55 protein-coding genes and 2 riboswitches (2 of these 57 cut by a window edge) are annotated in these 57,671 nt (G+C 30.4%); of the genes, 19 read left to right on the top strand and 36 right to left on the bottom strand.

Annotated elements, in window-relative coordinates; translation table 11 throughout:
* From RSA29_RS01930 to RSA29_RS01950, 5 genes are all read right to left on the bottom strand, one after another.
* On the bottom strand, window positions 1–484 hold the 5' end (the start) of the coding sequence (locus RSA29_RS01930) for an adenosylcobinamide amidohydrolase (RefSeq protein WP_346941611.1). It extends 665 nt beyond the left edge of the window; the window shows 484 of its 1,149 coding nt (coding positions 1–484); it begins with the start codon at window positions 482–484; its stop codon lies beyond the left edge, outside the window.
* 22 nt (window positions 485–506) lie between these two features.
* Window positions 507–1,715, bottom strand: a complete 1,209-nt coding sequence (locus RSA29_RS01935; protein WP_346941610.1) for an ABC transporter ATP-binding protein — start codon at window positions 1,713–1,715, stop codon at window positions 507–509.
* Complete coding sequence (locus RSA29_RS01940; RefSeq protein ID WP_346941609.1) at window positions 1,712–2,740, bottom strand: iron ABC transporter permease; 1,029 nt, start codon at window positions 2,738–2,740, stop codon at window positions 1,712–1,714. Before RSA29_RS01940 ends, RSA29_RS01935 begins: the two co-directional genes overlap by 4 nt.
* Window positions 2,741–2,827: 87 nt before the next feature.
* Window positions 2,828–4,264, bottom strand: coding sequence for an ABC transporter substrate-binding protein (locus RSA29_RS01945; protein ID WP_346941608.1), 1,437 nt, complete (start codon window positions 4,262–4,264; stop codon window positions 2,828–2,830).
* A gap of 219 nt (window positions 4,265–4,483) precedes the next feature.
* Window positions 4,484–4,663: riboswitch (cobalamin riboswitch) on the bottom strand.
* Window positions 4,664–4,802: 139 nt separating this feature from the next.
* A riboswitch (cobalamin riboswitch) is annotated at window positions 4,803–4,980 on the bottom strand.
* Window positions 4,981–5,105: 125 nt separating this feature from the next.
* Window positions 5,106–5,954: an AraC family transcriptional regulator gene (locus tag RSA29_RS01950; protein WP_346941607.1), complete on the bottom strand. Its 849-nt coding sequence runs from the start codon at window positions 5,952–5,954 to the stop codon at window positions 5,106–5,108.
* A 381-nt stretch (window positions 5,955–6,335) separates the two neighbouring features.
* Between RSA29_RS01950 and RSA29_RS01955 the strand changes: the two genes are divergently transcribed.
* Entirely contained in the window at window positions 6,336–6,479 is a 144-nt protein-coding gene (locus tag RSA29_RS01955; RefSeq protein WP_346932543.1) for a hypothetical protein, read from the top strand.
* Between the two features lie 241 nt (window positions 6,480–6,720).
* Window positions 6,721–8,001, top strand: a complete 1,281-nt coding sequence (locus RSA29_RS01960) for an SPASM domain-containing protein (RefSeq protein ID WP_346941606.1) — start codon at window positions 6,721–6,723, stop codon at window positions 7,999–8,001.
* Window positions 8,002–8,358: 357 nt separating this feature from the next.
* Here the strand turns inward: RSA29_RS01960 and RSA29_RS01965 are convergent, their stop codons facing one another.
* The 11 genes from RSA29_RS01965 to RSA29_RS02015 form a co-directional block, all read right to left on the bottom strand.
* Entirely contained in the window at window positions 8,359–8,661 is a 303-nt protein-coding gene (locus RSA29_RS01965; RefSeq protein ID WP_346941605.1) for a hypothetical protein, read from the bottom strand.
* A 378-nt stretch (window positions 8,662–9,039) separates the two neighbouring features.
* The gene (locus tag RSA29_RS01970; RefSeq protein WP_346941604.1) at window positions 9,040–10,131 is read right to left on the bottom strand and encodes an ABC transporter permease; all 1,092 of its coding nucleotides are present in this window, start codon (window positions 10,129–10,131) and stop codon (window positions 9,040–9,042) included.
* Window positions 10,122–11,216, bottom strand: coding sequence for an ABC transporter permease (locus RSA29_RS01975; RefSeq protein ID WP_346941603.1), 1,095 nt, complete (start codon window positions 11,214–11,216; stop codon window positions 10,122–10,124). The genes RSA29_RS01970 and RSA29_RS01975 overlap by 10 nt, the downstream gene beginning before the upstream one ends.
* Window positions 11,217–11,228: 12 nt before the next feature.
* A complete protein-coding gene (locus RSA29_RS01980) occupies window positions 11,229–12,164 on the bottom strand; it encodes an ABC transporter ATP-binding protein (protein WP_346941602.1) in 936 nt (311 codons plus the stop codon).
* Between the two features lie 257 nt (window positions 12,165–12,421).
* A complete protein-coding gene (locus tag RSA29_RS01985; RefSeq protein WP_346941601.1) occupies window positions 12,422–13,060 on the bottom strand; it encodes a response regulator transcription factor in 639 nt (212 codons plus the stop codon).
* A gap of 107 nt (window positions 13,061–13,167) precedes the next feature.
* Window positions 13,168–14,319 carry a sensor histidine kinase gene (locus tag RSA29_RS01990; protein ID WP_346941600.1) on the bottom strand — a complete coding sequence of 384 codons (1,152 nt, stop codon included), beginning with the start codon at window positions 14,317–14,319 and terminating at the stop codon, window positions 13,168–13,170.
* A gap of 127 nt (window positions 14,320–14,446) precedes the next feature.
* A complete protein-coding gene (locus tag RSA29_RS01995) occupies window positions 14,447–15,076 on the bottom strand; it encodes an NUDIX hydrolase (RefSeq protein ID WP_346941599.1) in 630 nt (209 codons plus the stop codon).
* A 104-nt stretch (window positions 15,077–15,180) separates the two neighbouring features.
* A complete protein-coding gene (locus RSA29_RS02000; RefSeq protein WP_346941598.1) occupies window positions 15,181–15,951 on the bottom strand; it encodes a methyltransferase domain-containing protein in 771 nt (256 codons plus the stop codon).
* Window positions 15,952–16,225: 274 nt separating this feature from the next.
* The gene (locus RSA29_RS02005) at window positions 16,226–17,065 is read right to left on the bottom strand and encodes a class I SAM-dependent methyltransferase (RefSeq protein ID WP_346941597.1); all 840 of its coding nucleotides are present in this window, start codon (window positions 17,063–17,065) and stop codon (window positions 16,226–16,228) included.
* Between the two features lie 371 nt (window positions 17,066–17,436).
* Window positions 17,437–18,015: a DJ-1/PfpI family protein gene (locus RSA29_RS02010; RefSeq protein ID WP_346941596.1), complete on the bottom strand. Its 579-nt coding sequence runs from the start codon at window positions 18,013–18,015 to the stop codon at window positions 17,437–17,439.
* A 443-nt stretch (window positions 18,016–18,458) separates the two neighbouring features.
* Entirely contained in the window at window positions 18,459–18,989 is a 531-nt protein-coding gene (locus tag RSA29_RS02015; protein ID WP_346941595.1) for a DUF402 domain-containing protein, read from the bottom strand.
* A gap of 931 nt (window positions 18,990–19,920) precedes the next feature.
* Here RSA29_RS02015 and RSA29_RS02020 point away from each other — a divergent pair.
* From RSA29_RS02020 to RSA29_RS02030, 3 genes are all read left to right on the top strand, one after another.
* Window positions 19,921–20,061: a hypothetical protein gene (locus tag RSA29_RS02020; protein WP_346941594.1), complete on the top strand. Its 141-nt coding sequence runs from the start codon at window positions 19,921–19,923 to the stop codon at window positions 20,059–20,061.
* A 112-nt stretch (window positions 20,062–20,173) separates the two neighbouring features.
* On the top strand, window positions 20,174–21,724 hold the full coding sequence (locus RSA29_RS02025) for a S41 family peptidase (protein WP_346941593.1): 1,551 nt from the start codon (window positions 20,174–20,176) through the stop codon (window positions 21,722–21,724).
* 240 nt (window positions 21,725–21,964) lie between these two features.
* Window positions 21,965–22,732 (top strand): Nif3-like dinuclear metal center hexameric protein, encoded by a 768-nt coding sequence (locus tag RSA29_RS02030; protein WP_346941592.1) that lies wholly within the window; start codon window positions 21,965–21,967, stop codon window positions 22,730–22,732.
* A 220-nt stretch (window positions 22,733–22,952) separates the two neighbouring features.
* On the opposite strand, the gene RSA29_RS02035 is transcribed toward RSA29_RS02030, so the two are convergent.
* Window positions 22,953–23,120: a hypothetical protein gene (locus RSA29_RS02035; protein ID WP_346941591.1), complete on the bottom strand. Its 168-nt coding sequence runs from the start codon at window positions 23,118–23,120 to the stop codon at window positions 22,953–22,955.
* Between the two features lie 550 nt (window positions 23,121–23,670).
* On the opposite strand from RSA29_RS02035, the gene RSA29_RS02040 reads away from it, so the two are divergent.
* A complete protein-coding gene (locus RSA29_RS02040) occupies window positions 23,671–24,204 on the top strand; it encodes a matrixin family metalloprotease (RefSeq protein WP_346941590.1) in 534 nt (177 codons plus the stop codon).
* A gap of 35 nt (window positions 24,205–24,239) precedes the next feature.
* Here RSA29_RS02040 and RSA29_RS02045 read toward each other — a convergent pair whose 3' ends face one another.
* The 4 genes from RSA29_RS02045 to trpB form a co-directional block, all read right to left on the bottom strand.
* Entirely contained in the window at window positions 24,240–24,578 is a 339-nt protein-coding gene (locus RSA29_RS02045) for a DUF4362 domain-containing protein (RefSeq protein WP_346941589.1), read from the bottom strand.
* 260 nt (window positions 24,579–24,838) lie between these two features.
* The gene (locus RSA29_RS02050; RefSeq protein ID WP_346941588.1) at window positions 24,839–25,453 is read right to left on the bottom strand and encodes a helix-turn-helix transcriptional regulator; all 615 of its coding nucleotides are present in this window, start codon (window positions 25,451–25,453) and stop codon (window positions 24,839–24,841) included.
* A 219-nt stretch (window positions 25,454–25,672) separates the two neighbouring features.
* Window positions 25,673–26,443 (bottom strand): tryptophan synthase subunit alpha, encoded by a 771-nt coding sequence (gene trpA / locus RSA29_RS02055; RefSeq protein ID WP_346941587.1) that lies wholly within the window; start codon window positions 26,441–26,443, stop codon window positions 25,673–25,675.
* Window positions 26,440–27,624, bottom strand: coding sequence for a tryptophan synthase subunit beta (gene trpB / locus RSA29_RS02060; RefSeq protein ID WP_346941586.1), 1,185 nt, complete (start codon window positions 27,622–27,624; stop codon window positions 26,440–26,442). The genes trpA and trpB overlap by 4 nt, the downstream gene beginning before the upstream one ends.
* Window positions 27,625–28,473: 849 nt before the next feature.
* Between trpB and RSA29_RS02065 the strand changes: the two genes are divergently transcribed.
* The 5 genes from RSA29_RS02065 to RSA29_RS02085 all read left to right on the top strand — a co-directional run bounded on the left by RSA29_RS02065 (window position 28,474) and on the right by RSA29_RS02085 (window position 34,718).
* Window positions 28,474–29,481, top strand: coding sequence for a hypothetical protein (locus tag RSA29_RS02065; protein WP_346941585.1), 1,008 nt, complete (start codon window positions 28,474–28,476; stop codon window positions 29,479–29,481).
* A 38-nt stretch (window positions 29,482–29,519) separates the two neighbouring features.
* Window positions 29,520–30,689: an ester cyclase gene (locus tag RSA29_RS02070; RefSeq protein ID WP_346941954.1), complete on the top strand. Its 1,170-nt coding sequence runs from the start codon at window positions 29,520–29,522 to the stop codon at window positions 30,687–30,689.
* Window positions 30,690–30,714: 25 nt separating this feature from the next.
* Entirely contained in the window at window positions 30,715–31,986 is a 1,272-nt protein-coding gene (locus RSA29_RS02075) for an MFS transporter (RefSeq protein WP_346941584.1), read from the top strand.
* Between the two features lie 71 nt (window positions 31,987–32,057).
* Window positions 32,058–33,659 carry a sodium/solute symporter gene (locus RSA29_RS02080; RefSeq protein ID WP_346941583.1) on the top strand — a complete coding sequence of 534 codons (1,602 nt, stop codon included), beginning with the start codon at window positions 32,058–32,060 and terminating at the stop codon, window positions 33,657–33,659.
* A gap of 30 nt (window positions 33,660–33,689) precedes the next feature.
* Window positions 33,690–34,718 (top strand): LacI family DNA-binding transcriptional regulator, encoded by a 1,029-nt coding sequence (locus tag RSA29_RS02085; RefSeq protein WP_346941582.1) that lies wholly within the window; start codon window positions 33,690–33,692, stop codon window positions 34,716–34,718.
* A 122-nt stretch (window positions 34,719–34,840) separates the two neighbouring features.
* On the opposite strand, the gene RSA29_RS02090 is transcribed toward RSA29_RS02085, so the two are convergent.
* Both RSA29_RS02090 and RSA29_RS02095 read right to left on the bottom strand, forming a co-directional pair.
* On the bottom strand, window positions 34,841–35,050 hold the full coding sequence (locus RSA29_RS02090; RefSeq protein WP_346941581.1) for a hypothetical protein: 210 nt from the start codon (window positions 35,048–35,050) through the stop codon (window positions 34,841–34,843).
* Window positions 35,051–35,317: 267 nt separating this feature from the next.
* A complete protein-coding gene (locus tag RSA29_RS02095) occupies window positions 35,318–36,451 on the bottom strand; it encodes an amidase domain-containing protein (RefSeq protein WP_346941580.1) in 1,134 nt (377 codons plus the stop codon).
* Between the two features lie 372 nt (window positions 36,452–36,823).
* Here RSA29_RS02095 and mraY point away from each other — a divergent pair, with 372 nt between their 5' ends.
* Both mraY and RSA29_RS02105 read left to right on the top strand, forming a co-directional pair.
* Window positions 36,824–37,777 (top strand): phospho-N-acetylmuramoyl-pentapeptide-transferase, encoded by a 954-nt coding sequence (mraY, locus tag RSA29_RS02100; RefSeq protein ID WP_346941579.1) that lies wholly within the window; start codon window positions 36,824–36,826, stop codon window positions 37,775–37,777.
* Window positions 37,778–38,070: 293 nt separating this feature from the next.
* Entirely contained in the window at window positions 38,071–39,255 is a 1,185-nt protein-coding gene (locus tag RSA29_RS02105; RefSeq protein ID WP_346941578.1) for a hypothetical protein, read from the top strand.
* 603 nt (window positions 39,256–39,858) lie between these two features.
* On the opposite strand, the gene RSA29_RS02110 is transcribed toward RSA29_RS02105, so the two are convergent.
* From RSA29_RS02110 to RSA29_RS02120, 3 genes are all read right to left on the bottom strand, one after another.
* The gene (locus RSA29_RS02110; RefSeq protein WP_346941577.1) at window positions 39,859–40,713 is read right to left on the bottom strand and encodes a GNAT family N-acetyltransferase; all 855 of its coding nucleotides are present in this window, start codon (window positions 40,711–40,713) and stop codon (window positions 39,859–39,861) included.
* Between the two features lie 315 nt (window positions 40,714–41,028).
* Entirely contained in the window at window positions 41,029–41,250 is a 222-nt protein-coding gene (locus RSA29_RS02115) for a hypothetical protein (RefSeq protein ID WP_346941576.1), read from the bottom strand.
* Between the two features lie 161 nt (window positions 41,251–41,411).
* Window positions 41,412–41,915: an Rrf2 family transcriptional regulator gene (locus RSA29_RS02120; RefSeq protein ID WP_346941575.1), complete on the bottom strand. Its 504-nt coding sequence runs from the start codon at window positions 41,913–41,915 to the stop codon at window positions 41,412–41,414.
* A 203-nt stretch (window positions 41,916–42,118) separates the two neighbouring features.
* Between RSA29_RS02120 and RSA29_RS02125 the strand changes: the two genes are divergently transcribed.
* Window positions 42,119–42,490 carry a pyridoxamine 5'-phosphate oxidase family protein gene (locus tag RSA29_RS02125; protein ID WP_346941574.1) on the top strand — a complete coding sequence of 124 codons (372 nt, stop codon included), beginning with the start codon at window positions 42,119–42,121 and terminating at the stop codon, window positions 42,488–42,490.
* 24 nt (window positions 42,491–42,514) lie between these two features.
* Window positions 42,515–42,700 (top strand): 4Fe-4S binding protein, encoded by a 186-nt coding sequence (locus RSA29_RS02130; RefSeq protein ID WP_346941573.1) that lies wholly within the window; start codon window positions 42,515–42,517, stop codon window positions 42,698–42,700.
* 111 nt (window positions 42,701–42,811) lie between these two features.
* On the opposite strand, the gene RSA29_RS02135 is transcribed toward RSA29_RS02130, so the two are convergent.
* The 3 genes from RSA29_RS02135 to RSA29_RS02145 all read right to left on the bottom strand — a co-directional run bounded on the left by RSA29_RS02135 (window position 42,812) and on the right by RSA29_RS02145 (window position 44,841).
* Window positions 42,812–43,831 (bottom strand): DUF4179 domain-containing protein, encoded by a 1,020-nt coding sequence (locus tag RSA29_RS02135; RefSeq protein WP_346941572.1) that lies wholly within the window; start codon window positions 43,829–43,831, stop codon window positions 42,812–42,814.
* Window positions 43,824–44,393 carry a sigma-70 family RNA polymerase sigma factor gene (locus tag RSA29_RS02140; protein ID WP_346941571.1) on the bottom strand — a complete coding sequence of 190 codons (570 nt, stop codon included), beginning with the start codon at window positions 44,391–44,393 and terminating at the stop codon, window positions 43,824–43,826. The genes RSA29_RS02135 and RSA29_RS02140 overlap by 8 nt, the downstream gene beginning before the upstream one ends.
* 253 nt (window positions 44,394–44,646) lie before the next feature.
* Window positions 44,647–44,841: a hypothetical protein gene (locus RSA29_RS02145; protein ID WP_346934515.1), complete on the bottom strand. Its 195-nt coding sequence runs from the start codon at window positions 44,839–44,841 to the stop codon at window positions 44,647–44,649.
* Window positions 44,842–45,069: 228 nt separating this feature from the next.
* Between RSA29_RS02145 and RSA29_RS02150 the strand changes: the two genes are divergently transcribed.
* Window positions 45,070–45,684, top strand: coding sequence for a DUF4230 domain-containing protein (locus RSA29_RS02150; RefSeq protein WP_346941570.1), 615 nt, complete (start codon window positions 45,070–45,072; stop codon window positions 45,682–45,684).
* Between the two features lie 89 nt (window positions 45,685–45,773).
* Here RSA29_RS02150 and RSA29_RS02155 read toward each other — a convergent pair whose 3' ends face one another.
* The 3 genes from RSA29_RS02155 to RSA29_RS02165 all read right to left on the bottom strand — a co-directional run bounded on the left by RSA29_RS02155 (window position 45,774) and on the right by RSA29_RS02165 (window position 49,833).
* Complete coding sequence (locus RSA29_RS02155; protein WP_346941569.1) at window positions 45,774–47,342, bottom strand: amino acid carrier protein; 1,569 nt, start codon at window positions 47,340–47,342, stop codon at window positions 45,774–45,776.
* A gap of 310 nt (window positions 47,343–47,652) precedes the next feature.
* Window positions 47,653–48,870, bottom strand: coding sequence for an MFS transporter (locus RSA29_RS02160; protein ID WP_346941568.1), 1,218 nt, complete (start codon window positions 48,868–48,870; stop codon window positions 47,653–47,655).
* 585 nt (window positions 48,871–49,455) lie between these two features.
* Window positions 49,456–49,833 carry a CoA-binding protein gene (locus RSA29_RS02165; protein ID WP_346933142.1) on the bottom strand — a complete coding sequence of 126 codons (378 nt, stop codon included), beginning with the start codon at window positions 49,831–49,833 and terminating at the stop codon, window positions 49,456–49,458.
* Between the two features lie 392 nt (window positions 49,834–50,225).
* On the opposite strand from RSA29_RS02165, the gene RSA29_RS02170 reads away from it, so the two are divergent.
* Window positions 50,226–52,214, top strand: coding sequence for a fructose-1,6-bisphosphatase (locus tag RSA29_RS02170; protein ID WP_346941567.1), 1,989 nt, complete (start codon window positions 50,226–50,228; stop codon window positions 52,212–52,214).
* 113 nt (window positions 52,215–52,327) lie between these two features.
* Here RSA29_RS02170 and RSA29_RS02175 read toward each other — a convergent pair whose 3' ends face one another.
* From RSA29_RS02175 to pepT, 3 genes are all read right to left on the bottom strand, one after another.
* On the bottom strand, window positions 52,328–53,749 hold the full coding sequence (locus RSA29_RS02175; RefSeq protein ID WP_346941566.1) for a trypsin-like peptidase domain-containing protein: 1,422 nt from the start codon (window positions 53,747–53,749) through the stop codon (window positions 52,328–52,330).
* 413 nt (window positions 53,750–54,162) lie between these two features.
* A complete protein-coding gene (locus tag RSA29_RS02180) occupies window positions 54,163–54,468 on the bottom strand; it encodes a hypothetical protein (RefSeq protein ID WP_346933111.1) in 306 nt (101 codons plus the stop codon).
* A 149-nt stretch (window positions 54,469–54,617) separates the two neighbouring features.
* A complete protein-coding gene (pepT, locus tag RSA29_RS02185) occupies window positions 54,618–55,835 on the bottom strand; it encodes a peptidase T (RefSeq protein ID WP_346941565.1) in 1,218 nt (405 codons plus the stop codon).
* Window positions 55,836–56,235: 400 nt separating this feature from the next.
* Between pepT and RSA29_RS02190 the strand changes: the two genes are divergently transcribed.
* A complete protein-coding gene (locus RSA29_RS02190; protein WP_346941564.1) occupies window positions 56,236–56,724 on the top strand; it encodes a thioredoxin family protein in 489 nt (162 codons plus the stop codon).
* Window positions 56,725–56,907: 183 nt separating this feature from the next.
* Window positions 56,908–57,525: a HutD family protein gene (locus tag RSA29_RS02195; protein ID WP_346941563.1), complete on the top strand. Its 618-nt coding sequence runs from the start codon at window positions 56,908–56,910 to the stop codon at window positions 57,523–57,525.
* A 143-nt stretch (window positions 57,526–57,668) separates the two neighbouring features.
* Here RSA29_RS02195 and RSA29_RS02200 read toward each other — a convergent pair whose 3' ends face one another.
* Window positions 57,669–57,671, bottom strand: the 3' end of a protein-coding gene (locus RSA29_RS02200) for a hypothetical protein (RefSeq protein ID WP_346941562.1). The gene runs 3,546 nt beyond the window's last position; only the last 3 of its 3,549 coding nucleotides appear in the window; the start codon falls outside the window, past its right edge — the gene reads right to left on this strand; its stop codon occupies window positions 57,669–57,671.

Raw genomic sequence — 57,671 nt, forward strand, 5'->3', positions numbered from 1 at the left:
TTACCATAGTTTCTGCTGGTAAATTAGCATCTATAAGTAAAATTATATTTATAGTTCCTTCTTTTATTTGCTCATATTTACCCTCAACTTCATAGTAAGATGCCGGGTCCCCTACTCTTCCTCCATTGACCTCAATACCTCCAGTAACAATAGCTGTAACACTTATTCCCCTAAAAGATTCCATCTTAATAGCCACATTTTCCATAGATGCTGCTGTTGAAATCCCCGCTGTAGTATCAACTTCTAATCCTAATTCTCTAGCTATAATCGCCATATGTTCCTTATAAGTAGCCGCTCTTAGTTTACAAGCTATTCCTGCTCCTTGATTACAATCATGATTAAATACACATTTTAGCTCTTCATTATATCCCCCATTAATTACAGAAGTACTTAAAACCTTTCTTTTCCCATTAAATTGCATAACTATGCTCTTCTTATATCTATGAATCTCATCTCCTGTTGATAATTTATAGATCATTCCCATAATTACCTCTCCCTTCAATTTACTACGTAATATTCTTCCCTGCTTTTTTAATCTCTTTTATTAAATTTTCCATATTGCCACAACAAATCACTTTGTAATAGTTATCACCATAAACCTTTTTTATATCATCTTCGTCTCTAATACTTAAAATGGTTTTACCTTTTTTTAATGCACACCTAAGCAAATCCATATTTTTCTCATTCATTCTACTAATATAACAACCTGAATCTATTACTATATCCATGTCAGCTATACTTTTCACAGCATTTTCAAATGTTATATTATTAATTTCTTCAAACGCATTTTCTGCTTCTATATTTATTCCTATAGTTCTTGCAATTTCATAATCAACATCATTTTTATGAATTATTCCAGTTGAAAATCCAATATGATGTTTAGTTAACATTCTATAAATAGGTGTTCCAAACCCGCCTCCACCTATAACAAAAACATGTGACTCAAATTTATTTGATATTTCTACAGACCCTAACAGATTATTAAATGATGCATCTTTTATTCCATACAAATCTTTAATAATCTGTTCACTAACCACATCTTCCGGAACTCCATAAGCAATAATTTTACCATCTTTAACTAAAACAACCTTATCGCAACTTTTTAGTGCTATATCTATTTCGTGTAAAGATAGAATTACAGTAATCCCTTTTTCTTTACTTAAATTTTTTAATATATCTATAAGTTCTAATCTATGACGTATATCTAAATGCGTAGTTGGTTCATCTAAAACTATAACCTCTGGCTCCTGAACTAATGCCCTTGCAACTAAAACCTTTTGTTTCTCCCCATCACTTAACTCATCAAAATATCTCTCAGCTAAATATTCTGCATTTACTGTTTTTAGTGCTTCAACAATTTTTTTTATATCCTTTTCTTTTAGCTTTCCAAAGTATCCTGTATGTGGGTGTCTACCTGTAGCCACAATATCAAATACTGTCATAAGTTCACCTTGTAATTTTTTAGTTAAGACAACTGCCAATAGCTTTGCTAAGCTCTTTTTGTTAATCTCTGCTATATTTTTACCTTTTACGTAAATTTTTCCACTAATAGGTGCTAACAGCCCCGACATAGTTCTCAAAATTGTTGTTTTCCCAGCACCATTAGGTCCCAATAAGCATAATACTTGACCTTTATACCCACTAATATTTATTCCTTCTACAACAACTTTTTTCCCATATCCTACAGAGAGATCTACAGTATTTACGATTTTCATATTGATGTCCTCCTCTTTAATATGAGAAATATAACTATAGGTGCCCCGATAAAAGAAGTTACTGCACTTATTGGAAGCTCCATAGGTGCTAGTAAAGTTCTTGAAGCAAGGTCACAAAGAGATGTTACTATTCCTCCCATCAAAATAGTTGCAGGTATTAAAACTCTATTATCTGAAGTTTTAAAAACTAACCTTGATATATGTGGTACAGCTAATCCTATAAAAGATACTGGCCCTGCAAAAGCTGTGACTACAGCCGCAAGTATGCTTGATATTAAAACTATAACAACTCTAAGCACCTTAATTCTTACTCCCATGCTTTCCGCATACTCTTCACCTAATAAAAAAGCATTTAATGGTTTTACTATAAAACTAGTTGCTAATATAGTTGGAACTCCAATCAAAACTAATATTTTTATACTTTGCCATGTAAATCCAGAAAAACTTCCTAAAGTCCACATAGTAAATCCCTGTAGTCTCTCTTTATCCGCAAAGGTTACTAATACATTCGTAACTGAACTACATATGTACCCTACCATTATTCCTATTACTAAAAGAGTAACTACACTCTTAACTTTTCCTGCAAAAAACACTACAATTATAGTAATAGATAAAGATCCTATAAACGCTGCAAAAAACATATTAAGGGGAGATATTGATTCGAACCCTAATTTAGCACCACCTAACATAATAAAAGCTACGCATAGAGTAGCTCCAGAAGATACCCCTAAAACATAAGGTTCAACTATAGGATTTTTGAAAAATATTTGTAACAAGAGTCCTGAAACAGCTAAAGCACATCCTCCTATCAATGAAGCTATAGCTCTTGGAAACCTTATATTCCACACTATTTTATGATTAACACTATTCTGTATATCATTTCCAGTTAATATATTAAACACTTCAGATATTCCAATTTTAACTGATCCAAAACCTACGCAAGTGCAAAAAGTAATGGAAACTATAATCGCTAACAAAATAAATAAAATACAATATTTCCTTTTATCTTTTTTAATAAAGTTCATATATACACCTTCTTAAAAGAGGATTGTTAAAAGTGAATTAAATTAACCTATCCACTTTTAACCCCTCATTATTTTGTACCTATTATTTTATTCTTTATAATTAATGTAATGTTTCACTTCATAATCTTTATAAATATCACTGTGGAACATGGCAGCTAAATCAATTATTAATTCATCTGTTTTATCTATAGATTGATAGTAATCTGGATGAAAACACCACACTGTTTTGTTTTGCACAGCTTTAATATCTTCCAATATAGGTGCTTGCTCTACAACAGATTTTAGTGTTGGTGAATATTGATTCATAGATGAATAAATAAGTACATCCGCTTCTTTTGATTTTGCATAAAAATCTTCCAAGCTAATATTTCCTCCGCCTATGTTTTTTTCCTTAAATACATATTCTCCGCCTGCCATTTCAATCATTTTAGCAACATAAGAATCTGGTTCCGGAACATAGACCTTACCCTTAGATATCATTCCCCAAGACACTTTAGGTTTTTCCACACCAGAAATCTTACTTTTCATTTCATCTAACTTAGCAACAGTATTATTAAAGTACTCTGTCGCCTCTTCTTCCTTATCATAAAAAGCACCAATAAATTTAATCCATTCCATTCTTCCAAGTGGATTTTCCTCTAAATATTCATTACACACTGCATAGTTTATTTCTACTTCATCAAGCTTCTGCATCATATCCCGTAATCCACTTGGACCTGAATATGTAATTGCTAAAGAAGGCTTTAATGTTGTTATCTTTTCATAGTCTGGTGCATCATTTTTTCCAACATATTCAATCTTTCCATTTTCCATTGCCTCTTTTATTTCTGGTATTCTCCATTGATCCATTTCCGTAGTAACACCTTTAACGCTATCAACTAAGTCTAAAGCCCTTATATGACACGCTTGAGTAGTAGACCCCAAAAGCACATTATCTATTGGTGTACTTATTACAATTTCATTTTTATATTCCCCTGGTACTTCTTTTCCTTTTGGAACTAATACTAATGTTCTCTTGTCTCCATCAACAACTTTCTTTAATCCACCTTTTAAATAATTAACACTAAAAGACTTGCTATAATCTATTTTAACTTCTGTCTTAACATCTATATTATTAGTTTCTTTGTTATAACTTATCTTTGCATCTATTGTTTCATCTGCAAAAGTTATTGGGACGTATAACTCCCCATCCTTAACCTTTGGAGATTCTTTAAGCACAATATTTTTAGAATTTAAACTAGCTTCCTTTTTATCCTTATAGACTTCTATATTGTCTTTACCACATTTAGCGACAGCCTTATCACCATCAAAAGTAAATTCCCCTCCAACTCTACTCACAAGATCTTTAAATGATAAAAACACCTTTTCATTTTCTACTAGAGTAGCAATTTCACTATTATTTTCTTTATTTACATCCGCATCTCCTGTTGGCGACTTTTTACTATTAGAACAACCTAACACTGTTGTTAATACTACGACTAGAACAAATACTAATGATACAAGTTTTTTAAATAAATTATTCATACTATTCACTCCTTTTTCAATAAAAATAAAGCTATATACATTTTTGTATATAGCTTTCAGGGGGATAAATTAGAAACTTATGCTGCAGCCATTAAGTTTCTAATCACTTATATAAAAAAAACTCCTTATCGGAGTTTTTTATACGCTAATTTAGAGTATTCTAATTAAAATATTAATTAAAATACTGATTTAAAATAGCTAAAACATTTTCCCACCGAAAACCAATCACAAATATTAGGCAGGTCTCCTGACTTACATTTCATTCTCATCCTGCCTTCCCAGAATTACTCCAGTGGCTCTTTTAGGATTCGTCTATGTTTACAGTAGCGGGGGCTGTAATGGATCTTCACCATTTTCCCTATTATTCCCTTGCTTGGAACCTAATATTTAAATATTTAATTTTAGTACCTTTTCAAAAAAATAAACCCTCCATAAAATGGAGGGTTTCAAATTACAAACATATAAAGCACAAATAACAAACTTTATATATTTATTATAAAGTCAATCATATCACTCTCTTGCTTCTCTTCCCTCCGAAGTTTCACATCTAGCTTTAGGCAGGTCTCCTGACTTACATTTCATTCTCATCCTACCTTCCCAGAATTACTCCAGTGGCTCTTAGGATTCGTCTATGTTTACAGTAGCGGGGACTGTAATGGATTTTCACCATTTTCCCTATTATTCCTTTAATTGGAACCTAAAACATTTCATAATATTTAATTAATTATCACTTGCTTATATTACCATATAGAAATCCCTATTGCAACAGGTTTATTTACTATATCAAAATATATTTTACATTCTTTGTTTTAATGCCAGTCTAAAATAATTTCCATCCCCATTATTTCTTAACAGGAATCCAAATCTCACATTTATAATCTGAAGAGTGTAAATCACCTTCAGGATAAACCTCAAGTTCTGGTGCGCAAGCATGCTGATATCCTGTAGACGGCATCCACTCTGTAAATATCCTTCTATTAAGATCTTGTATAGCATCAGGCAGTGCTCCAACTGATTCAAATACAGCCCAAGTTGCAGCTGGTATAGTTGATGAAATATATCCTCTTGGAAGAGTATCTTTGATTTCCTCAACACCTATCATGTAATTAAATTCATTATCTCCAAAATCCTTACATATGCCTAATACACCAAGGTTTCCTGCCTTTGATTTAAGCCACTGGTATGAACCATCCTTCATACAATCGTCCCAAAATTCTGGTATTTGCTTAAAGTTTTCTCCATTCACCATAGTTATTCTTCCCTGCTTACCTACTACTGTAAAGCTCTCTTTATCAACAATCTTATAATTCATATCTTTATCTCCTTTTATTGAAATATGAAAGGTTAGCTTTGGATATGCCTTGAGATTTGCTCCTAGCTCGCGCGCAGCTGAGGGGCTCATTCCATACATTTTACCAAAAGCTTTTGTAAATGCTTCTGGTGTTTCATAGCAATATTTATAAGCTACATTAATAATCTTTTCCCCAGATATAATATCTTGTGCAGCCAGTGTAAGCCTTCTTCTTCGTATATATTCAGCTATTGTAACACCAGTTATCATATGGTACATGCGCTGAAAGTGAAACGTAGATGATAATGCTATTCTCGCCACCTTTTCAATATCAAGCTTCTCGGTAATGTTATCCTCAATATATTCTACCGCCATATTCATTGAATCAAGCCAATCCATAAAACCACTCCTCTCTATTTCTATATTAAACATTTTCTATACACTTGTCCTGTCTTTAAATGCTACTCAATGATAGGTTTAATTTATATGATTTTTTATCTGTTCTATAAAACTAATTTAATAGTTGAACTTAATCATTAGTAATATTATACCTCTTGAAATTTACTTTTAAAATCTATACTTAACAATTTATATCTTATCATAAATTGTTATTAGAATATTAAAACATTAAGAATATACCCAAGATTGTAACATATAAATATCTATAGATTGTTACTTTTATATAAATTCAATCTAATTGCTTTGTAAATTCCATCAAACCTTAATCTATTGTCATAGAATAGTCAGTGCATTACATTTTATAAATGGGAGGGTGATTTTATGGATAATATATATATCAACGAAGATCAACAATATAATTTAAATGATGAGGACATAATAATACTTGATGAACCAAGAACTGGAACTTTCGGCAAATCCGATTTTGCATGTGAATTTTGTAGACCTGTAATAGAAATTAAATAATATATTAATTAAAAATATAGATTAATTTAATCTCATGCACTGACTATTTTATATCTAATTAATGTACAAAATTAAAGAAACATAAATATATGCTTTAAATATAATAACATTATTTTATTAAAACTCTAATGGAAAACATACTAATAAGATGTAATCTAAAGTAATGATTTTAGCAATTACTTTCAGTTTATTATTATAAAATCAACTATCTATTTTAAAAAGTTATACAAGGAGGATTATTATGTACAAATTATCGACTTTTAACAAAATATGGCCAATAGATAATGACACAAACATGATTTTTAATTCAGTATCAAAAACAACACTTAAGGTATCCAATAAAATGTTAAACCATTTACATCAAGGTGATTGGGATAAAATTAATGAAGCTACTATTCAATTTCTTTTAAATAGCTATATTTTAATCCATGAAGAATTAAATTCTGAGGATATTTATAAATTTGAATTAACTACCATGAATGCAGAAAAAGAAACATTAGGTATTTTTCTAGTTCCTAGTAGAAAATGTAACCTTGCTTGCACCTACTGCATACAAAATAATTTATTTGAAAACAAAGACAGTCTAGAGATTACACCCGATGTAATAGATGGATATTTTAATTGGATACAAGAAAAAATTGCAATGTGGGGCACACAAAAAATTGATATTATTTTTTATGGTGGAGAGCCCTTAACTACTAATAAAGAAATATTATATTATCTATTTGATAAATTCAATCAGTTAGACTTAAAACCTAATTATCGTGTAATTACAAATGGCGTTAACCTTATGAATTACAGTTATATTTTCCCTTATATTAAGAGTTTTCAGATTACATTGGATGGTAAAAAAGATGCCCATGACACAAGAAGAATTTTCAAGGATGGAAGAGGAAGTTATGATATTATCCTCTCTAACATCAAGGAATATTTATCCTTATCTAAATCTTATAGTGTAATAATTCGCATGAATGTTGATAAAGATAATAGAGATAATCTTTTAGATGATTTAATTGAAATAACAAATCAACTTCCTATGGATCAAATTGAAGTAAGCTTAAACCCAGTAGATCCTTATACTGAAGATATTGATGATGAATCAATTCATGGAGATATTGGATTGACCGCTAAGTCCATTTGTGACTGTCAAGAGTATATTAGTTCAACATATAACAAAGAGCCTAAACTATGGGCATTAAACTGTGGAATATCAAGCCTTTGTCAATGGTCTTTTGATACTGAGGGTTCAATTTATAAATGTTCAGCCCATACTGGATCCCCAGAACGAGCAGTGACCACCATATATCAAAAAAATATGAATAGTTCATTTTATAAACTTGTTAATCGTAAAATTAGTAGTGATTGTATGAAATGCTGTTATATAGGACTATGTAACGGAGGTTGTCCAAGACAAGAAGAGATCTTACATCATGTTTCATGCAAAAAAGATTTCTTTAATGAATATATTCCAAGAATAATTCAAATCAAGCATAAAATCAAATCACATAACGCCTTAATATGATTATAGTGGACAAGCTTTCATATATTTTAACATAAGTTATGCTTTAGCTAAAATAATTTAAATAGCCCCAAGTAGTAAATAAGCGTGTACTACTTGGGGCATTTATACGATTAATTAAGCTATAAACTATAGGCTGAATTATAATTTAACCATTTATTTTCTTATTGATTGTAACTCTTTTTCTTTTTAAGCTTTTGCATTGGTAATTTTCCGCATATCTTTCGAATAAAATCACTTAATACTTCTTTATATTCTACACACTCAATAACAAGATGTGGCTTTGCATTTGTATATGGTGAATCTTCTTCTAATTGTCTGCCCTAAAAATACACCAACTGCAAGAATTCCTCATTCTTTTTAGTAATATCCATTTTCACATAATAAATCATAACAATTATTTACTTCTTCATCAGTAAATAATTCTGCGTATTGAGCTTTAACAATTGTTGATTCCATTGTTAATTCAATGCGTCCCACTTCTACTAATTTATTAAAACAATCAGATGTCCTACCTTTTCTTAAAATTTCCTGTGCAGTTTTAACTATTCCAAATCTATCTATTGTTTCTAAAAATCTTGTCATTTTACAACCACATTCTTTTTCTGCTATTTCACAATTTTTAACAACTTCCTGTTGTAATTTTTTCTCTAATGTTCCCATTTTTTTCACTCCAATATTAATTATTTTTTCCTATTATTATATAGACTTAAATATACTTTTAATTACTCAAACTAAAAATTTAGTAATTGGCTTTATAATGCTCCTTATTATATTCTATCAGAATAACCTTCGTCTGTTTATCTCTTTGCTATAATATCTTTCAAATAAATATTCCTATTCCTATTCCTATTCCTAGTTTATATTCAACAATAAAGTTATACTCTTCTAAATTTATACCCTCTATTCTACAGATTAAACATAAAAAAAGCCCTAATAATTATTAAGGCTCTTTGATCTAATTGTAAAAACTTTATTTATTTATGATACGGTTCTCCATAACAATTATAAGTGAGTTTTTATAAAGTCTATTTTTTCAAATTATTCCTTTGCAAATTCTCTTAATCTAAAGCTTCCTGCTGTAAAAAATACAAGAGATATTAAAACTATTACTAATGTTGGTATTAAAATTTCACCGGTTTCCATTATTTTAAATAACCATGTAAAGGGTGAGATTGTACTTATTCTTGTAATGATTTCTGGTACGTTTTCTAGAGAACTAGAGATTGTTCCAGCCATTGCTGCTCCATAGGATAACAATCCATAAAGAACCACAAATAAGCTTGCCATAGGAGGGTTCTTTATCCATCTTGTTGCTGCAGACACTATAGCTGTAGCAACTAAGCTTCCTAGAAAAATAACTAATATTATTAAAGGAATATTACAGTTTTCCAATTTAATAATAGGTTTTACAATGAAAAATCCTACCGTACTAATGATACCTTGAATTAAAAAGGCTGCTAAAAATATGCTTCCAACCACTTCTTTATCTGAATTTGCTGTAGATATGGTTCTTTTTAAAACCTTCTGGCTTTTCAGCTTTAGCAAATCATCTGTGATAACAGATCCACCAATCATCATAAAATAGCAAATCATTAACACTGCAGTGGTTGTAGTACCTTTACTCTTATCATTACTGCTGTTTGTTATCTCTGTAGTAATGGCATTTAAGCTTAAACCTTCACTTACACTTTCTTTAGCAACACTGTTAATATAAGTTGTTATGATATTCTCTGCAATAATTGTTCCTGTTGTTCCTTCCGTTCTATAGCATTTAATTTTAGGTATTTCACCTTTTTTTAAAGCACGTTGAAAATCTTCTCCTATTTCATAAACCACCATTAACTTATTATCCATGATTAGGTTTCTAATATTATCTCCATTGCTTTCCTCTTCTCCAATAATATGTGATACATCATATCTTTCACTAAGGTTTTCAACAAGCTTTTCCGAATAAACAGAATTACTACTATTAATTATGCCAATACTTCCTATTACCTTCATTTCCTCCTTAGATCTACCACCAAATACATTCACCACCAAAATTACTGGCATAACTAAGCTCATAATTAAAAATAACGGATTTTTCAATTGTCTTTTCATATTAATTAAAGTTAATCTCATTAAACGCATAATTTCCTCCTAGAGCCTAGCCACTCTTTTACCATAGCAATTGAGAATAAAACCAGGGATGTTATAACTATGATTCCTATCCACTTCCCAGTGCCTTGTAAATTTCCATTTAAGATGTATATATTAATCACGTTATTTATATAATGGGTTGGGGTTAACAGCGCCACTGCATTTGAACCAAAGGAGAAGATTTCTCCACCTATAATCGGCATAATAAATAATATGACACTGATAACTTTTCCAATCTTACCCCCAAATACTGTAGTAATGCATTTTGCAATTGAAACCACAAAAACAGTAGCTAAAGTTACTATACTTAGTAATCCCAATATACTTCCCTTAAAGGTTATCCCTGTAAATCTAAAGAAAAATACATAAAGCCCTATTATTATAAAGGAGTATATAAAAATCCCTGCCGAATCATAAAGTAAATACTGTAGCTTGCTAATTGGAGCCACTTTAGCTCTTTTATCCAGGTTTATAGATAAATCTGAATACCCACCTTGAAGAAGTCCAACTAAAAGCATTGCTATGACAAAGCCCAGCATTGATACTGCCATCTTCTCATAAAAGTTTTCTTTTTGTGGCTTATCCACTATCACATTTTCAATTATAGATTGTCCTGTAACCTTATTAAGCTGACTTACATCTCCACCTGCTAGAGAAACATATAAACCTTGATGATAATTATCTAAAATTATTTTTAAGGTATTTGTGGAAATCTCCATACTTTCAGTTTTTCTATTAATTGTTATACTATCCTTATTTAAAGCTAAAGCATTTTCTTCATAGCCCTTTTTTATCATGAGCTCCACATCTGGTTTTTCATCCACCAATGTAACTACTTCACTAACCTCTTCACTTTTAAGAAATTCCTCTAGACTCTTAGATAATTCACTTTTATCTTCATCTATTATCTGTACATTAATGTTCTTTACTTTTAATTCACTTCCGGAACTCATATCCATAACAAAACCCATGGATCCAGCCAGTACTATAGGAAAGAGGATAAAATAAATAATTGTTACCACACCACTGGATACCATTCCCTTAAGGGTAGTTTTCACATAATAAAACATTCTCATAAATAACTCCCCCTAATCCCTTAAATTCTTTCCTGTTATTGAAAGGAACACATCCTCAAGCTTGGCTTCCTCGTAGCTGATTTTCTTTATGGTGATATCACTTTTTTCAAGATATGATAATACAGCTCCAAGCTTGAAATCAGAGTTAATGGTTAACGCAATTTTATCTTCATTTTCAGAAACCTTGATAATTCCAGATATTTCTTTTAACCCGACTAAAATTTCACCCTTTATTCCCTTTGCTTCAATTATCACCTTATTATTTGGAAATACTGAAGCCTTGATATCCTCTCTTTCTCCATATGCAACTTCTTTTCCAAGGTCAATGATGAATACTCTTTGACAAAGCTCCTCAATTTCCTCCATGTAGTGTGAAGTATAAATAACCGTTGTTCCCCACTCATTGCAAATGTTCTTTACAAAGGAGAATATATGATTTCTAGACTGTGGGTCAACCCCAACTGTAGGCTCATCCAGAATTAAAACCTTTGGATGATGAAGGATTGCCGCTGCAATGTTTAACCTTCTCTTCATTCCACCTGAAAATTTTTTAACCTTTTGTTTTTTAGTGTCCTCAAGCCCTGTAACCTTTAAAGCTTCTTTAATTCTTTCCTTTAACTCCTTACCCTTTAAACCATATAAAGCCCCAAAAAACTCTAGGTTATCATAGGCATTAAGTTCCTCTATAAGCGCTAACTCTTGAGGCACATAACCCATACACTCCTTAGCTTTAATTGGCTCGTTTAGAATATCAAAACCACAAATTTTAATGGTACCACTGTCTGGCACTAAAAGACTTGTCATTATATTAATCAAGGTGGATTTTCCAGCTCCATTAGGTCCAATAAACCCAAATATTTCTCCTTTTCCAACCTCATAGCTAACATTATCTAAAACCAATTTATCATTAAATCGCTTTGTAACATTTTGAACTTCTATAATTCCCATAAAAAAAAACCTCCTAAGACTTACTATATATTATGACACTTCATCTATGGCTTTCCTTGGTTGCTTTTTGCACCGGCCATAGTTCATAACATTATAATAAACTAATCCTAAGAGGCTTCCTACACCTTAAAGTCATTTGTTAAATGACTTTAGTCACTATTTCATTTCTAAAAGTCATTCTCCATATGTAAATAGCTTTTCTTTCTAAAAATATCTATTCATATGTAAATAACTTTTACTTATGTAAATCTTTATTATCAATTAACCATTCCACTTTTAAAAGCAAAAATTGCGATTTGAGTTCTATCCCTAAGCTCCAGCTTTGAAAGGATATTTGTTATATTATTTTTAATGGTTCCTTCAGATAAAAACATTTCTTCCGCAATCTCCTTATTGGATAACCCCTTTGCAATACCCTCAATAATTTTTATCTCTTTTTTAATAAGACCATATTTTTCAAGGTTCGCCTTTATAGTACCGCCAGTTCCCATCATTTCAACTGCCACATCTGGATGCACCACCATATTACCTTTATATGCAGTCTTTATTCCTTCATAAATAACATCATGGGAGCTGTCCTTTAGCATATAACCAAAAGCTCCATATTTTAAGGCATCCTGAATATATTCCTTATCCTTAAAGGTTGTAAGGATGATTACCTTTATTTTAGTAAACTGCTCCTTAATGAGTCTTGTGCCCATAACCCCGTCGCAATCCTTCATTCTTATATCCATAAGAACCACATCCACAGGTTCATCTTTACATATATTTAAAGCCTCATAGCCATTTTCAGCAAGGCCAACCACTTCTATATCTTCAAAAAGAGAAAGCATTATCTTTAACCCTTCCCTAATTAACTTTTCATCATCTACAATTAACAACTTAATTTTATTCATGTTATACTCCATTCTTACTTACCATCTTAATTCTCAGCGCTCAATTTTCCAAGTTTTATTTTCTTTTAAATTAAACTCTCAGTTATCCAAGCTACTTATCTACCTCACTATGCTTCTGTCTCTCTAGGAACTATGAGTTTAATGAAAAAGCCTTTACCTACTCCAGATTTCATATCTAAAACAGCTCCAAGCTCCTCAGCTCTTTCCCTAATACTTTTAAGTCCAAGACCACTTTCTTCAATTTTATCAGTTCCAACACCATTGTCATTAAATGACATGACAAACTCATCCTCAGTGAAATTCATTATAACCTTAACCTCTTTAGCCTTCCCATGCCTTAAGGAATTTGATAAAACCTCTTGGTTTATCTTGTATAAATGACTGATTTGTTTAGAGCTCAAATTCCATTCACCCTTAGAAACAATGGTTTTAACCCTTACCCCCGAAAGTTTTTCAAATGTCTTGCAGGTTTCTTGAAGTCTTAAAAGACCTTGATAATTATCATATTCATCTGGCTTTAACTCCCTTACTGCCACCTTAACCTCCTGGAAGCTTTTGTTCATAAATGCCCTAAGGTTTCCGGCCATTGGCTTTAACGCACTGCCTTCCTTATCTGCCACTGCCTCCATTGCTGATAACTGAATCATAGCCGTTGATAATGCATGACCAACACTATCATGAATATCCCTTGAAATTCTATTTCTCTCCTTTAAAAGAGTAATCTCTTCAATGGATTGTAAATATCCTTCTAGCTCTTTGTTTACTTCAATAAGTTTTCCCTCTGAAATCCTAAGCTTATCGTAAAGGTTCTGTGCTTGCTTCTTAGTATTATGTAGCCTTGATATATAACTTAATAAAATAAATAAAATCCCCATTAAAGAAAAATAAACAAAGCTTTCCTCCTTAGTCTCACTAAGGATAGGTAAAAAACTGAACACTAAAATAATCACTTCATAAAAATACTTCATAAAACTATTGCCCAAAGTAAATGTATCAATGGACACTCCTATCAAGTAAAAAATAATGCTGCCTCCAAAATTCATTTGAGCCAAAGGAATAATTGCAATCTCCATTAAAATAGAAAGAATCCTCTGCCATTGCTTTTCAAAATAAAATATCCTCAATTGATTATTAATAATAAAGAGCAAAATAAAAACCAGGGTTATAATCCCCCTGTTTTCAGAAATAACCATCAACTGAAAAGCTAATATAAACAATGATATGTACCTAATAAATAAAAGTTCCTTACTCTTTCTCATAAACTTCTCCACTTCGCTTTATCTATTTCCTTAATAAATGTATCCTTTGTATCTCATTAGTATTATCTTAAATTGTGATCTACATTATTTCTTTTCAATTATCTGCATTTCTTATTTATATTATATTTTAATCAAATTGAACTATCCATTGTTCATCTTTTTCAGCCTTAAAGCATAGTTCAATTTGTTCTCTATTAGTTTTTTCTTCTGCAAGAACAGGTAAATTATTAAGCGAAAAATAGCCAATTTCTGTTGTTTCTATATTTTCGATAAAAGTTCCACCTATAATATCACAAAGCACGAATACTTTACATATTCCATAAGCATATAGTGGAACATTATGTTTATTTCTATCTTGAATTGCAATAATTCTCTTAGCAGTAACTTCAAGTCCTGATTCTTCTCTTACTTCTTTTATCGTATTTGACTCTATTGACTCTAATACATCAACCCATCCTCCTGGTAAAGACCATTCTCCACTCGTCTCATGAACAAGCAATATTTTTCCGTCCTTAAAAATTGCAGCCCTTGTATCTAATTTAGGTGTTTGATAACCTTCCTCGTTACAAAAAAGCCTCTTTATCTTATCAACTGGAATGTCGGCTTTATAACTTAGCATTTCTGCTGATATGTTTCTTAATTGTTCATAACGCTCAATGTCATACGCATCTTTTGCATAGGTTAATCCACATTGTGCAATACTTTGTATTTCAATAGCCCATTTTAACCAAGGCTCTTTCAAAAATATATTATTCATAATCTCTCCTATCATTTCTTATTTATATCATATTAAATTTTTATAAAAAATAAACATATATAATTTTCTACTTAAAACTTTTTAATTAATAGATAAATTACAATTTATCCTTTTCTTGCTAAATATAAATCAATTGTATCATATATATTTATTTTGCCACCAACTTCATCAATCGCAATTTTCATATCTCTTTCAAAATTATCCTTTACGTCCTTCAGTAGTGCTCTGTGGTCTGAATATGTATTCAACAATGAAATATATTCATTAGATGTGAGAGTTCTCTTACGATGATATAATTTAGAAATAATATCCTTAAATCCAAATCTTTCTAACTCATTAATATATTTCTGACAATCATTTTGACTAAACTCAATTATTTCTTTATCAAAAGGTCGATATTTATCATATATTCTTCTATTCACAATATTACTTATATCATTCTGTCTATTTGGAAATGGATGATTCCAAAATAAAGCTACAGTTCCATTATCATTTAAAACATTATTTATCTTTTTATATCTTTCTTCTAATGGAAGCCAATGAAACGCTGTTGCACAATACACTAAATTAAAACTCTCCGCTTTAATTGGATATTCTATAAAGTCAGCATTAATAACATTCAAATTCTTATAATTGCTAAATTTATCTTTAACATATCGTGTAAGATTATCTCCCAATTCTATTGCAGTTACATTGCAACCTGTTTTTAAAATTGGTAAGGTTGCCTGACCTGTACCAATACCAATTTCTAAAGCTTTAGAATCACTAGATATATTAGAATAATTAATAACATCTAAAAACAGCTCTTCTGGATAAGTCGGTCTATATTTATCATAGTTATATTCATCTTCATTAAACTTTAATCTCAAATCCATCTACTTTACACCTCAACAAATTTCTGTTTATATCATATTTAAAAGGTATCTTAATACTACCTCATCTGCTATTAACTATAATATTTTTTTGTAAATATTATATACCAAAATTATTTTTTCTTATTACTTATGATACGGTATTTTCACTTATAAAAATACCCTTAATCAAGTTATATCAATGGTTAAGGCTATAAACCTCACTTACTTATGGTATAGTTCATCCTTCATGATCCTAAACTCACTCATATTTACCTATATACCATTACTAAAACTTCTATAGCTTAATTCCTCTAGCTAATAAAAATTCACCATTATCAACTAAAGTTCTTTTGCAATATCCATCTAGTTCTAGCTTTAATAACGTATTCCATGCTACCTTATCTTTCTCTATATCATTAACTGCTTTCCTAAATCCACTAGATACACAAGGACTTCCACCTAATGTAATATCCCCTACTCCACATTTTTGTAATATAGCTTCTAATTCTTCTGCATCAAATAAATGCCTTGCAGGATGAGTCACCATTTCGTGTTTTGGTAAATCTCCAGTTTGAATAACCTGTGGAATATACCAATAATCTGGTCTTCCAAAGAATGATACATAATCAAAATCGTCTCTACCTAGTTGACACCTTATTACACCCCATTTACTATTCACGCTTATCAGAAGTTGCCCACCAGTTTTAGTAACTCTAACCAGTTCCCTTATTGCCTTTTCAGTATTCTCTAAAAGATAATTCAAAGGTGCTCCATAGCAAATAACCGTATCAAAACTATTGTCCTCAAACATTGATAAATCTGCTAAATCCCCATTTATAATTCCATCTATATAAGCTGATAAATTTTCTTCATTTAATTTGCTCTCTGCAATACTTAGTTGTTCCTTAGATATATCAAACAATGTAACTCTACTCTCAGATTTAGCAATTTCTATACTAAATCTACCTGCACCACAACCAGCATCTAGGACTTTCTTTCCCTTGCCTATATACTTTTCAAGAAAATGCATATGTAGATAATAATTAACCCTATCATAAGCTGATAAATCTAGTCTTTGCCATTCTTTCACACCATAGCTGTCATAAAAATCACTAATTTCATTTGGATTATACATTAATATCCATCTCCTTTTTTTCTTGAAATATTTACTTGAAAGTTATTCTACTTTATTCCCTTTAATTCCTTTAATTTCTTTTTTATTCAATTTTTATTTATATTATTTATCTTTAATGTTCCCAACTTATCAAGTACTTGTCAAAGAAAGATATTCAATCTCCAAATTTTGTCTTGCTTTAGAAAAAAATAAGGTTATGTTTTATTTCATTGTTGAAGTTTCCCTCAACATCTGATTTTAAACATAACCAAAATAATTTTCTTAATTTTTAAGTTGAAATTTTTGCTGAAATCCGCATTTTCTCTAAGAGCTTCAAACCCACTTACCCCTAAGCTTTAAACCCTCCAAGAACATAAAAACATAAGTAACTATTAAAAACCCATAGCTCCTTTAACCACTTCCATCTTTTCTTTAGACGTTAACATCTCTAATAATTTGAATGCAACACTTGAAGCTGTTTCGGGACAATAGGATGTAATAATATTTCTATCAATTACTATAGGTTCATTTATTACATCAACATCAAAAGTCTTTAATTCCTTTTGTCTGTATCCACCTTTAAGATGATATGTAGTAGCTTTTCTCTGCTCCAAAACACCACTTTTACCAACGGGTAATGCTCCTACGCATATAGTCGCAATTATCTTATTTTTAGCATCAAACTGTCTTATTAATTCTAAAAAGTTTTCATCATAGGCCTCTTCATAGAACCCAAACTCCTCAAATCCCCCTGGAATAGCAAGTGCATCGTATTCATCAACATTTATCTCATCTATTAGTTTATCCACTCCAATAGGAATATTAAATGTACTGATAACCTGCTTATTAAATCCACAGGTTACAACCTCTGTATCATATCCATAATCATTTTTAGCCCAACCTAATACATCAACAAATACACTTAACTCCATAGTTTCAACACCTTTAGCTAAAAATAATAAAGTCTTCATAGTACATCCCCCCCTAATTAATTATTTAACCTTATTATATATATAAATATCTATGTAAACAATAATTGTACTTACCCATAATCAATAAAATTTAAATTTATCTAAAAAGCAGCAAGATCGTTGTCATAAAAAATGTATGTGTTTAGTAGGATATAAGTAAAATTCCACCTCTTGACTTTGACCATCATAACAACATGAATGATTGGCTTATTGTTGAAAAACCAGAAAATGTAGTTATCCGTACAAGTATTACCTATAATTATGACAACTCAAAACTTTAGTTAGTTTTCTCATGACAATGTGGAACTCATTTTTTCAAGTTTTTTCCCTTCTGAAAAAGCTAGGATTTCTCTGCATGTTTGAATATCATATGTTTTTCGTAATTGATAGCATTCCTTAGATTTAATTCCTTTTTATACAAAGCTAATTTAGCTGAGTTATCTTTAGTGTTCCAACCTTATTAAGTACTTGTCAAAGAAAGATATTAAAAAATCCTTATTTGGAATTACCTCTTTAATTATTTTATTGCACGTATCATAAGCCATATCATAATCAGCCTTTGTTATTATTTTTGATTCAAGAGCCTCTTTCAACTCATCTTCATCAAGGATAACTATTTTAAAATTTGGTGAAACCACAATATCTAAATATAAGTCATCATAAAATGGATTCCCCTGATTATCAATTGAATTTTCTTTTGTCATATCAAAATACCATTCAATTATTTCACCTAAAGTATTATAAATAGCACTAACACACCACTTTTCATTATCAGGTAAAAACATTAAACATTTATAGCCATCATCGAGCAAACATAATTCCGACTCCTCGTAATCAATAGTAATTTTTTGATTTACTTTATTAATCTTAATCAGTGAAATATACCCACTAAATATATCATCTATATGGATATATTTGCATGAATATGAATTTAAAAAATCCCAATTCATTCCGTTTATGAACTTCCTTTTCATAATATTTATCCCTTTCACTATAAAGTAATTGTGTTGCATATAGTATTGATGTTTGATACAAAATAAATTTCATTACATATTTATCCAATATCTTTCATAAAATTGAAACCTTATCTCAATTTCCTTAACCACCTATATTCTATAAGTATAGAGTTCCATTTGTGTAATTTCCAATTAAATTTTTACACCTATTTAAAAATAAAAATAAGGTTATGTTTTATTTCATTGTTGAAGTTCTTCTCAATATCTGATTTTAAACATAACGAAAATAATTCTCTTAAATTTTTAGTTGAAATCTTTGCTGAAATTCGCATTTTCTCTAAGAGCCTCAAACCCAGTTACCCCTAAGCTTTGAACCCTCCAAGAACATAAAAACATAAAAACATAAAAACATTGTAATTCCTATAATTTATGATAATATTTCTTTATAAAAGCATCGTACTTATTCTTATACATTCCTAATTTTTATATTTACTTTATTAATCTTTAATTTTCACCTTTTAATATATCTAAAAATATTATGTATCTAATGAAAGATTCCTAATAAAAAAGCACCTTGCATTTTATTACAACACACTATCAAATATTTATACATTTCCATGTTACAACTTTTCTGCATTTTCATATTGATATTTACACTTCTCTTAATGCAAATCTACCTGATAAATAAGATGAGTTTGTTAATGCTTATAATTCGTTTAAGGTGTAGCTGTTGATAATCAATAAGGTTGCTCCTTAACTTGCATCTCTAGTGATTGCACACACAGTTATAGTATTTTTAAGTATTTTATGTTAAAATAAGGATAACGGTTAGCGAATTGAGGAGGCTGTTTGTTGATAAAATGTTAATCCAGAAAAATGTTATACGGCATCACGCTTACCTACTGAAAGTAATTCATACTAATACTAATCAATTTAAAGAGGTGTGATTATGAATAAAGAGTTTTTTTCTCAAATCACAGGTAAAAATATAAAGAGACAAGAGCTAAAAGATGAAATTAATAAAAGCAAGAAAGAGTCTTTCTTAAGTATAATTGCTGACTTGATTGGCACCATAACAATGCTATGGTGATATTTTTCTTAATAAGGATTCACCAATAACTTAAAATGCAAATCTATATAACATTTAAAAGGCACTTTAATATAAAGTAGCCTTTTAATTATTAAGAAAAGGAATGAGAATAATGAAGAAAAAAATATTAATTTCAATATCTATAGTTGCAATTACCCTAATAAGTTTTCTTATTTTTGGTTTAATAAAAAATAACATTTATGCTTCACCAAAAGGACAGTTAAGCTACAAAGAAAAAAAGCAAGATGCTGAATATTTATTAACCTTTTTAGAAGAAAATTATCCTTACTTCGATCTAAAAAAAAGAACTACAGGATATGATTTTCTAAATCATAAACAGGAACTTATAAATAAAATATCAAAAGCTAAAAACGATAAAGAATTTTACGTAAATGTGTATGAAACTATGAAATTACTTCAGAATAGTCATAGCATAGTAGCGGAGAGTTCTCATATTAATCTATATAAAAATTCATCAGATCAATATGGTAAGTTTAATGGGATAATTGATGTAGAAGCTACTAGTCAGGCCGAATATTGGGATAAAATATATTTAGATTTATTCCGCTTTCCAGATATAAAGTGCCAATATATAGACGGTAATTATGTGGTTAGCTCTTCACTAAATAGTAATATACAAATTGGAAATATCATATCTGAAGTAAATAATATTCCTGTTGAAGAATATTTAAAGAGTAATATGGATAAATACACATTAAAATACGATTTTAGTAGAAAAACATTCTATACAGATACACTATTTTTAGAATTTGGTGTTGATGAAAATAGACTACTTAATGTAAGTATAATAAATGGAGATATTAAAAATGCTCAAGTGCACTTTAGTAAATATGATAAAGATAAACTTTCTAAATTAACTAAAGGAAATTCTTCTATAATTTTAGAAGTTATAACTTCTAAAATTATAGAAGAAGATAATATAGCCTATCTTAAGGTTAATTCTATGTCTGATAATAAAATCCATATGGATGAAGTTGATATTTTTTTTAAGAGTGTAACCGGTTATAAAAATTTAATAATTGATATACGTGGTAATGGTGGTGGATCAGATTTAATGATTAATACTATTATAAAAAATCTTAATTCTAAAGATGATACTGTAGACAATTACTATTGTTATAGAAATAGTAACTTTATGAATGAACTGATTAAAGATTTACCCTATTCAACATTAACAGAAATACCAACTACACTTAAAAATATACCGCTTAATGGTTTTAAAACAGTAAAATACTTGAGAACACTACCATTTGATAAAAATGCATTTGCTGGGAATGTTTATATATTAACTGATAAAGTAGTATATTCATCCTCAGAACAATTTTCTAATATAATTAAACAATATAACTTGGGCAAATTAATTGGAGAAACAACTGGAGGCGATGGAATTGGATCTGCCCCTGTTATAAATACATTACCTAATAGTAAGATGTGCATACTAATACCTTCTTCTATGGGCATTGATTTAGAAGGAAACATCAATGAGGAGGTTCACACATCTCCTGATTATTACGTGGAGCAAAATATAAATGATTATCTAAAAGCTTTAGAATTAAATATTACAGATATAGAATGCAGCAAGTATGATACTGTGTTTAATAAATGTATTGATATTATTAAGAATAATACTTTACCTAAGTAGTAAAATTTCATATGAATATGGAGGTAATGTATTGCAAACTGAAAGATTACATTTTAAATTAATCAATACCAATCCCAAAACGCTTATTAATAATGATGACGTAGATACATTTGGAAATTTCATTCAAGATTCACTTAAAAATTAAAAGTGATTCCTTAAAATGCGTTTCGATGTAATACAAATAAATTAACTACAACCAAGGTAATAACAAGAACATTATGAAATTTAGGAGGTAAGTATATGGATGTTTCACATGTTGTTGAAGGGATTAATAATCTTTTTAATGTAACAAATAAAGAAATCTATTCTCGTGAGTCTGGGGTTACATACCATGCAAATAAAGATGTTAAAAAATTAGGATACTGTGTTAACCTAACCCTTGAAACTATAGAGGAAGCAAGAATTCATGGGGTTGATATGATGGTGACACACCACGATGCTTGGGATGAAATATATGGATTAAAAGAGGCATGCATAGAAAAACTAGCCGAGTATGGTATAAGTCACTACTATAATCACTTGCCACTTGATGACTGTAACTTTGGAACAAATGATAGTTTATTAAAAAAATTGAATTTAGAAAACATGGAAAGAACCCATGAATGGGAAGGATTATATTTTGGTAGAACCGCAGAATATGATGAAGAAATTGAATTTGATGAATTGGTAAAAAACATTGAAAATCTACTTGAAGAACCAGTTAAATTTTGGCGATTTAATAACAAGAATGTGAAGCGAGTAGGCTTAGTCTGTGGTAACGGAGGGACAACAAGTTGTCTTAATGAAGCAATTGAAAATAAATGTGATGTATATATTACAGGTGAATGTAATTTATATACGATTCAATATGCTAGGTTTAAAGGAATAAATCTTATCATTGGTAGTCATACTTTCACAGAATTCTTTGGAATTCAAAGCTTAGCATTGAAATTGAATGATAATAAAAAAGAGCTTGAAATAATAGAACTTAAGGAAGAGCATTATGAAGCGAATATAAGAGAAATTTAATTAGGTATATAAATTGTGAAAAGATCTTTTCTATATTAAAGTATAAAATATAAAATTAAGGCAATTGATTTTATTTAGTCTACACAAAATTATTTAAAGGGCCTTCATACAATTGCCCTCTTTTATTTTATGCTTTAATATATTTCTTCAACACTTTATATTTAAATTGCACCTAATTTATCTTTTTATTCTAAGTAACTTTAAACCAATATTTATTTTTTCACTCTTCTAAAACTATATATGCTTGCCCTGAACTAACAGAGTCTCCCATTGCACAAGCTGAAATTAATTTTACTTTCCATCCTTGTTCTAAGTAAGCATTTACTTCATCTAACCCATCATTCGGCTTCATACCAGCCCAACTTTTAACCCAAATTATTTTTTCCATTCTATACACTCCTTGTCATAATATAAATAATCTGAACGACAATACCTATTTATAGCTTGCAATATAATACTATTCCCCATCAATTATATATTTCTTCAATTCCATTTTTAGAACAATACTTCAAACAACATGTTAATCCAGCTAAATCACACCTTATAATCATAGCAACTTGAGCTCGCTACCAAAATCACAGCGTAATTACATATATTACCGCATATAGATTTAGTAATTTCCATGATGATTTTACCTATGCAAATTAAATTGAAAGGATACATCATCTATATTATAAGACCATGTTAATGCCTACACTACAGATAAATGAATAAGTATATACAAGTATTATTTAAAATTTTAAATCCAGTCATATCAATGGTTAAAGGTATGTCCTAAACACTTTAAACAATAATAGTTAAACATATAAAACAACAACTATCGGTGGTTGTCTTATTTAAATATAAATTTAACTACTGAAAAATAGTATTAATTATTGTAATTATATTATTTTCCAGCAAAATAAGAGTATATCAAATGTAATTACAGAGGTGAGAATATGAAAAATACTAAAAGCGAAGTTTTACAAATAAGACTTACAGAATTAGAGAAAAGAGTTATTAAAGATAAAGCTGATATTATAGGTGGAAAGTGGACAAGCGATATAAAAATATATGTACCATCAGATTCAACGGTAACAGGACCAATGGGGACCGCCATTCTAAAATGGAATTCATTACTTAGTGAAGTTAATGCGAATATTAGAATAAGACAGGTTTTTTTTCAAAATGAAGCAAACGTAATTGTTGAGCCAGTACCATATATGGGTATGCCTATGGGACAAACATTTCTTTATCCCAATTCAAGTAGTGATGTGTATACAGGTGGGAAAGTAAAAATAAACTTAAATAAGTTTAACAATCAAGGTGCTGAGATGCAAACTACTGTAGCAGTACATGAAATATGTCACTTATTAGGACTAAACCATACAACTAGTGGTGATTACAGCATAATGGTTGCAAATGTTGCTGATATTCCTCCAATAGTTTTTCCTACAGACTATGATAAAAGAGAATTAGGACGAATATATTAAAAAGAAAGCTGGCTTTATTAAAGCCAGCTTTCTTTTTAATTTCTATAACCAAACATTGTTTTTATTAGTATATTGTTGTTATATAAATTATAGTATATTACATCATATATAACTGATCGCACAATTCTATTTCCAATATATTCTTTGTACAAAACTAAATCATTATATATATACTTTATATTTTCGCCGTCATATATTATGTGGTTAAAAATAGGGTCTCCTTCAATTGTATAAGTTAAAACCTTCAAGTCAGATGGAATTTTGAGCAAAATGTTATCCATAAAATTACAAAGAGGCAATTTGTTGTTTATTTCATTATAAGGAATGATTACATCTGCATCTTTTATGTTATCAAATGGGGTAAAATGAATCATATTAACTACATCTCCCTATATATAATATTCATTTTAGTATATGCAAATTTAGTTATATAAAGAATTCATATTTTTATATGCTGCCTGTTTGTTGCTAGTAAACAACATATATAACCTACTAAAATTACAATGAAATTACACAAATAAACCCAGAAATATCATTAAGCATATTTCTGGGCTTTTGGACGTTCTATCCTAAGATAGCTCATTTAATCTCCTAGTTAAATTAGAATTTGTTCTACTTTCTATTGTTAGTATCATTATGATTTTTTTATTTGCTTTTTCAGTATAATATAAATAACAATTATAGTAATTGTATATGCAAGAATGAATATTGGAATTGTAGTACTACTTGTAGGGTAAGGTGTAATTATCACCCCATATAACAATGAAATCACCACTGAAATTGGCATGAATAATCCAATTGCTAAATTAGCAAAGTTTATTACAAATGGTATTTTTGATTGAGAGTATATTTTTCCAATGAAGTAGCCTACAATACCAACAACTTGTATAATCATCCCGCCCCAAATAGCTTCAGCTGATTGATCAGCATACCAACCACCAAATGCACAAAATAAACCGATTGCTAAAAATGCTACAGAAGATATTAATAAAATTTGTGAAGTGATATCATTTCCATTCCGCTTTTCTACACTTTTGCATATACCAATCTCTTGTTCATCTTTCAATAAATAATCTGTTGTTACCTCAAAAAAATTGCTTATTTGTATAATATTTTCCAAATCAGGATTTGATTCACCAAGTTCCCATTTTGAAATAGCTTGCCTTGATACGGCAAGTTGTGCCGCAAGTTTTTCTTGTGACATACCTTTTAATTTTCTTAACGATTGTAATTTTTCACCAAACACCATAAAGACCACCTCCTATTTTCTAATCTTAGTTTAATATTTTTCTTGGTTGCATTCTACAAAACAGACCTTGAAATATCGCAACTGACAGTTGCAATACTAGGGCTAATAGCATTTCAATTCTAAGATTATAAAGTATAATTCGATAACTACACCTTATACCCTTCTGGTTTTTACTTTTATTTAATAAATGGTTTTATATATTCAATGTGGATGAATTTGCTACAAATCTAGTGCATCTCTCACTGATTTTACGTATTCATAAACCTTTGGTATTGCTTCTTTACCATGTTGTTCAATAATTTTCACTATTGCGGAACTTACTATGATGCCATCTGCTTTTTTTGCCATATATCCTGCCTGTTCTGGAGTTGATACACCGAAGTCTAAAGCCACAGGGACCTTTGTTTCAGCTCTTACAAGGGCAACCATGGAGTCTACATCTGCCCCAATACTGCTGCGTATTCCAGCTGCTCCCATGGGTGACACGCAGTAAATAAATCCACCTCCTTTTTTAGCTATCCTTGATATCCTATTCCCAGAGGTAGGCACAATAAGGGATATAAAATCCACATCATACTTATCGCACATATTGGAGAATTCCTCCTTTTCCTCAAAGGGAACATCCGGTAGTATTAAGCCCTGTATACCTATTTCTGCGCAGGTCTTTATGAACCTTTCTATTCCATAGGAAAATACCACATTTCCATAAGTCATGAATACCATAGGTATTTTTACAGTTTTTCTAACCCTACCTACCATTTGAAAAATTTTATCTGTGGTGATTCCAGCGTCAAGTCCTCGAAGATTTGCCCCTTGAATCACTGGACCCTCTCCCGCTGGGTCTGAAAAGGGTATTCCAAGTTCAATAAGGTCAACGCCACCTTTCTCCATGGTTTCAATTAGTTTTTCCGTTGTTTCAAGATCTGGATCCCCACATGTAATAAACCCTATAAAGGCCTTCCCTCTCTTAAATGCATCTGATATTCTCATTCTTTAATATCCTCCCCTCTATAACGTGCTATGGATGCGCAATCCTTGTCACCCCGCCCTGAAATATTAACCACAATTATCTTATCCTTATCCATATTTGGAGCTAGTTTCCTTGCATGGGCTAGGGCATGAGCACTTTCAATTGCTGGAATAATCCCTTCCATCCGTGAAAGATATTCAAAGGCCTCCACCGCTTCCTTATCTGTAACAGCTACATATTCACATCGACCTATATCATGTAAATATGCATGTTCAGGACCTATTCCTGGATAATCAAGACCTGGGGAAATTGAATAAACAGGTGCAATTTGTCCCCACTTATCTTGACAAAAGTAACTTTTCATACCTTGAAATATTCCAAGACTGCCAACCGTAATAGTTGCTGCGGTGTCAAAACTTTCAACGCCCCTGCCTGCAGCTTCACAGCCAATTAATCTCACCGTTTCATCCTCAATAAAATTGTAAAATGCTCCAATGGCATTTGAGCCACCTCCCACACATGCAATGACTACATCTGGGAGTTTTCCTTCCTTAGACAAGGATTGCTCCTTAATTTCTTTTGAAATAACAGCCTGAAAATCTCGTACAATAGTTGGAAATGGATGAGGCCCAACCACAGAACCTATTACATAATGGGTATCTGAAATTCTACTTGTCCAATGGCTCATGGCTTCAGAAACTGCATCCTTTAGTGTTGCCGTTCCACTAGTCACTGGAACTACCTCTGCCCCAAGAAGACCCATTTTGTAAACATTCAGTGCCTGTCGTTTGGTGTCCTCCTCTCCCATGAAGATAGTACACTTCATCCCCATAAGAGTTGCAGCTGTTGCTGTAGCAACCCCGTGTTGTCCTGCGCCTGTCTCAGCTATGACACGAGTCTTTCCCATTTTTTTTGCTAGAAGAACTTGCCCAAGAACATTGTTAATCTTATGTGCACCAGTATGGTTTAAATCCTCACGTTTAAGATAAATTTTTGCCCCGCCAAGATCCTCTGTGATGTTCTTAGCATAGTAAAGTTTAGAGGGACGGCCGGCGTACTCATTAAGTAGGTAGCTAAGTTCCTCCTTAAATTCAGAGTTATCTTTATAGTAATTATATGCATTTTCAAGTTCTATTATTGAGTTCATCAAAATCTCTGGAATATACTGACCTCCATGGGTTCCAAATCTTCCTTTTATCATTTTTACTACTCCTTTCAATACCCTAAAGTGTGTTATCTTAAAATTGTTTATATGAAGATTATATACATTGGACTTTCTCAAATGATTCAAGAATAATTCATACTTTCCTCTCCTTTTTTTGTCGAGAAAACAAAAAACTCGCCCTCGACAGTATAATCTGTCAAGGACGAGTTAATAAACCCGTGGTACCACCTTGATTTATGGCATTGCCATACACTCTGCGAAATACTAACATATTTCCGACTACTTACGTAAGTCATAACGTCACAGAATACTCAACTGTAAAAATACAATCTTTAACTGTGCCCTCAACGGTCCATTTAATAAGCAGTGGCTGCTTGATTCTCATCATCCCAAGCTCTCTGTATGCTCTTATCCTATTTTTATCTCCGTATCAACGGTTTAATATTCATTTATATACATTATATTCCATTAATATTTAAGTGTCAATGCATAAAAAACTAATTTGTTTTCATTTTTCAAGTTCAATGGTGTTTTATAGCTCTATTTGCACCTTTCTTAGGTGAATTCCTTTATACTCTTAATTCTTATGTACCTTTTTTGTTCCAAAATTTAAAGTAGCTTTCCCTAATTTTTTTCAATATGACCCTTTGCGACAACTCTTATTAACTTACTTCCTGGAATAAGTTCAAATAAATTTGTACAAAAACATAATAAATTAAATTTTCACAAAATTATGTACAATTACAAATTCATCTGTTATTATTAATATAACAGATGAATACGTATGCATAACAACCTGTAATTATCGCATTTTTATCTAATATAACAGGTTAAATAAAGTACGTATTCACAAAATAACAGTAATAATGCATAGGGGGCTTTAAATTGAGTAAATATCAGAACGCAAAACAAGTGGTCAGAGAGTATTTTGAGGCTTTGGAGAAAGCAGCGCCTGAAGAGGTCGAAAATGTTTTAAGTAACTACATGAGTGAAGATTACAATTGGAAAGGAGTTTATCCATTTAGAGAGCAACACTCTATAAAAGATGTATCTGAAAATTTTTGGACACCTTTAAAAAAATCCTTGAAGCATATTCAAAGACGTCAAGATATCTTTATTGCAGGAACTAATGAGATTGATGGAAATCAATGGGTTATGAGTATGGGACATCTAATGGGACTATTTGATGAGGATTGGCTAGGAATAAGACATACTAGAAAGATGACAAGCTTAAGATATGCTGAGTTTAGTTGTGTAGAAAATGGAAAAATCACTAAAACAGGTATGTTTATAGATATCATTGGATTTATGATTCAAACGGGAACATATCCATTACCTCCAGAAACAGGCACTTATTTTGTTTATCCAGGTCCAAGGAACCATGAAGGATTATTATTTGATGATGCACAAGAAGATGATAGCGTAAAAACATTAAACCTAGTTAACAAAATGGTTGATGATTTATCTAAATTAAACTCAAGTGGTTCAATGGGGTGTCCGCCAGAAATCCTTGAAAAATCATGGAAGGAAGATATGATTTGGTATGGTCCTGGTGGAATAGGTGCATCTTATACAATACCAAGGTATCAAGAGCAACATCAGCTTCCATTTAGAAATAATTTGAATGGTAAAACCTTTAATGGGCACCTATGCAGATTTGCTGAAGGTAATTTCGCTTGCTTCTTTGGATGGCCTAATTTAACCAATATACCATGTGGTGGATTCCTAGGGTTACCTGGTGGAGATATTAAGGCAGATATGCAGGTTGTTGATGTTTACTGCAGAGAAGGAGATAAACTTTCAGAAAACTGGGTGCTGATAGATATACCTTATTGGTTAAAGCAGCAAGGCTTAGACATTTTAAAGCGTACAGAAAGTATTCTTAATAAATAGATTTAATAAAAATTATTAATAAAGGGGAGTTAATTTTGGTGAATATTGATGATGCAGTAAAAAATAATGAGGTTAAACATGGAAAAGAAAAAATTGAAGTTAAATCAACAGATGATAAAGGGAGTACAAATGTATTCTATGGAAATTCTAGTGAGGTTACACCAGTAGGATATCTTGATTATAATGATTTTTCTAAAGAAACAAAGAGAGAACAAGATATGCCTGGATTTGATTCACAATATAGAGACTTTGTAGACTACATTGTGAAAATTACCCATAACATTTGGGAAGAAAAAGGAATCGGAATTATTTATGATACTTATCACAATAATGTTACCATGCATTGTGGTTCTTCTAACTTAGTTGGAATAAAGGATGTCGTAGCAAATACATTGCAAACTCTACACGCTTTCCCAGATAGAAGATTAATTGGACAAAATGTTATTTGGTCTGGTTATGGACAAGAAGGATTCTTATCTTCACACAGGGTGCTATCTACAGCAACTAATTTAGGAGATAGTAGCTTCGGGCCTGCCACTGGCCGTAAAATTAACTTTAGAACAGTTATTGATTGTGCAACTACTAGAAATAGAATCCATGAGGAATGGCTTGTTAGAGATAACCTATGGATAGTAACTCAGCTTGGATTTGATCCACATGAAATTGCTAAGAACATGGCTAAAGCTAGTGCTACTAGGAAACCAGCCCTACAATCCACCTATGGTTTATGTGAGTCAATGGAAGGTCAGTACATGCCAATTCTTTATAAGGCTAAAGATGATTCTGTTGGTGAAATTATGCTAGAGATGGCTAGTAGAGTTTATAACTATAAATTAATAAATGAAGTAAAAAAATACTATCACAATAATGCAGTTGTACACTTTGTTTGTGATAAGGATTTAAACGGTTATGATGAAATCCAAGGAATGTTAATTAGCCTATTAGCATCAGTTCCAAATGGAAGCTATGAAGTTGAAAGAGTTACATGTAATAAGAGTTTAAATTGTGATGGCTACGATGTTGCAATGAGATGGAGATTACGTGGACTTAATGAAGGAATCGGATATTTTGGACAACCTTCTGGTAAACATATTGATGTCATGGGAATCAATCACTACCATGTAATAAATGGGAAAATTAAAGAAGAGTGGATGACTTTTGATGGCATGGATGTATTAAAGCAAATGTACATGGGAATCGAAGAATAAATAAAAATAAGTAGGTGGATTTAAAATGATTAATAATGTAACAAAATCAAATGTTGAAAATGACATCATTTTAGGAAAAGACTATACCAATCTTCAAAGAGGAATTGCTTATTTCTCAATAGCAATAATTTACTTCTTTTATTGTTACAACTTCATGGTTGGAACCTTTGTTAAGCCAACTATGATTTATGAAGTAACACAAGGTGGATTTGGATTTACTTTAAAGCAAACTGAAGAGATTTTCGCAGTCATGTCTTTTGGTACAATTCCTGGAACCTTTATCTTTGGGTATTTATCCTCTAAGATTGGAAAGAAGAATACTCTTATGACCGTTGCTGTACTAATATCAGCAACCACATTCATACCAATGTTATCACCAACAAACGTTATACTTTGGAAAGTAGCTCGTTTCTGTACAGGTTTTGTTTTAGGTGGAGTTTTTGGAACAGCAATGCCACTTGTAGCTGATATGTTCCCTACAAAATATAGAGGAAAACTTGCAGCTACTTTAACAGCCCTCTTCTCATTAGCTATGATATTTGGTGGAAAATTATACGGATCACTTGGAGATGCTAATTGGAAGATTTTAATGTATACTGCAATAATACCTCCAATCCTTGGAGCTATTATGACGTTCTTCTTTGTTCCTAATGATGCAGAATATACTAAGGAATTAGTTAAAAAAGGTAAAGAATCTGGAGAGAAAATCAACTACCTAAGTATGTATAAGGGTAAATATCTTTGGATTGGAATAGGTGTTATACTTTTATCGGGAGCTAATTTTACAGCTTATTCAGCATTCTCAAATAATGCAACTACTTATCTAGTTACAGGTGTAGGCTTAACAGCAGCAGTTGCAGGATCAATATACAGCCTTCAAGGAATTGGACAACTCTTTGGATATCTAGTTTGGGGTTCTATTGCCGATAAGTTTGGAAGAAAGATACCTGCAATAGGTATGGCTTTAAGTGCCGTTTGTGTTTTTGCTTATACAAAGTTAAGTGGAGATAACGTTACAGCGTTCTATATAACTTCACTTCTTATTGGATTTGCAGTAGGATATTCAGGAGCATGGGGAGCTTATTACACAGAGTTATTCCCAAGCAAATATCGTTCACTTTCTTCTGGTATATCATTTAATGGTGGACGAATTATCTCTACCTTTGCAATACCAGCAATTGCAGGAACTGCATTAGGCTCATCAGGAATGTTAACTATATTCTATATTTCTATAGCAGTATTCATTACTGGAACCATTGTGTGGTTAGTATTACCTGAAACATTAGTAAAGAAATAATTATTTGATAATTAATAGATATATAGCTTTCAGTTAAGCTATATATCTATTTTATAATAAGGAGGAAATATATGATTTCTGTAGTAGATATATTTGTGATTTGTACTTATTTATCTATAATGCTTGTAATTGGTTATTTATCTGGAAGAAACAATAAAAGTCAGGAAGATTATTTTTTAGGCAGTCGTTCAATGCCATGGATACCTGTTGGTCTATCTGTTGCAGCAACAATGATTAGTGCAAATGGATTTATTGGAGGCCCAGGATGGGCATATAATGACGGAATGTATCCTGTTATGGTTAACATAGCAGTTCCTTTTGCAATATTTATTTCGCTTTGGATTACAACACCAGTTATTTATAAGCTCAAGGTAACTTCAGTATATGAATATATGGAAGTTAGATTAGGCACCAAATCTAGAAATTTAGCTATCATTCAGTTTTTCATCAATTCATTAATACAAGTAAGCTCTATGGTATTTATTCCAGCTTTAATAATTCAAACTTTAACTGGGTGGTCATTGTATACAGTTGTCCCTATTATTGTTATAATATCTATATTGTATACTTTGATGGGTGGAATAAAGGCTGTTATATGGACCGATACCATTCAGATGGTTGTAGTAATTGGTGGAGTTATTTTAGTAATTGTAACAGCATTAAATGGAATAGATGCTAACATCTTTGATACTTTAGGAATGATTAAGGCTAGTGGAAAATTGAACACCTTAGATTTCAGTACAAACATAACTTTAACTAACACATTTTGGGCTACTTTGATTGGTGGTTCTATCATGTGGATAAGATATTTTTGTTTTGACCAAGCTCAAGTTCAAAGAATTTTAACATCCAAATCCTTAAAAGAAGCAAAAAACTCATTAGTAGTTAGTTCAATAATTATGAATATGGTTTATTATCTAATGCTATTTATAGGAGTAATATTATTTGTTTTTTATGGAGGCAGAGTATTTGACACTTCAAATGAAATAATGATAACATTTATAATAAATGAATTACCAATTGGTATAATAGGATTAATTATTGCTGGAGTATTTGCAGCTGCAATGTCTAGCATTGACTCCTTATTAAATAGTATGACTACTGTATTTACTAAGGATATATATGAATACTATTTTAAGAAGGATGATAAAGAAACTTCTTTGAAATTATCAATGATAATAACAGTTTTCATTGGATTACTTATTATTGCATTTGTAATATTAGGTTTTGGTGGCACTGCAAAATCAATTCTAGATGTGGTAGGAAACTATATTTCATACTTTGCGGGACCTGCTACTGGAGCATTTATATTAGCAATGTTTACTTATAAATCTCACGATAATGGTGTTGCTAGTGGCTTTATTATTGGTTTAGTTGGAGGATATATAATAGCTAAAATATTTAATACAAGCTGGTTATGGAATCCTGCTATTGGATCGGTAATTACAATTATTTCAGGGTACTTACTAAGTATTATAATTAAATCAAAACAGGATTTAGAGAAGGTTAAGAGATATACGGCTATGGGAATGCGTCAAGAAATAATGAAAGATGGGAAAACAACAGAAAATGGGGTTTCAACTTTACCATTTGCTTTTGGTAAGCATGAGATAATTGCATTATCATTTTTCATTTTTCAATATGTAATCTTGTTTGTAATTCAATATAGCTAATAAAATATATTTTATAAATAGGGGTACTACATGGGACAAAATAAAATTCAATATAATAAATCCGTAACATCTAGAGATGTTGCAAAACTTGCAGGAGTTTCACAATCTACTGTATCTAGAGCATTTAATAGTGTAGATGGTAAAGGTGTGAAACTAGAAGCAATGAAAAAAATAATGGAGGCTGCCAATCAAATTGGTTATATGCCTAACTTGGTTGCAAGAGGAATGATTTCAGGAAAAACTAATATGATAGGATTAGTTGTTGGCGATGGAATAGGACCTTTTTATAATAATATTGTCAATAAGTTTATCGAGAAAGTGCAAGAACTTGGTAAACAATGCTTAGTATTTAAAGTTTCTGAAAGAGGTCATATTAATGATATCATTTTAAGAGTAATTCAATTTCAAGTAGAAGCTATAATAATTACAGCACCTGCAATGTCCAAAGATATGTCTAATGTTGAAGTTGAAACGGATATTCCAGTTATATTGTTCAACCGTTTTATATTAGGTATGGATATGAGCACAGTATATGTAGATCCCATAGAGGGTGGTGCAATTGCTGCCAATCATTTATATGAAAAAGGTCACAGAAATATTGGATATATAAAGTACCTCAAAGATACTGGAGAAGAAGTAGAGAAAAAAATAGGATTCACCTCAAAACTTAGGAAGTATAACATTCATTTAATTAAAGAGGACATAGCAGATTACTCTTATGAGTCAGGGTATGAAGCTGGAAAAAGGCTTTTATCAATAAAAGACAGACCTACAGCAATATTCTGTACATCAGACCTAATTGCTATGGGAGTTATAGATGTTGCAAGACATGAATTTAATTTAGAAATACCAAAAGACTTATCTGTTATGGGATATGACAACATTGTTATGTCAAATTGGAAAGCCTATGATTTAACAACAGTTAATCAACCAATTGAAGCATTAATAGATAAAACCATTGTTATGCTTCAGGACCTTCTATCTAGTGAAAATAATAAGCAAATGGTTGAGGTACTAGATCCATACATTGTTGAAAGAGGTTCCGTAGGAAAAATATAAAAATGAAACTTAGTTTCTAAGTTAGAAGCCGTTGTTATAGACACTACAGAAACACCATACATCCTAGTCTAATACTAAGGGGAGCTATTAATATAGCTCCTTTTTTATATTTGGTTGTATATTCATTTTCTATTTTTAATAAGTGTATATGCGTTTGTTAACAATATAAGTGTTGAATTTATAATCATCCATACTATAAATATTCTCCACGGTTTTTCTAAATTTTTCAAAAAGCTACTAATATACATTGTAATAATTGCAACCATAGCAATTATTACATATTGCTCAAACCACTTTAATTTTAAATATGATGTTATACTCTTATTAATCATAATTATTCTCCTTACATCAAATGATTCTTATATTCAGGTTGAGTTTGCTTAATAATAATTATTATGTTTTTGTTATATGTTCATATTAAATTACAGTTCACTTCAGTCACAATCATACCATAATTTCAATATAATGGATATAATTAAACAAATAGTAATCTCAAGCCCCAAGGTCCTTTCGCAATCCTCCCAAGGTAAAAATTATTCGTTAATTTCCAAATTTCACACCCCAAGAGAACTCATGAAGAAGCGAAGTGAATGAGTATGCTAAGATGTTAAAATTAAAAACCTTTTTGTTTGTGTATAATTTGAGAGAGCTCTATTTCTCCAGTCGCCGGAGTGTGATGATATAAATAATTCACCACTATTATTACGGTTACAAGAAATAATAAGACTATGATACCATCCCTTTTCGCTGGTATAAAGTTGAACGATATCTCCAGCTGTAGCATTTTCTTGCCAAGTTAAAGAACGTGCATAGTCTTTCCGCCTGGTTAACCAATCATGTAATTCAACAACACGGAGCCATTTGTTACTATCTTTATACCATGCAGCGTCAGTATGAATACCACCGGCTAATAAACATTGAGAAACAAAATTGGTGCAATCTCCACCTTCATTCGTCCAATTTGTGTAGTTAGAATTGTAACTAAGGGCATATTGAACAGCATAATTTGCAGCAGCATCACCATTATATTTTGAATATCTCTTTGGACTTAAGGATTCACTCGCACGTTTTGATGCATCTAAATTACCCTTATACTGCTTGTAGTGTGTATCAATAGAATTTAATTTGTTTTTTAGATATAATGTAGCCCCTTTCAATCTAGAGTTTGAAATGTTATCTTCAAGACTGCTAAAAAACTCATCTTCACTTATATCAAAATTCTCATTTAAAAGTTCATCACTATAATAATCATTTACAATAGTTAAAATACCATTTTCATTTTTAATTACTAATTTATGATTTTGATTCCTTATTTGTTGAACTACCTCAGGATTTGACTTTGTGACTAAGTCTTCTCCATAGGTAACATTCATTAAAATATAATTACCCTGATTTTTAAAATCATTTAAATCCAAATATATTGAGTAACTTAGCACTTCTTCATTCAGTTTGTTTTGCCAATTATATGACCAATTCAATTTTGCCTTTTTAAACTCAATCAAATCCTTATTAGTTATAAGTATATGCAAATTATCAATATAATCACTGTTGTTATTTTTCAAATTTTTGTAATGCCAATCTAAGTAATTTTTCAGCAAAAGTTCCACATCATTACTTAACACTTGAAATTCTGGGGCTTCAATATGATTTTCTAGTATTATTGAACTTTTTTCTTCATCTGCAAAACGTATCTTTGGTAAGAAAGATAATATTAAAGCTGAGATTTTTTTCAATTAGACCACTCCTTTTATTAAAATCATCAATATAAATATATTATATATGCAAATAAAATATGGTATATCAACTAAAATTAAAACATACTAGCGGTCTATTTAGATAAGAAGAATTATAGATGTGTTACATAACAGAAATAAGGATGATGGTGAAAATGAATAAGTTTTCTAAAAACCTACTTATTATACTATGTTATATATTTGTAAAAATAGTATCTAATGTTATAATATTCTTGAAAGTTGTGTCATATTGGTAAAATAAGATGACAAAATAAAATATTTCTAAAAACAATGTTGGTTTAGTAAAATCGTCTAAGTTAATGAATTTCAAATCATTAGAACACAAAAGACAACATTTGGGAGGTAATAACTATGAATAGAGTTGTGTATTCTGTCTTAATTGCATTTTTAGTAACATTATTAGTTTCACCATTATTAATATCAATTCTTCACAAGCTTAAATTTGGACAAAATATAAGGGAAGAAGGGCCAAAGAGCCATCAAAAAAAACAAGGGACACCAACAATGGGTGGAATAATATTTATTCTGACTACGTGTCTAACGATGTTTATTTTTGTTAAAAATCCAAATGATGAGGCAATGATTGCTTTATATTCACTACTTGCATTTGGAGCAATTGGATTTCTAGATGATATCTTAATGATAATTAAAAAGAAAAATGAAGGATTGAAGAGCTACCAAAAAATGATATTACTTTTGGTTGTTTCATGCTTTTTAGGATATTATGCAATTAATAAAATTGGTACAGATATAATGATACCTTTTGCGAAATTCACATTTGATTTAAAAATATTCTTTATTCCATTTTTACTAATTTATTTTATATCTGTTACTAACGCCGTAAACTTAACTGATGGACTAGATGGACTTTCAAGTTCAATAACTTTACTCGTAATGACATTTTTTGCACTAGTAAGCTTTGGAATGGGATATTATACTTTATCCATTTTCTGTGCCTTATTATCAGGAAGTTTGCTTGGTTTCTTAAGATTTAATGCCTACCCTGCCCAAATTATCATGGGTGATACTGGGGCTCTGGCTCTTGGAGGAGCCGTTGCAGCTGTAGCAATGGTATTAAAACTAGAACTTTTATTAATCATAGTTGGTGGGGTATATGTAATGGAAACTCTATCTGTTATAATTCAAGTATTTTCTTTTAAAGTTTTTGGAAAGAGAGTTTTTAAGATGTCACCACTTCATCATCATTTTGAGCTTAGTGGTTGGCATGAAAGTAAAATAGTTGCTATATTTTCAATAGCTACAGTAATACTTTGCTTAATAGGATTTCTATCAATAACTTATTGATTAGCAATCTTAAGCCCCAATGTCATTTCTCAATGATCTCAACAGCCTGGCATTAATTGATTTGAGACTTTTACACCCCAAGAGAACTTAAGAAAGAGCTAAGTGAATAAGACTGATAAACACAAGAAAAGATGAATTCATTTAAATATTAGTTTAAATATTAGTTTAAATAAGACAGTGGGCAAGTAGAAGATAGTATAGTGTTCTATAGAAAACATAATTAAAAGAGTAAATAAACTTTTTTATTTGTATTATATTGTACATTAAAATAGAACAATATAGAGGAGAATAACATGAAAGATGATAATAAAACAATCCAAAACATAAAAGAAGTTTTAGCAAAATTTCAACATCAGTATATAAAAAACGATTCATGTAATTTAGACAATTTTATTAGTGAGTTCTTTATTGATGAAGAAGATACAAGCTTTATAGGGCCAGGTTCTAGTAGTTGGTATTTTGGACTACCTCAAATAAGTAATGGAATTAATGCTTACAGGGAAGATGAGTATAAGTACCTAAAAAATATAGAATTAGATATAGATAATTCTATAATCAATGTTGAGGGTGGCGTAGCTACTATAGCCATTTGTGGTAAAAGTAAAGGAAATATTGATGAAGAAAAAATTTATAGTCATGAGATAGAGAAATTATCAAAAGGATTTAAAGAGATTAATATATCAAAAGAAGAGGTGCTAAAAGCTTCTAGAGATATTTCTAGATTATTTCTTGAAACAACTTTAGGAGAAAATTATAATTGGCCTTTCAGGATAACTATGTTAATGATTAATAAAGGTAAAAACTGGATGATCAAGCATATGAGCATTTCATTTTGTGAATTTGATTCTGACATTGCATTTACTAATAAAAGTATTAATCAAGAATTTAGTGTTATTCCTATAGAAAAAAAGAGTAATTACGATATCCTAGAAATTCAAGAGGTAATGGAAAGGTTACAAGAAGCATATTGTAAGCGCGATGTAAATTTAGTTGATAAGTATAGCGAAGAATTATTTAATAAAGATGAAAATTTATTTATATTTGGAACATGTGATTCTGAAAAATTTCATGGATTTGATCAATGCAGGGAACTACTTCAAGGGGATTGGGGCTATTGGGGAGATTTTAATGTAAATAGAGAAAATGCATTTATTCGAACTTATAATAATGTTGCTGTGGTTTATTCTAAGGCATTTGTAAGATTCTCATCTAATGAGCAGAGTACATATGAAGGTTTATGTGATTTTCTTCATAATAGCTTAATACCAGAAAAGAAATCCTCTAAAGCGTTGCTTTCAGAATTTTTATGGAACATAAATGCAAGACTATGTGGTGTAGAAACTTCAGATGAAGATGAGATTATTCCTTTGAAGTTTGTTGGTCTGTTAATAAAAAAAGATGAAAAGTGGAAATTTAATCATATGCATTTTTCAGTACCAGTTGATGGTATGCCAAAAGATAGGATTGCGGCAGTTTAGCTCATGAGAATATTTATAATTTTATTTAGGCTTTAATTCATTAAAAAACTTAGGTATAAAACCTTCAAAAGAAAGAGACTGACACTTTTAATTAATAATTAGAAATGTCAGTCTCTTTTCTATTCTTTAGCAAGAATTTTAGCATTTTCCCTAGGGGCCTTAAACCTTGTTGGCTCTAAGCGCTGGACCCCCTAAGAACATAAAAACATAAAAACATTGTAATTCCTATAATTTTTTAACTTTTTATTTGTTAAACTTTTAAAGAGTCATACAGTAATAATCATTATAAAATTAAAAGTCTGTACTTCCCTATACATTTTAAAATTGAAAACTACTCTTGAGAAACTGCATTCAGTTTTGATTTATGCCCAGCCTGTCAGAGGTGAAAATTCTTCCAGGCACAAGACTCCAATTTAGCAAGTGTCAACCTCAAGCTCAATCCCCAAGGTCCTTCATCAATAATCCCAACAGCTTGACATTAATTAATTTGCATGAAATATTTGAGAATTTTACACCCAAAGAGAACTTACGAAAGAGCTAAGTGAATGAGTATGTTAATTAACCCCTACCATTATAATGCTTTATTTCTAAAAATTTAGTCAACTATAGCATACATTTATAAGTTCTAGGTCTACCATTAATCTGAAAACCAGATCTCAATGCTGTATTTAATTCATCAGTACACTCTTCCTCAATAAAATATAAAATTTCCTTTATGGTTCCAAATTCATTATATAACTGCATTATCATCTCATTAATTAATATACTTCCAATACCTTCATTTTCACATTCATCATCAACAAATAAGCCAAAAACTTCTGCTATGTCCCTTACAACCTTAACAAAAATGCTTCCACGAATAGCGTCACCTTCCATAAATACCAATACTCGAAAGCGCTCCATATCCATTTTTAAATTTTTACTATTATAATACATTTCTAAAGGAATAGCATATTTGTCATGGAATATAGCATATTCTTCGAAATTATCTTCAGTAATTTTTTCTACACAATCATGTTTTTGTTTTGTATGCAATTCTAAATTATATAATCTGGTATCAATATGAGCCTCGGTACATTCAATATTCCTTTTCTTAAAATATCCATTTGCATTTATATTAGTAAATGGTACAGGTATAAATAAACTATATCCAGCTAATTGCTCACTTATATAACCAATGATTTCATCTGCAACTTGGTCATAATCACCGCTTATTAAAAGTTGTGTTGTTTGTGCATATTTTTCATCACACTCCCAAAAATAAATACAAACTCCGCACAATACATTTTTATCATAGCAAGCTATTATGTTCTCCCTCTCTGCTCGGATAGCCCTTTCAATACACTCTTTAATCTCTGTCATTGATTTTTTTCTTGGATAACCAGCAGATAAATCATTCTGACTTAACTCCCATACAAAATCAATTACTTCCTCTAATCTATAAATTGTTTTTATCATTATTTATGCCTCACTTATCATTAATATTTTAAACTCCTGTTTAGCTTATTGTTATTTAACATGTAATTCATCATTAATTGCACATTTCTATAATACCATTTTTAGAATAATATTCTAAATACCGTTGCATATTTTTGTTTGCTTATAACAATAAACGGAAATACTGTATTGAAATGATATCAAACAAATAAATTATATAACAATTATAAAAAGACTCCTCCTTATAATTTATTTATACCTAAATCATTGCAAGAAGAAGTCTCTTTTTCAGTTTATATAATTTTTTTATAGAACAAGTTGTTTATAATTAAATCTTTAAGCTTTATGATTCATCATAATATTTTTTACTTGTTCTATATTCTCTGGTTTTATTAAAGCTAACATTCTTGGAATGAAAGTCATCATATATTCTTGATTAAACGTACCACTATCCTGTTTTGAGAAACTTTCCGCCAATAATTTTTTTGCATTATCTTGGTCTTTCTCTTCTACATTTTGCATTATAAAATTTAAAAATCTCTCTTGCCCTTGATTCATATTACCTCTCCTTTACGCCTAAATATTTTTTATTGTAATGCTTCTTGTAACACATACGTCAATAGCAACATAAATTTCTTTTCTGTTAGTTCTGTAATAACTAACTTGATTAATAGCCTTAATTTTATATACCTATTGAACTGCTAATCCAACCTTTTAAATTATTTTCTACTATTAGCAAACCATTCAATTGTTGCTTGTTCCACATCTTTTGGAAGTTTCTTGTTATATACCTCATCATATAGCCATGATAAGCTCTTATTATTTAAATATTTTTTCATTTCATTTTCTGCTTCTATCATAACTACTTTAATTAGACAAGGACATTTAGTATGGGTATCTGGTAAATTATCTTTATCTAATAATATGTTATTTTGTCTAATTTCCGCACATTGGAAAAATGGCTCTTTCCCTTCTACCGCCTCAACAATATCCCAAAATGTTATATCTTCAGCACTACGAGCTAATTCATATCCACCTTTTACTCCTGATACAGATTTAATAATTCCACACTTACTCAATTTTGCATATACTTTTGATAAATAAGTCTCTGATATACCTTGAAATGTTGCTAAATCTCTTATTCCTACTGATCTACCCTCTTCTATATTTACCATATATAATAAACAATGTAGTGCATACTCTACTCCAACCGAAAACTTCATTGTGTTTATTCTCCTTTAGTATATTTTTAATATGCTCTTATAATAGCCTATTATTTCTTCTCATTCAAGTTACTAATTTATATATCAAATCACTTACTTCAATGAAAATATTTCTATTGACTAAAGAAGAAAATTATTATATATTTATTCCAGACAAGTATTGTCGACGATATAACTTATCTATAATTGAGGGGGAATATATAATGTTAACAGAAAAGTTTTTTGAAGTATTAAATCACGAGGGAGTAGTTTCTATTGTAACTTGCGCAAATAATGAGGCTCACGCTTCTAATACATGGAACAGTTATTTAGTCGTTGTAGACGGAAATAAAATTTTAATACCTGCTGCTGCTATGATTAATACTGAGGAAAATATCACTATTAATCCTAAAGTTAAATTAACACTAGGTAGTAAAGACGTAATGGGATATAGATATATGGGAACAGGATTCTTACTTGAAGGGACTGCTAAATTCCTAAAAACCGGAGATCATTTTAATATGATGATCGATAAATATCCATTCCTAACAAGAGTATTAGAAATCACTGTTGATTCTTGTAAACAAACACTATAATAATTTCTAACCAAGGAGAACGATATGCCTAGACGAATTAATAAATCTAAGTGTGTAAATTGTGGAATCTGCCAAAGAGTATGTATTGTTGGATGCATAACCCAAATAAACAACAACAAAAGATTAATTAATGAATTTGCTTGTGTTGACTGTGGTGCTTGTCAGCTTGCTTGCCCCCAAAAATGCATCTCAAAAATTAATCTCACCTAATATAGTTTGCTATTTTTAAAATTGTGTATTTATTTATAGAATAGGAAATCTTCTTAATTCGTTTTATAAGGTCTAGAGTTCCATCTAGACCTTATTTTTTTCCTTTTTACTTTAATTTAATGGAATAACTCTATCCAAAATAATTTCTTCTTGTTCAGAATTTTGTTTTTCTATGACCACCCTTATATTATTACTGTCCTTAGATGGAGCTGCAAAAATTTGTTTTTGACGCCTATTATTATCAGTGGCAATTCCATCCCCTGGTTGTAACTCCTCACCATTCTCATCATAAATTTTTGTTCTATATTCATGAAATTCTCCATTTTTATAATCAATATCTATAACTATGTCAAATGGGGTTATGGAAAGTGAATTAACCTTTACTATAGATTCTTCAACACTATCTAAACCAATAACTTTTTTTAGTTCTTTATTAACTTTTACTGGAACTTTAAAAGCCCAGGTTCCCCATTTTACATAATCCTTATCACCTTTTACTGTGCTATAATTTCCCAATGATTTTATTTTTGTTTGAAACATAAATTCATCTGGTATTTCTGATTTCAAATTACTAAGATTATACTTTTCAACCCCAATAAAAGTATTTTCATCAATAAATTTACCTTCTAAGCCAGCAAATCCTGAGTTATCTACCCTTTCATCAGTGAAGTCTGCTATATTATATGCTTCAGTTGTAAGTAATTGATTCATATCCATCAAACCGCTTTTACCCCAAGAAGTATATTTAAATGGTTTCTCATTAACAACTACGTAAGTTACATATAGTGATTGCCCATCACACAGTATATCGGAAAGAGTAATGCCAATCCCATTTGAATAAGCCGTCTCATTCACCGATGTTGCATACTGTGAGTAGTTACCTGGAAAGTGAATATTTTTCTCTATAGCTTCAAATACACTTCCTATCAATGGTATCCTAGATGCTAATGCTGGGCTTGTTAACCCTAAAGTCAATATAGCCACTAAACTTGCTACAACAGCTACAACACTCTTCTTTCTTTTCTCAACTTTGTTTTTTGATTTTTCTAGTAATGCTTTCTGAACTCCATCTTCTATTTTTTTATCTATATTCTCAGGTATCCTAATTTTATTGTACTCATCACTAATCATTTAAATAATCCTCCTTCAAAATTTGATTTAGAGTTTCTTTAGCTCTTCTTAGATGACTTTTAACAGTATTAGCCGGTATATCCATTACCACTTTAATTTCATCAATACTCATATTATTAAAGTACTTTAGAATAATAACAGTTTTATAGTTCTCTCTTAGACTATTAATGGCCTTATATAAATCCAACTTTTCTTCTATATCTACGTTTTTTTCATTGTATACTCCTAGATTATCATTATCCAAATAAATAACTTTATTATCATTCTTTACAAAATCAATAGCTATATTAATCAATATTCTTGTTATCCATGTTTTGAAAATATTAGGGTCTCTTAGTTTATGAACATTTAAAAATCCTTTATATGCACAATCCTGTAGAATATCTAGGGCTTTATGTTCATCTTTTACATAACTATATGCAATTTTATAAAGATAAACTTTATGAATTTTATATAACTCTGCAAAAGCATCTGAATCTCCATTCCTAGCTCTTTTGGCTAACGTTAGCTCTAAAGATTCCATCTCTTTCATTTGCCATGGTAAAGAAAATATTTTCTCCATACTGATCTCCTTATTTAATTATATTTAAAACATTAATGTTATACTTATTAGACCACAATTTTTGGTATAAAGTTGCAAATAACTTAAATAATATATTTGCCTCCCACTAAAACACATTTATAACAGAACAAAAAAAGATAGCAAAACTCTTATTTCAAAGCTTCTACTATCTTTCTAACCCGTATTCAATTAAACATGAAGTATTATACATATTTTATGGATGATTGTACCAATAAATATCTAACTCACACTACTATTCTTCTTCATACAATTTTTCATCTAAGATCTTATTTAGTTTATTTTGAGCCATCCACAACTTCTTTTGCTTTCTATTATAAGCAACTAATCCCGTTCTACTATTCTTATTTAAATCGATTTGTTTTATATATTCCTTATCCGCAATTTTAAATGCATCTTTAATTACTAAAAGTTCATCCTTCGTAAACATTTTATCTCCTCCATTTATCAAACATCTTAAATTCTATCTTAAATTATAGCATAAATCACACTCATTTATGCACATTTTCTGTTGCAATGATACCCATAACTCTATAGGTGATAGTATTGACATAACCACATAAGAATTTTCACTTTATATGCCTGTTTTCACTTCTATGCATAAATCTATACCCCTAATCATAAACATCAATAAAGATAATATTACGAGGTGATTATTATGAGGCCCTCTATCTCTAAAAGGTTTTTTTCGCTCTTTAAAAAGTTTAAACTTATTATATTCTTAGCAGCTATTATTATTCTCTTACTCTTTATTAACTCATTAAACACCAAGAATAATATAGTAAAAAAGAGTGATTTTGTATCTGAAAAACTTGTATCTATTTCAGAGCTCGCTACTTCTCGATATGATTATTCTAATGTAATTTCAATCAAAAACAGCCTTAGCTTTAAGGATTACACAATCCCGTTTACTGAAAAATCCTTTGTCATTAAATATAATGGTTTCATTACCGCTGGATTAGATCTTAGTGCTGCCACTTTTTCTATAGATAAAGATATATTAACTATAACTATTCCACCTTGCACAATTCTAACTCATACCGTTAACGAGGATGAAGTATTTATCTTTGATGAAAAAACATCTATATTTAATGAATTATCTATTGATGATATGCTTAGTGAAATAGTAGCTGAAAAAACAAAGACCGAGGAAAAAGTTATAGATGAAGGTTTCCTAGATCAAGTAACTGTAGATACTATGAAGATTTTAAATGATATTTTTTCTAACTGCGGGTTTAAAGAAGTAAAAATAAAGGTTTCCCCTAAAAATTAGAGGAAACCTTTATTTTTTTATCCTAATCTATTACTAATAGTTTTTCTATTAATACTTTTTTCAACATCATAAAAAATACCCTAGTCTACCTACATAGATATTTTTTTCTTCTTATCATATTTAACATCATTATTCCAATAGTCTGTTTCAATACCGATGTCTAAGGAATTAAATCTCTTTCCGCCAGTGGTATTATAGTTATCCAAAGCTTTAAATACCATCTTAGAACCTAATAATAAAATTGGTACGTTAGCGTAAACTACTAAGATGTTTACTAAATCTGATATATACCACAAATTACCCAGCTCTAATCCTGCTAAAACTGTTAGACATCCAAATGGAACAAAGACTAATGCACCTAATCCTCTTACTCCATTAATGAACTTCTTGCTTTTTGAAATAAAATTACCTGATATCTCTGCAAATAATATCATCCCCAATAAAGTGGTAAATGCAAACATTCCATAACATAATGAAATAATAACTGTAACTATAGAGTCAAATGCAGTACCGGGAACTAAGTATTGTAATGAAGTTAGGTAAACCGTAAGTTTTGATCCACTAATAGTTTCCCATGCAACTCCCGCTTCTCCTGTCCAAAGACTTGCCATAACTACAACTATTCCTGTCATTGTAGCAATTACTATAGTATCTAAAAATACTCCCAAAGCTTGTACTAAACCTTGTTCAACTGGATGTTCATTATCTGCAACTGCTGCTGCCATAGTGATTGTACCTTGTCCAGCTTCATTTGACATAAGTCCTCTTTTTATTCCTTGTGCAAGAGCTACACCAAAGGCTCCACCAAACATTGCCTCAGGCTTAAAAGCTCCAGCAAATACTGATGTGAAAAAGAATGGAACTTTGTCAAGATTACATAAAATTATTATTAATGTTATACCGGTATAAATTAATGCCATTATAGGAACTATTTTATCTGTAACCTTAGTGACACCCTTAATTCCTTTAAATACAGTTATTATAACTACCGCTAATAGTATTATTACAATTCCATAATATAAAAAGGATTGTCTATCATAAGTCGTACCTGTAATTGTTTCTACCACTGAACCTAAACTAGTTACTATGTTAAATGTTTGAGCCGGAATACAAAACATAGCATATGTTATAAATAATACTGCAAGGGATATTCCCACACCCTTTTTATTTCCTAAAATTTTCTTTCCATAGAAAGGTAGTCCACCAACGAATTCGTCACCCTTCTTTTCTTTAAATATCTGTGCTAGAACTGCTTCTACAAAGGCTGTTGCCATTCCAAAGAATGCAGATACCCACATCCAAAATATAGCACCTGGTCCACCTACACTAATAGCTCCCGTAACTCCAACTATATTCCCTGGACCTATTCTCATTGCTGAACTAAGTAAAAATGATGCCAATGGACTAATCCCAGTTTCACAAGCCCTTTTTTCAGCTAGTATCTTTAATCCCTTTTTAAACTTAGAACATTGAACAAAACCTGTTTTAAAAGTAAAGTACAACCCTGATCCTAGTAAAAGTAATATAGCTAAAGAAAAGTTTCCTAAAATAGGAACTTCAGAATACCATTGTAAATTAGTCGGAAAATCCCATAAGAAATCCGCTATTGGAACTATAAACTCAAATATCTTATTTATTGAATAAAAAAATGCCTCCATTATTATCTCCTCTCAAATTTTCATCTTTTAGTAATTTAGTCATCTGAAAATAAATAAGAAGTCGAACATACTGACTTATTTATTCTTTGAAGATAACTTAATCTTAAACTTACTATCCTTATTTAGATTATACACTATTTTATTTAAAAACCTCCTTGCATGAATTTTCACAAAATAAAACATGACTGTGTTCAATTCAAAACACAGCCATGTTTTTATCATATATATTCACACCAAACGACCTACTTATATTTGTTTCTTAGAAGGCTTAAAACAAATAACAAGTCAAACATACTTGCTTTTTTATTTTTTAAGACGCCTTAAGTGTCCTAACTAAAGTAAACACGCCAAGTAATATAAGTACTCCTGATAATATTATAAATGTAAAATCTAGAGATACAAACTGTCCTATAATACCTATTATCGGGAATACCACTATCATAAACAGACTAAAGCACATACTTTGTACCGATATTAAAGTAGCTCTCTGGGCTGATGGTATAAGTTTATTTATATAATCAGAACTAACTGGATATAAACTATTTATAATGGCTGAGAAAATTATAAACCCTAAGATAGAAATTACCCCCGTACTTACACCAAGTATAATAAGAAATACTGCACTTAGTATTGGAACTACATATAAAATATGAGACTTCATTTTTCTCTCCACTTTATAAATTTGGGTTGCTACTATTGCACACCCAACGCTAGATAATACATAGATTATAGCTATTAAGCTTCTAGAATATCCCATATCACTAAAATACTGCTGACTATAAAAATGTGTAGTAGTTCCTACCATAAATATTCCTTCAAAGAACATCATCATTAATATAAGACTTTTATTTTCTTTCACAACCCTATAACACTCTTTAAAATGGCCTTTTACCGTTACTCTTTCTTTCTTTTCTTCATGAATATCTGGTTCCTTAAATCCAAGGGATACTCCAAAGGCGCACATACTTATGATTGCAGCTAGTACATAACTATATGCAAATGAATAATCTGACAATATTCCGCCAACTAAAACCGCAATTCCCTGAGCTACTTCTATTATAAAATTTAGCCTTCCGTTTATCTTTAAATATTCATCTTCCCTACCAATAACCTTCAAACTATCATAAACTAACGCTTCCTCTGAACCTGAATTTAAATTATATGATATGGGTGAGATTACAAAGGCTATTGCAAATCCTATAAATGAATTGCATGTAAGCATTAACACTGCATGGATTGCAGACACAAGCCTTCCTATTACTATAGTCTTTTTTCTCCCCAAAATGTCAGCTAAAGCCCCTGTTGGAACCTCAAATAAAAGACTTGTTCCATGATGAATAGCTTCTAAAATTCCTATTTCAACTAAGGACATTCCCTTATAGGCTAAATATAACATCCATATAGCAGAACTAATATTTACAGATGATAAAAACTTATAAACATAATCTAATTTTATATTTTTCTCTATTCCCCTTAATGTATTTTCATTTCCACCCTTTATTTTAAACTTATTATCTATATTTTTCATTGTTAACTCCCCCTATTTACCTTATATACTGTATGTTTTATATGATTGTTGATATTGGACTTCAATATTATCTGAGCGTAACACCATTTGCAGAGTTCTTGAATTTACTTAGGCTATGGGATGTTTAAAATCGTTAAGAACTATAATCTGTTTGAGCGAACGCGAGTTGTTGTAGTTTAGAATTTAAACTGACCAGAGCCTTAGTAAATCAAGGTTCCGAAACGGTTGAGCGAATATAATATGAAGGCCTTAGCAACACTTAGTTAAAACATATCCTTTTAACTTTTATTTTTAGGCAATATAAAAGACCTTATTATAGTGATAATTAATCATCATAATAAAGTCTCGGAGTTACTTATTTGCAATTAGAAGTTATATTCCCTGCAAAATCATCTTAAAAAAAGATATAGTAACCCCTTGTAATATGATACTGCAGGTTTAGACATAGAACTGCTGCTCATTGGGGTATAACCTTTTTTTATATTAAGATCTCTCACAGTTACTTCCTCCTAACATTTATTTTAATATAATACAATTTTATGTATATAGTTCTAATATCAGTTTATCATATATATTGATAATTTGCTATATTTTATTAAGTTCTACATGCATGCAGTTTTCCACTTCTATATTAAAGCCAAGTTCCTTTGCTTTTTCAATTACTTCGTCATTAAATGAACCTGGTTGGAACCATACATTTTTAATTCCTTTAGCTTTTATTTTTGGAAGTGCATCTAATGCAATTTTAGGATTAACAATTATGTTTACTCCCTCTATAACCTCTGGCAACTCATCAATTGACTTATAAACCTTTATCCCATCGATAGAGTCATACTTTGGATTTATTCCATAAACCGTATAACCTTTATCTTCAAGCAATCTAAAGATTTTATATCCAAATTTAGTTGTGTCATCTGTAGCACCAAGTAATGCCCATCTCTTTAATTTTAACATTTTATTCATCTCTACCACTCCTATTTCTAGTATTATTATTGAATTTGTTCTACAAGTCATCTTTTTTAAATAACTAAGTCAGTATTCTCAACTATTTTGTGCTATACCACGTCAACATAACCCTTAGACAGTTCTATGCCTGTGTAACCTATCTCTTTATCTAACTCAAAAAATTCTTCACATCTTTGCTTATTATTTATTTTTAGATGCCTAATATATTATCTGTATACACGTATCTATATATGCGTTATATACATAGATAATAAGATAACCTATTGGTTTTTATTTATACTATTAGAAAATTATATGTTTTTATTGTATAATATTAGCATACACTAATTATAATATAGCATATTACATTTAATTAGTTAAATAGTTATATGTGCTAAAAGGAGATTGTTATGAGTAACCCTTGTGAAATCAGCGTTGATATAATTGAAAAGCATTTAAGATATCTTGAATTACTTTCTCATAATTTCCCTACTATATCAGACGCTTGTACGGAAATAATAAATCTAGAAGCTATACTGAACCTTCCAAAAGGTACTGAACATTTTTTAACAGATTTACACGGTGAATACGAGGCATTCCAACATGTTCTTAAAAATGCTTCTGGAGTTATAAAAAGAAAAGTTAATGATATATTCGGAAATACCCTTAGAGAATCTGAAAAGAAAGCTCTATGTACACTTATATATTACCCAGATCAACATATAGATATTGCTCTTGCTAAGGAAGATGATCCCGATGATTGGTATAAGATTACCCTTAACCAATTAATTAAGGTTTCTATGAACGTTTCATCTAAATATACACGTTCTAAGGTAAGAAAATCTTTACCGCAGGACTTTTCATACATTATAGAGGAGCTTCTTCATGAATCTGGAGCTAGACCAAACAAACAAGATTATTTCAATGGAATTTTAGATACTATTATCTCAATCGGTAGAGCCAGAGATTTCATAGTTGCTATTTGTAATGTTATTCAAAGATTAACTATAGATACCCTTCACATTGTTGGAGATATTTACGATAGAGGCCCTGGTGCCCATATTATTATGGATACCCTATGCAATTATCATTCCTATGATATTCAATGGGGAAACCATGATATTCTTTGGATGGGCGCCGCCGCTGGAAATGATAGTTGCATTTGTAATGTAATTAGAATTTCTACTAGATATGCAAACCTAGAAACTTTAGAGGATGGATATGGAATAAACATACTTCCCCTAGCTCGCTTTGCTATGGATGTATATTCTGAGGACCCATGTAAATCCTTTAAATCTAAAATAACCGATAATATTTATAAAGAAAAAGACTTAAAATTAATGGCTCAAATGCATAAAGCTATTTCTATAATCCAGTTTAAACTTGAGCATGAAATAATCAAGAGACATCCTGAATTTAAAATGAATGATAGAGACCTTTTAGATAAAATAAACTACGAAGCAGGAACTATTACAATAGATGGTAAAGAATATCCACTTAACGATACTAATTTCCCAACTATCGACCCTGCTAATCCTTACAAGTTAACTGATGAGGAAAGAGAACTTATGACTAGACTACATTCTTCTTTTCTTAACAGTGAGAAGCTTGAAAAGCATATAAGATGCCTTTATTCTAAAGGTAGCTTATATTTAAAAAGCAATCATAATTTATTATATCATGCCTCTATTCCACTAAATGAAGATGGCAGTTTTAGAAATGTTCAGATTGGAAATCATGAATACTTTGGAAAAGAGTATTTAGATAAGGTTGATAGAATTGCAAGAGAAGCATATTTCAATGAAATTAATGCTAAGGATAGCTTATACGCTTTAGACTATATGTGGTATTTATGGTGTGGTCCTGACTCCCCATTGTTTGGAAAAGATAAAATGGCTACCTTTGAGAGATACTTTATTAATGACAAACTTACTCATAAAGAGGCTAAATGTCCTTATTTTATTCTTAGGGATAATGAAGATGTTTGTAATATGATTTTAAAAGAATTTGACCTATGCCCAGATAGATCCCATATAATTAACGGGCATGTACCTGTTAAAACTATAAAAGGTGAAAATCCAATTAAAGCTAACGGCAAGCTTTTAGTTATTGACGGAGGATTCTCTAAGGCGTATCAACCTGAAACTGGCATTGCAGGTTATACATTAATATATAATTCCTATGGACTTCAATTAGTTCAACATGAACCTTTTGAATCTACGCAAACTGCTATAGATGAGGGTAAGGATATTATTTCAACCACATTAATACTTGAGTATAGCGCTAAAAGAATGAAGGTACGTGACACCGATATCGGTGGTGAGCTTATAAATCAAGTATACTACCTTCAAATGCTACTTACAGCTTATAGAAAAGGTATTATTAAAGAGAGAAAATAATTATAGCTAAATACTAAAAAATGGACCATGATAATTATTAAATTTATCATGGTCCATTTTATAATATTATAATTGGGGGACAATTATATTATTAACTATTTAATATATTTTACTTATTCTGCTATAAGATTTGCAGTCATCTGTTGACCTTTTCTTACAAACTCTACTGGAATTGTATCTCCATCATTATAAGTTTCTTTAGCTTTATTTAATTCCTCTACGGTTTCTACCTTTTTACCACCAATTTCAATAATTACATCACCGGCTTGTAATCCACCTTTTTGTGCGATACTAAAATCTTCTACACTTGCAATGAATATACCTACTGGTAAATTATATTGTTTTGATAGGTCCTTTGTTATATCTCTAACTGAAATTCCAAGTCTTATCTTTTGTTTTACTAAGGTGTCTAATTTCGCTGTAGCATCATTTATTGGAATTGCAAATCCAATTCCCTCTACACCACTAGAATCTATCTTCGCGGTATTAATTCCTATAACTTCACCTCGTGAATTTATTAATGGTCCACCACTATTTCCTGGATTTATAGCTGTATCAGTTTGAATAAGATTCATCTTAGTTCCACCCTCAGTAAGGGCTACTCCTCTATTAACAGCACTTATTATTCCTGTAGTAACTGAACCTAGGTACTCTTTTCCTAGCGGATTCCCTATTGCTACAACTTGTTCTCCAGCTTGAATACTATCTGAGTCCCCAAGGGTTGCAACTCCTGGCATTTTAACATCATCTGTTATTTTAACAACTGCAAGGTCCGCATCCTCTTGATAGTTCACAACCTTAGCATTAACTTCTTGACCATTATTAAATATAACTTTAACTTGACTAACATTTTTAACAACATGGTAATTTGTAAGTACATAACCATCTTCTGAGAATATAAATCCTGAACCTATTCCTTGCTGCTCTCCCATGTTAAATCCGAATATATTAGTTGATACCGACTTTGTAGCTACTCCTACAACCGCTGGCGAAACTTTTGATACAATATCCGGTATATTCATAGCTCCTATAGAGTTAAGGCCTGATGTATCCCCACTGTTAGGATTACTTGGCTGTTTTCCTGAATTAACACCTTTATTATTATACTTCATTACTCCATATGTAACTCCTGTTCCAATTGATCCACCTAGTATAGAACATATAAGAGCTATTGCTATATAAGAAGTTATTGAATGTTTATTTCTATTTTTCTCTTTCTTTTCTAGCTTCTTCTTCTGTCTTGCCTCTTTTTTACTTTGTTTTTCACTTTCCTTATTAGTTTTTGGTGTATTCGAAAATTCATTATTAGTATAAGGATTCTCGCTATTCTCTTCCTTAAATTCCACATCTTTAATTATAGTGTAATTTATATTATGTTGTTCCTCCATATTTTCACTAGTACCACTTAAAGGATTTGCATTTATAAATTCACCATAACCTGTATTATTGTTAACCTCATTGTTTACATTTTTATCTATTCCGTCTGAACTGTTATCTAGTCCATTACTACCTATTCCATTGTTATCCTTATCCATATTCAATCTTCCCCCTTATCCCAATATTTATTTTTTCATTTCTTCTATACTTATTATTATCAACATTAATGTGTCAGTTAGGTGACTAATTTATTAATGAACTTTAAATTAATAAATTTATTTATAAATCTTAAGTCTTAAACTAATGGATTTTATCCCTCATTCCAAACTTCAAATTCTAAATTCTAAATTCTAAATTCTAAATTCTAAATTCTATGTATTGTATCCTTAACCTTAGATTGTATATCCTCAATTAAAATTTTCACATATATATTATTGCTAAATTTATACATTTTATTCTTTGAAAATACTTAAGTATCTTATCTTTCATTCTAAATTTAAAATTCTACATTCATAAATAGAAGACTACTAAAACATTGTAGCTTCAGTAGTCTTCCACCTTTTGATCCCTATTACCTTACTTCTTTTCCTGCCTCATATCCATACTCATTTCCATGATTACTCATATCTACATCTTCTATTATTGACTTAAATTCGATTTCATCTTCACTATTTATATCTTCATTTAAATTATCGAATGTAATATCTTCACCCATTTCCATACTGTAATCTCTGTGGTGTCTTGCCCTTGCAGCTTCAATTTCAGCCTCTCTTACATTATCCCAAGCGCTATCTGCCATTGGAGTTATACTTCTATATTCTCCATAGTAATCATGTTTATCTGGTGGATATACTGGTTGTGATTTATCATTATTCATAATTTACCTCCTAAGGCATCTTAAAATAAATAATAAGTCAAAGATATGAAGTATACTGACTTATTTATTTTTTAAAGATACTTAAATGCTTTTTTATAGTTTGCATTTAAAATAGAAGTTTTATGTATAAATGATGCTAAATAGATTTTTTATTTTTCTGCATAAAGAGTTATTATCTTAACTATAGTTTCAACTGCCTTCTCCATAGCCTCAATAGGTATAAATTCAAATTTACCATGGAAGTTAAGCCCTCCAGTAAATAAATTTGGTGTTGGAAGCCCCATATATGATAATCTTGCTCCATCAGTACCGCCTCTTATTGGCACTACTATTGGCTCAATGCCAAGAGCTTTCATAGCTTCAACTGCTGTATCAACTATATGCATAACAGGTTCTATTTTTTCCTTCATACTATAGTATTGATCCTTCATTGCAATCTCTACTGTTCCCTCTCCATATTTTTGATTTAATAATTCCACTATATTTTCAAGTAAAGTTTTCTTAATTTCAAAGGTATCTTTAAAGAAATCTCTTATTATATAAGACATAGTAGTTTTTTCTATAGTACCTTCCATATTTGCAAGCATGAAAAACCCTTCATATTTTTCTGTATACTCTGGTCTTTCATTCATTGGTAATAAATTATGAAGCTCCATTGCTATATGTTGTGAGTTTATCATTTTATTTTTAGCACTTCCTGGATGAACATTCCTTCCATTTATAACAATATGAGCTCCAGCTGCATTGAAGTTTTCATACTCCATTTCGCCAAGTTCTCCACCATCTACTGTGTAAGCGAAATCAGCAGCGAATCTTTCTACATTAAAATGATTTGCACCTTCTCCGATTTCCTCATCTGGAGTAAATCCAACCTTAATTGTTCCATGTTTTATATCTGGATTTGTAATTAAATACTCCATAGCAGTAACAATTTCTGAAATTCCAGCCTTATCATCTGCTCCGAGTAGTGTAGTTCCATCAGTTGTAATAAGAGTCTTTCCTACATAATGATTAAGTTCTGGAAAATCTATTGGAGATAACACTGTATTTTCATTTAACTTAATATCTCCACCCCCATAATTTACCATTTGAGGTTTTACATCTTTACCTGAATAATCTGGTGCTGTATCCATATGGGCTATAAATCCTATAGTAGGAATATTTTTATCTGTATTTGCTGGTAATGTTGCCATAACATAGCTATGTTCATCAATAGTAACATCACTCATTCCTATTTTCTTTAACTCTTCAACTAGTGCTTCCCCTAAAACTCTTTGACTAGCTGTACTTGGAGTAGTACCACTTGATGTACTTGACTGAGTATCATATTTTACATATTCTAAAAATCTTTCAATAACCTTTGACATAATCATCGCCGCCTTTTTTAAATATTCTAATAAATCAATTATACTGTTTATTTCTTTTCCTGACTATCCCTCTAAACATGTCACCTTATTTTTCACAAAATTTCAGAACTTTTATACCTATAATATATAAAAATTTTATCTACTTAACATTTTTAATCCCTAATTCTAATTATAATCACACTCAAATCAATGAACATAAAATTCATAATTTCAAATTGTATATATATACTATTAAATCAATTTATTTGTTATAATAGTCATTAATAAGTCATATTGATAAAATTATTATTAGGACTAATAACTGAACATTATAATAATTGATTAAATCATGTTCGACGCTACACTAATAGTACTTATGCAATATTATTTAAATTTATTTAAAATTAATCGGAGGGATAATATGTTAGATTTTAACAAAGCATTGAATTTTGAGGAGTACCTTGAAAAACAGCATGCTAAATATGGAGATATTCAAGATAAAACTTATGAAAATACTGAGCTTTCTGATACTACGAAGAAAAAAATCAAGACCTTAGACAATGTTGTTCATGCTGCAATTTTTACAGAAGGTTTTTGTCCTGATTGTATAGTTACTATTCCATTCCTTCAAAGATTATCAGAAGAAAACAAAAATTTAAAGGTGCACCTTTTCCCTAGAACTGGATTTGAAGACTTTTTAAATGAAGCTGTTGGAGGATTAAGTATTCCTGCAGTAATAACCTTTTCTGAAAAACTCGAACCAATGGGTGCATATGTAGAAATGCCAAAGGAATTATCTAAAAAAATGCCTTTAATCTCTAATGATGAGAGAAAAGTTCTTGTTGCAGAGTACCGAAGTGGAAAATATAATGATTTAGTAGAGACAGATCTTTTAAATATAATATTATAATATAAATATTTTTATCACTTCCTATTATCTATTAAGTGTCAATTTTTCATTTAAATTATGTCATAACAAACTTCGTCCTTGAGGACTTAGAAAATAATAAATCTATGGCTCTAGTTTAATTTGTGACATAATCAACTTTACTTAAAAATAAACCTATATGCAAAATATTCTTGGAGTGATATTATGAGCTATAAAATAGAATTAGTTACAAAAAAACAAATAAAAACATCCACTTGGAGCGGTGGTACTACAAGTGAAATATATATATACCCTGAAAATTCTAATTACAAAGATTTAAACTTTAAATGGAGGGTAAGTTCTGCCACTGTTGACCTAGAACACTCAACTTTTACACCTCTTCCAAATATCTATAGATTTATAACCCCATTAGAAGGAAATATGAGTCTTTCTCATGATAATGGTGATTTAATTTACTTAAACCCTTTTGAGATCCATGAATTTTCTGGGGATGTAAATACTGAATCCTTTGGAAAGGTTAAAGATTTCAATTTAATGCTAGGAACTGGATGTATAGGTTCAATGACACACATATCCTTAAATGAAGATATCCGCGTGACTATGAATTTAAATAATCTATGCCCTAATTATAAAATGTTTAGCAATATTTTTTATTCTCCAATAGAATCCATCTCTATAACTATTGATAATAAGATTATTAGCCTAAATAGTGGTGATGCTCTTATTCTTCATATGTCTATAGGTGATATAATTCCTGATGTAGAACTTCATTCGGAAAATAAATGTAATGTGCTAAACCTACAAATTCACATTTTAAAATAACAATTTAAAGAAAAGGACTATATCAAAATTAATACTTTGATATAGTCCTTAATTATTTTAGTTATTTTTTATATCTTATATACTTCTTATCTTCTAAGCTTCTAAGCTTCTAAGCTTTCAAGTTTATTATCAATTCACTGTTTTTA

The sequence above is a fragment of the Clostridium sp. genome (assembly GCF_036660475.1).
Lineage (GTDB): Bacteria > Bacillota > Clostridia > Clostridiales > Clostridiaceae > Clostridium_J.

Coding starts and splice junctions, on each gene's coding strand:
- RSA29_RS02155 (WP_346941569.1), bottom strand. CDS start 47,342: ATGGAGGCATTTTTTTATTCAATAAATAAGATATTTGAGTTTATAGTT.
- RSA29_RS02165 (WP_346933142.1), bottom strand. CDS start 49,833: ATGAATAAAATGTTAAAATTAAAGAGATGGGCATTACTTGGTGCTACA.
- RSA29_RS02140 (WP_346941571.1), bottom strand. CDS start 44,393: ATGGAGAAAATATTTTCTTTACCATGGCAAATGAAAGAGATGGAATCT.
- RSA29_RS02080 (WP_346941583.1), top strand. CDS start 32,058: ATGATTTCTGTAGTAGATATATTTGTGATTTGTACTTATTTATCTATA.
- RSA29_RS02110 (WP_346941577.1), bottom strand. CDS start 40,713: ATGATAAAAACAATTTATAGATTAGAGGAAGTAATTGATTTTGTATGG.
- RSA29_RS02130 (WP_346941573.1), top strand. CDS start 42,515: ATGCCTAGACGAATTAATAAATCTAAGTGTGTAAATTGTGGAATCTGC.
- RSA29_RS01975 (WP_346941603.1), bottom strand. CDS start 11,216: ATGAGAATGTTTTATTATGTGAAAACTACCCTTAAGGGAATGGTATCC.
- RSA29_RS02170 (WP_346941567.1), top strand. CDS start 50,226: ATGAGTAACCCTTGTGAAATCAGCGTTGATATAATTGAAAAGCATTTA.
- RSA29_RS01965 (WP_346941605.1), bottom strand. CDS start 8,661: ATGGGAACATTAGAGAAAAAATTACAACAGGAAGTTGTTAAAAATTGT.
- RSA29_RS02025 (WP_346941593.1), top strand. CDS start 20,174: ATGAAGAAAAAAATATTAATTTCAATATCTATAGTTGCAATTACCCTA.
- RSA29_RS01980 (WP_346941602.1), bottom strand. CDS start 12,164: ATGGGAATTATAGAAGTTCAAAATGTTACAAAGCGATTTAATGATAAA.
- RSA29_RS01985 (WP_346941601.1), bottom strand. CDS start 13,060: ATGAATAAAATTAAGTTGTTAATTGTAGATGATGAAAAGTTAATTAGG.
- RSA29_RS02015 (WP_346941595.1), bottom strand. CDS start 18,989: ATGAAAAGGAAGTTCATAAACGGAATGAATTGGGATTTTTTAAATTCA.
- RSA29_RS01995 (WP_346941599.1), bottom strand. CDS start 15,076: ATGAATAATATATTTTTGAAAGAGCCTTGGTTAAAATGGGCTATTGAA.
- RSA29_RS02115 (WP_346941576.1), bottom strand. CDS start 41,250: ATGAATCAAGGGCAAGAGAGATTTTTAAATTTTATAATGCAAAATGTA.
- RSA29_RS01945 (WP_346941608.1), bottom strand. CDS start 4,264: ATGAATAATTTATTTAAAAAACTTGTATCATTAGTATTTGTTCTAGTC.
- trpA (WP_346941587.1), bottom strand. CDS start 26,443: ATGAGAATATCAGATGCATTTAAGAGAGGGAAGGCCTTTATAGGGTTT.
- RSA29_RS02010 (WP_346941596.1), bottom strand. CDS start 18,015: ATGAAGACTTTATTATTTTTAGCTAAAGGTGTTGAAACTATGGAGTTA.
- RSA29_RS02150 (WP_346941570.1), top strand. CDS start 45,070: ATGAGGCCCTCTATCTCTAAAAGGTTTTTTTCGCTCTTTAAAAAGTTT.
- trpB (WP_346941586.1), bottom strand. CDS start 27,624: ATGATAAAAGGAAGATTTGGAACCCATGGAGGTCAGTATATTCCAGAG.
- RSA29_RS02105 (WP_346941578.1), top strand. CDS start 38,071: ATGAAAGATGATAATAAAACAATCCAAAACATAAAAGAAGTTTTAGCA.
- RSA29_RS02175 (WP_346941566.1), bottom strand. CDS start 53,749: ATGGATAAGGATAACAATGGAATAGGTAGTAATGGACTAGATAACAGT.
- RSA29_RS02005 (WP_346941597.1), bottom strand. CDS start 17,065: ATGTATAATCCAAATGAAATTAGTGATTTTTATGACAGCTATGGTGTG.
- RSA29_RS01935 (WP_346941610.1), bottom strand. CDS start 1,715: ATGAAAATCGTAAATACTGTAGATCTCTCTGTAGGATATGGGAAAAAA.
- RSA29_RS01940 (WP_346941609.1), bottom strand. CDS start 2,740: ATGAACTTTATTAAAAAAGATAAAAGGAAATATTGTATTTTATTTATT.
- RSA29_RS02085 (WP_346941582.1), top strand. CDS start 33,690: ATGGGACAAAATAAAATTCAATATAATAAATCCGTAACATCTAGAGAT.
- RSA29_RS02035 (WP_346941591.1), bottom strand. CDS start 23,120: ATGGAAAAAATAATTTGGGTTAAAAGTTGGGCTGGTATGAAGCCGAAT.
- RSA29_RS01960 (WP_346941606.1), top strand. CDS start 6,721: ATGTACAAATTATCGACTTTTAACAAAATATGGCCAATAGATAATGAC.
- RSA29_RS01990 (WP_346941600.1), bottom strand. CDS start 14,319: ATGAGAAAGAGTAAGGAACTTTTATTTATTAGGTACATATCATTGTTT.
- RSA29_RS02195 (WP_346941563.1), top strand. CDS start 56,908: ATGAGCTATAAAATAGAATTAGTTACAAAAAAACAAATAAAAACATCC.
- RSA29_RS02075 (WP_346941584.1), top strand. CDS start 30,715: ATGATTAATAATGTAACAAAATCAAATGTTGAAAATGACATCATTTTA.
- RSA29_RS01955 (WP_346932543.1), top strand. CDS start 6,336: ATGGATAATATATATATCAACGAAGATCAACAATATAATTTAAATGAT.
- RSA29_RS02180 (WP_346933111.1), bottom strand. CDS start 54,468: ATGAATAATGATAAATCACAACCAGTATATCCACCAGATAAACATGAT.
- RSA29_RS02190 (WP_346941564.1), top strand. CDS start 56,236: ATGTTAGATTTTAACAAAGCATTGAATTTTGAGGAGTACCTTGAAAAA.
- RSA29_RS02135 (WP_346941572.1), bottom strand. CDS start 43,831: ATGATTAGTGATGAGTACAATAAAATTAGGATACCTGAGAATATAGAT.
- RSA29_RS02040 (WP_346941590.1), top strand. CDS start 23,671: ATGAAAAATACTAAAAGCGAAGTTTTACAAATAAGACTTACAGAATTA.
- pepT (WP_346941565.1), bottom strand. CDS start 55,835: ATGTCAAAGGTTATTGAAAGATTTTTAGAATATGTAAAATATGATACT.
- RSA29_RS02030 (WP_346941592.1), top strand. CDS start 21,965: ATGGATGTTTCACATGTTGTTGAAGGGATTAATAATCTTTTTAATGTA.
- RSA29_RS02120 (WP_346941575.1), bottom strand. CDS start 41,915: ATGAAGTTTTCGGTTGGAGTAGAGTATGCACTACATTGTTTATTATAT.
- RSA29_RS02020 (WP_346941594.1), top strand. CDS start 19,921: ATGAATAAAGAGTTTTTTTCTCAAATCACAGGTAAAAATATAAAGAGA.
- RSA29_RS02090 (WP_346941581.1), bottom strand. CDS start 35,050: ATGATTAATAAGAGTATAACATCATATTTAAAATTAAAGTGGTTTGAG.
- RSA29_RS01970 (WP_346941604.1), bottom strand. CDS start 10,131: ATGCGTTTAATGAGATTAACTTTAATTAATATGAAAAGACAATTGAAA.
- RSA29_RS02160 (WP_346941568.1), bottom strand. CDS start 48,870: ATGAAAAATATAGATAATAAGTTTAAAATAAAGGGTGGAAATGAAAAT.
- mraY (WP_346941579.1), top strand. CDS start 36,824: ATGAATAGAGTTGTGTATTCTGTCTTAATTGCATTTTTAGTAACATTA.
- RSA29_RS02145 (WP_346934515.1), bottom strand. CDS start 44,841: ATGTTTACGAAGGATGAACTTTTAGTAATTAAAGATGCATTTAAAATT.
- RSA29_RS02000 (WP_346941598.1), bottom strand. CDS start 15,951: ATGGATTTGAGATTAAAGTTTAATGAAGATGAATATAACTATGATAAA.
- RSA29_RS02125 (WP_346941574.1), top strand. CDS start 42,119: ATGTTAACAGAAAAGTTTTTTGAAGTATTAAATCACGAGGGAGTAGTT.
- RSA29_RS02050 (WP_346941588.1), bottom strand. CDS start 25,453: ATGGTGTTTGGTGAAAAATTACAATCGTTAAGAAAATTAAAAGGTATG.
- RSA29_RS02045 (WP_346941589.1), bottom strand. CDS start 24,578: ATGATTCATTTTACCCCATTTGATAACATAAAAGATGCAGATGTAATC.
- RSA29_RS01950 (WP_346941607.1), bottom strand. CDS start 5,954: ATGGATTGGCTTGATTCAATGAATATGGCGGTAGAATATATTGAGGAT.